The 57,671-nt window shown below is 43.7% G+C and carries 46 protein-coding genes and 5 tRNA genes (2 of these 51 only partly in view); 12 read left to right on the forward strand and 39 right to left on the reverse strand.

The features are described 5' to 3' along the window. The 30 genes from rpsG to BN3912_RS05150 form a co-directional block, all read right to left on the reverse strand. Positions 1 to 245: the 5' portion of a 30S ribosomal protein S7 gene (gene rpsG, locus BN3912_RS05015; RefSeq protein ID WP_004369522.1), read on the reverse strand. 232 nt of this gene lie to the left of the window's left edge; the window shows 245 of its 477 coding nt (coding positions 1-245); it begins with the start codon at positions 243 to 245; its stop codon lies off the left edge, out of view. Positions 246 to 491: 246 nt separating this feature from the next. Further along, positions 492 to 875: a 30S ribosomal protein S12 gene (gene rpsL, locus BN3912_RS05020; protein WP_004369521.1), complete on the reverse strand. Its 384-nt coding sequence runs from the start codon at positions 873 to 875 to the stop codon at positions 492 to 494. Between the two features lie 453 nt (positions 876 to 1,328). Then, complete coding sequence (locus tag BN3912_RS05025; protein ID WP_023984631.1) at positions 1,329 to 2,231, reverse strand: hypothetical protein; 903 nt, start codon at positions 2,229 to 2,231, stop codon at positions 1,329 to 1,331. 10 nt (positions 2,232 to 2,241) lie between these two features. Further along, a complete protein-coding gene (locus BN3912_RS05030; RefSeq protein ID WP_023984630.1) occupies positions 2,242 to 4,209 on the reverse strand; it encodes a TonB-dependent receptor plug domain-containing protein in 1,968 nt (655 codons plus the stop codon). 11 nt (positions 4,210 to 4,220) lie between these two features. After that, positions 4,221 to 5,012 (reverse strand): HmuY family protein, encoded by a 792-nt coding sequence (locus tag BN3912_RS05035; protein WP_023984629.1) that lies wholly within the window; start codon positions 5,010 to 5,012, stop codon positions 4,221 to 4,223. A gap of 6 nt (positions 5,013 to 5,018) precedes the next feature. Continuing rightward, positions 5,019 to 5,606 (reverse strand): calycin-like domain-containing protein, encoded by a 588-nt coding sequence (locus tag BN3912_RS05040; protein ID WP_023984628.1) that lies wholly within the window; start codon positions 5,604 to 5,606, stop codon positions 5,019 to 5,021. After that, a complete protein-coding gene (locus tag BN3912_RS05045) occupies positions 5,603 to 6,082 on the reverse strand; it encodes a hypothetical protein (RefSeq protein WP_004369516.1) in 480 nt (159 codons plus the stop codon). Before BN3912_RS05045 ends, BN3912_RS05040 begins: the two co-directional genes overlap by 4 nt. 189 nt (positions 6,083 to 6,271) lie before the next feature. Then, entirely contained in the window at positions 6,272 to 7,276 is a 1,005-nt protein-coding gene (locus BN3912_RS05050) for a DNA/RNA non-specific endonuclease (RefSeq protein WP_230204653.1), read from the reverse strand. Positions 7,277 to 7,396: 120 nt separating this feature from the next. After that, the gene (locus tag BN3912_RS12300) at positions 7,397 to 7,573 is read right to left on the reverse strand and encodes a hypothetical protein (protein ID WP_004369514.1); all 177 of its coding nucleotides are present in this window, start codon (positions 7,571 to 7,573) and stop codon (positions 7,397 to 7,399) included. Positions 7,574 to 7,587: 14 nt separating this feature from the next. Continuing rightward, entirely contained in the window at positions 7,588 to 9,606 is a 2,019-nt protein-coding gene (locus BN3912_RS05055; RefSeq protein ID WP_023984627.1) for a hypothetical protein, read from the reverse strand. 252 nt (positions 9,607 to 9,858) lie between these two features. Further along, positions 9,859 to 10,179: a DUF3467 domain-containing protein gene (locus BN3912_RS05060; protein ID WP_023984626.1), complete on the reverse strand. Its 321-nt coding sequence runs from the start codon at positions 10,177 to 10,179 to the stop codon at positions 9,859 to 9,861. Positions 10,180 to 10,206: 27 nt separating this feature from the next. Then, positions 10,207 to 12,921, reverse strand: a complete 2,715-nt coding sequence (locus BN3912_RS05065; RefSeq protein WP_051403451.1) for a C10 family peptidase — start codon at positions 12,919 to 12,921, stop codon at positions 10,207 to 10,209. A 549-nt stretch (positions 12,922 to 13,470) separates the two neighbouring features. Beyond that, positions 13,471 to 17,802 (reverse strand): DNA-directed RNA polymerase subunit beta', encoded by a 4,332-nt coding sequence (rpoC, locus tag BN3912_RS05070; RefSeq protein WP_023984624.1) that lies wholly within the window; start codon positions 17,800 to 17,802, stop codon positions 13,471 to 13,473. A 46-nt stretch (positions 17,803 to 17,848) separates the two neighbouring features. Then, positions 17,849 to 21,661, reverse strand: a complete 3,813-nt coding sequence (gene rpoB / locus BN3912_RS05075; RefSeq protein WP_036859788.1) for a DNA-directed RNA polymerase subunit beta — start codon at positions 21,659 to 21,661, stop codon at positions 17,849 to 17,851. A 223-nt stretch (positions 21,662 to 21,884) separates the two neighbouring features. Then, entirely contained in the window at positions 21,885 to 22,262 is a 378-nt protein-coding gene (gene rplL, locus BN3912_RS05080) for a 50S ribosomal protein L7/L12 (RefSeq protein ID WP_004369508.1), read from the reverse strand. Positions 22,263 to 22,334: 72 nt separating this feature from the next. Next, on the reverse strand, positions 22,335 to 22,853 hold the full coding sequence (gene rplJ, locus BN3912_RS05085) for a 50S ribosomal protein L10 (protein ID WP_023984622.1): 519 nt from the start codon (positions 22,851 to 22,853) through the stop codon (positions 22,335 to 22,337). Between the two features lie 18 nt (positions 22,854 to 22,871). Next, positions 22,872 to 23,564 carry a 50S ribosomal protein L1 gene (gene rplA, locus BN3912_RS05090; protein ID WP_023984621.1) on the reverse strand — a complete coding sequence of 231 codons (693 nt, stop codon included), beginning with the start codon at positions 23,562 to 23,564 and terminating at the stop codon, positions 22,872 to 22,874. A gap of 20 nt (positions 23,565 to 23,584) precedes the next feature. Further along, positions 23,585 to 24,025 (reverse strand): 50S ribosomal protein L11, encoded by a 441-nt coding sequence (gene rplK, locus BN3912_RS05095; protein ID WP_023984620.1) that lies wholly within the window; start codon positions 24,023 to 24,025, stop codon positions 23,585 to 23,587. A gap of 57 nt (positions 24,026 to 24,082) precedes the next feature. Further along, positions 24,083 to 24,628, reverse strand: a complete 546-nt coding sequence (nusG, locus tag BN3912_RS05100; RefSeq protein ID WP_004369504.1) for a transcription termination/antitermination protein NusG — start codon at positions 24,626 to 24,628, stop codon at positions 24,083 to 24,085. An 18-nt stretch (positions 24,629 to 24,646) separates the two neighbouring features. Then, positions 24,647 to 24,832, reverse strand: a complete 186-nt coding sequence (gene secE, locus BN3912_RS11935; RefSeq protein WP_004369503.1) for a preprotein translocase subunit SecE — start codon at positions 24,830 to 24,832, stop codon at positions 24,647 to 24,649. Positions 24,833 to 24,848: 16 nt separating this feature from the next. Further along, positions 24,849 to 24,921, reverse strand: a tRNA-Trp gene (locus BN3912_RS05105). A 58-nt stretch (positions 24,922 to 24,979) separates the two neighbouring features. After that, positions 24,980 to 26,167, reverse strand: a complete 1,188-nt coding sequence (gene tuf / locus BN3912_RS05110; RefSeq protein ID WP_004369502.1) for an elongation factor Tu — start codon at positions 26,165 to 26,167, stop codon at positions 24,980 to 24,982. 82 nt (positions 26,168 to 26,249) lie between these two features. Then, positions 26,250 to 26,321 (reverse strand) — tRNA-Thr (locus BN3912_RS05115). A 6-nt stretch (positions 26,322 to 26,327) separates the two neighbouring features. Continuing rightward, positions 26,328 to 26,400, reverse strand: a tRNA-Gly gene (locus BN3912_RS05120). Positions 26,401 to 26,417: 17 nt separating this feature from the next. After that, positions 26,418 to 26,499 (reverse strand) — tRNA-Tyr (locus BN3912_RS05125). 51 nt (positions 26,500 to 26,550) lie between these two features. Beyond that, a tRNA-Thr gene (locus tag BN3912_RS05130) sits at positions 26,551 to 26,624 on the reverse strand. 101 nt (positions 26,625 to 26,725) lie between these two features. Then, on the reverse strand, positions 26,726 to 27,025 hold the full coding sequence (hpf, locus tag BN3912_RS05135) for a ribosome hibernation-promoting factor, HPF/YfiA family (RefSeq protein ID WP_023984619.1): 300 nt from the start codon (positions 27,023 to 27,025) through the stop codon (positions 26,726 to 26,728). Between the two features lie 22 nt (positions 27,026 to 27,047). After that, complete coding sequence (locus BN3912_RS05140; protein WP_023984618.1) at positions 27,048 to 27,929, reverse strand: tyrosine-type recombinase/integrase; 882 nt, start codon at positions 27,927 to 27,929, stop codon at positions 27,048 to 27,050. Positions 27,930 to 28,066: 137 nt separating this feature from the next. Continuing rightward, positions 28,067 to 28,258, reverse strand: coding sequence for a 30S ribosomal protein S21 (gene rpsU / locus BN3912_RS05145; RefSeq protein WP_004369499.1), 192 nt, complete (start codon positions 28,256 to 28,258; stop codon positions 28,067 to 28,069). A gap of 343 nt (positions 28,259 to 28,601) precedes the next feature. Continuing rightward, positions 28,602 to 30,386, reverse strand: a complete 1,785-nt coding sequence (locus BN3912_RS05150; RefSeq protein WP_023984617.1) for an aminopeptidase P family protein — start codon at positions 30,384 to 30,386, stop codon at positions 28,602 to 28,604. A gap of 247 nt (positions 30,387 to 30,633) precedes the next feature. Between BN3912_RS05150 and BN3912_RS05155 the strand changes: the two genes are divergently transcribed. Then, a complete protein-coding gene (locus tag BN3912_RS05155; RefSeq protein ID WP_023984615.1) occupies positions 30,634 to 31,626 on the forward strand; it encodes a malate dehydrogenase in 993 nt (330 codons plus the stop codon). Positions 31,627 to 31,735: 109 nt separating this feature from the next. Then, positions 31,736 to 32,224 carry an RNA polymerase sigma-70 factor gene (locus BN3912_RS05160; RefSeq protein WP_023984614.1) on the forward strand — a complete coding sequence of 163 codons (489 nt, stop codon included), beginning with the start codon at positions 31,736 to 31,738 and terminating at the stop codon, positions 32,222 to 32,224. 25 nt (positions 32,225 to 32,249) lie between these two features. On the opposite strand, the gene BN3912_RS12170 is transcribed toward BN3912_RS05160, so the two are convergent. Beyond that, positions 32,250 to 32,420, reverse strand: coding sequence for a hypothetical protein (locus tag BN3912_RS12170; protein ID WP_154665144.1), 171 nt, complete (start codon positions 32,418 to 32,420; stop codon positions 32,250 to 32,252). A gap of 216 nt (positions 32,421 to 32,636) precedes the next feature. Here BN3912_RS12170 and priA point away from each other — a divergent pair, with 216 nt between their 5' ends. Continuing rightward, positions 32,637 to 34,907: a replication restart helicase PriA gene (gene priA, locus BN3912_RS05165; RefSeq protein WP_023984613.1), complete on the forward strand. Its 2,271-nt coding sequence runs from the start codon at positions 32,637 to 32,639 to the stop codon at positions 34,905 to 34,907. A gap of 254 nt (positions 34,908 to 35,161) precedes the next feature. Here priA and BN3912_RS05170 read toward each other — a convergent pair whose 3' ends face one another. Both BN3912_RS05170 and BN3912_RS05175 read right to left on the reverse strand, forming a co-directional pair. Continuing rightward, complete coding sequence (locus tag BN3912_RS05170; RefSeq protein WP_023984612.1) at positions 35,162 to 36,679, reverse strand: hypothetical protein; 1,518 nt, start codon at positions 36,677 to 36,679, stop codon at positions 35,162 to 35,164. A 133-nt stretch (positions 36,680 to 36,812) separates the two neighbouring features. After that, entirely contained in the window at positions 36,813 to 38,888 is a 2,076-nt protein-coding gene (locus BN3912_RS05175; protein WP_023984611.1) for an HD family phosphohydrolase, read from the reverse strand. Between the two features lie 112 nt (positions 38,889 to 39,000). On the opposite strand from BN3912_RS05175, the gene gltX reads away from it, so the two are divergent. The 7 genes from gltX (at position 39,001) to BN3912_RS05215 (ending at position 48,981) form a co-directional block, all read left to right on the forward strand. Continuing rightward, positions 39,001 to 40,518: a glutamate--tRNA ligase gene (gene gltX / locus BN3912_RS05180; protein ID WP_036859830.1), complete on the forward strand. Its 1,518-nt coding sequence runs from the start codon at positions 39,001 to 39,003 to the stop codon at positions 40,516 to 40,518. A gap of 3 nt (positions 40,519 to 40,521) precedes the next feature. Continuing rightward, the gene (locus BN3912_RS05185) at positions 40,522 to 41,739 is read left to right on the forward strand and encodes a 3-deoxy-D-manno-octulosonic acid transferase (protein WP_023984609.1); all 1,218 of its coding nucleotides are present in this window, start codon (positions 40,522 to 40,524) and stop codon (positions 41,737 to 41,739) included. 543 nt (positions 41,740 to 42,282) lie between these two features. Next, positions 42,283 to 44,967, forward strand: coding sequence for a TonB-dependent receptor (locus BN3912_RS05195; RefSeq protein WP_023984607.1), 2,685 nt, complete (start codon positions 42,283 to 42,285; stop codon positions 44,965 to 44,967). A gap of 7 nt (positions 44,968 to 44,974) precedes the next feature. Further along, a complete protein-coding gene (locus BN3912_RS05200) occupies positions 44,975 to 45,982 on the forward strand; it encodes a DUF4249 domain-containing protein (protein ID WP_230204655.1) in 1,008 nt (335 codons plus the stop codon). A 25-nt stretch (positions 45,983 to 46,007) separates the two neighbouring features. Continuing rightward, the gene (locus BN3912_RS05205) at positions 46,008 to 46,814 is read left to right on the forward strand and encodes a FecR family protein (protein WP_036859780.1); all 807 of its coding nucleotides are present in this window, start codon (positions 46,008 to 46,010) and stop codon (positions 46,812 to 46,814) included. Positions 46,815 to 46,935: 121 nt separating this feature from the next. Continuing rightward, positions 46,936 to 47,790 (forward strand): DUF3737 family protein, encoded by an 855-nt coding sequence (locus BN3912_RS05210; protein ID WP_004369485.1) that lies wholly within the window; start codon positions 46,936 to 46,938, stop codon positions 47,788 to 47,790. Positions 47,791 to 47,817: 27 nt separating this feature from the next. Continuing rightward, positions 47,818 to 48,981 carry a MalY/PatB family protein gene (locus tag BN3912_RS05215; RefSeq protein WP_023984604.1) on the forward strand — a complete coding sequence of 388 codons (1,164 nt, stop codon included), beginning with the start codon at positions 47,818 to 47,820 and terminating at the stop codon, positions 48,979 to 48,981. A gap of 95 nt (positions 48,982 to 49,076) precedes the next feature. On the opposite strand, the gene BN3912_RS05220 is transcribed toward BN3912_RS05215, so the two are convergent. Together BN3912_RS05220 and BN3912_RS05225 are read right to left on the reverse strand one after the other, a co-directional pair. Then, positions 49,077 to 51,356 carry a family 20 glycosylhydrolase gene (locus tag BN3912_RS05220; protein WP_023984603.1) on the reverse strand — a complete coding sequence of 760 codons (2,280 nt, stop codon included), beginning with the start codon at positions 51,354 to 51,356 and terminating at the stop codon, positions 49,077 to 49,079. An 85-nt stretch (positions 51,357 to 51,441) separates the two neighbouring features. Continuing rightward, positions 51,442 to 51,792: a hypothetical protein gene (locus BN3912_RS05225; protein ID WP_036859828.1), complete on the reverse strand. Its 351-nt coding sequence runs from the start codon at positions 51,790 to 51,792 to the stop codon at positions 51,442 to 51,444. A 214-nt stretch (positions 51,793 to 52,006) separates the two neighbouring features. Between BN3912_RS05225 and BN3912_RS05230 the strand changes: the two genes are divergently transcribed. Further along, positions 52,007 to 52,501, forward strand: coding sequence for a gamma carbonic anhydrase family protein (locus BN3912_RS05230; protein WP_023984601.1), 495 nt, complete (start codon positions 52,007 to 52,009; stop codon positions 52,499 to 52,501). A gap of 16 nt (positions 52,502 to 52,517) precedes the next feature. Continuing rightward, positions 52,518 to 53,576 carry a winged helix DNA-binding domain-containing protein gene (locus tag BN3912_RS05235; protein ID WP_023984600.1) on the forward strand — a complete coding sequence of 353 codons (1,059 nt, stop codon included), beginning with the start codon at positions 52,518 to 52,520 and terminating at the stop codon, positions 53,574 to 53,576. A 463-nt stretch (positions 53,577 to 54,039) separates the two neighbouring features. Here BN3912_RS05235 and BN3912_RS05240 read toward each other — a convergent pair whose 3' ends face one another. The 4 genes from BN3912_RS05240 to porL all read right to left on the reverse strand — a co-directional run. Beyond that, positions 54,040 to 54,660 (reverse strand): porin family protein, encoded by a 621-nt coding sequence (locus BN3912_RS05240; RefSeq protein ID WP_023984598.1) that lies wholly within the window; start codon positions 54,658 to 54,660, stop codon positions 54,040 to 54,042. A gap of 86 nt (positions 54,661 to 54,746) precedes the next feature. After that, a complete protein-coding gene (gene porN, locus BN3912_RS05245) occupies positions 54,747 to 55,781 on the reverse strand; it encodes a type IX secretion system ring subunit PorN/GldN (RefSeq protein ID WP_023984597.1) in 1,035 nt (344 codons plus the stop codon). 93 nt (positions 55,782 to 55,874) lie between these two features. Then, positions 55,875 to 57,419, reverse strand: coding sequence for a type IX secretion system motor protein PorM/GldM (gene porM / locus BN3912_RS05250; protein ID WP_023984596.1), 1,545 nt, complete (start codon positions 57,417 to 57,419; stop codon positions 55,875 to 55,877). 81 nt (positions 57,420 to 57,500) lie between these two features. Next, a protein-coding gene (gene porL / locus BN3912_RS05255) for a type IX secretion system motor protein PorL/GldL (RefSeq protein WP_023984595.1) crosses the window boundary here: on the reverse strand, positions 57,501 to 57,671 show its end. The gene runs 579 nt beyond the window's last position; only the last 171 of its 750 coding nucleotides appear in the window; its start codon lies beyond the right edge, outside the window; the stop codon is at positions 57,501 to 57,503.

Raw genomic sequence — 57,671 nt, forward strand, 5'->3', positions numbered from 1 at the left:
ATACGGCGGCTTTTCACTTCTACCTGCGGAGTAATATTGTCAAGAGCCTGCTTCCAGATTTCAAGCGGCGACTTTTCTTCTTTCTCCATTTTTGTCTTTACAACATCAAGAGCATTGTAGAAAATTTCATAAGATGTATTCTTCTTTCCATCATACATCAGATGATTTACGAATTTCGAGACCTTCTGGTCGTTGTAAACGGGATCCGGCAGGATCACACGCTTCTTTGGTTTTGCTTTTCTCATTTTGTTTTAAAGATAATTCTGCATGGGGTTGTTCACATTGTTCTTCAATATCCGCACCCGAACATTTACTCAACCTGTCTATAACATTTCTCCAGCAAAACGATTGAAAATATTTTTTATCGGATTATGAGCATCAAATTGTAGCATCTTTGCTTTCATTCTTTTTCCAGCGTTCGGTTCCGAAGTCATGTGTCTACACATACTTACCAACCAAAAGACACCCCAACTCACCAACTCACATATCCTTTATTTTTTAGCTGCCTTAGGACGCTTAGCTCCATATTTGGAGCGACGCTGCGTACGGTTAGCCACACCAGCGGTATCGAGAGTACCGCGCACAATGTGATAACGCACACCCGGAAGGTCTTTCACACGACCTCCACGAACCAGCACAATACTGTGTTCCTGCAGATTGTGGCCTTCTCCCGGAATATAGGAGTTTACTTCTTTTTGGTTTGTCAAACGAACACGGGCAACTTTACGCATTGCCGAATTAGGCTTTTTGGGGGTTGTTGTGTAAACACGAACGCAAACTCCGCGACGCTGAGGACAGTTATCCAAAGCCGGAGACTTACTTTTGTCTACCAAAACCTTTCTGCCTTTTCTTACTAACTGTGAAATAGTAGGCATAATTTTACTTTTTTAATTATATATATTTTATTTATTATCAATTTATCGCCAATACTCCTGTCGGAAAGAAGCATTTCGGGGTGCAAAGGTACAAATATTTATCGGGACAACCTAATTTATAAGATTTGAAAAATAACCGCAACATTCATAATTAACAAAATATAACATTAGTTACGGTATATTGAATGTTCAAAAATTCCAAACAAATAAAACACCTGAATAATTCAGAAAAATAAGCAGTTTTAAAGCTATCGATTTAAGATTATTTTCAAGGCCTCGGGTGGCCAAATCCATATCATTTCCTTATAATGCAAAGCACAAATAATTTTGAAAGAAATAAGAGGTGTGAAAAACAGGTATACAGCCTATCACGCATAGATAAATTGTTTATTAGGTGCAAACAAAGCATCTATCAAACATAGGCGTATACTCTTATTATAAAAGACATCCCAACTATATCTTATTTCCTTGTTGTTTTCTCGTTTTTCTTTTTATTCCTTTAGTCCAAAAATAAACGGCAAGCACCACGAAAACAATAAAAATAGAAACCATCTGCACGATGTATTTCTCCGGTTCCACCCATATTTCGGTAAAGAAATTCATCCGGCCAAGTATCTCGACCGGCGTCCAAAAGATAATCACAGTAGCTATTGCCATGCGTATATTGGCACCCCATGCAGCAATATGGAGTTCTTTCTTGAACATGAAGATAGAGCCTATAAAGCAGCCGATACCTACAAGAAACGTTACCGGATGATGGTCGCCGAGGAAATTCTTATCATAACAAAACATCAATAACAGATACATTGCCCATAACATCATATTCAGTTCCATGAACGTAACGATAGAAGTATGGCGCGTCATGGGTTGAAATACAATCTCCGAACGCCGTTTGCCAAAGAAACGTTTTTGCAACCAAGTAATGAAATCGCACCCGTTCTTAGTACTGAAGATGTACATTGTCATGGTCATCATCCACATGCCGAACGATGCCGGCATAATCAGATATTCGGGCTTCGTTACTACAATGCCGTTTTCAATCTCCGGCTGTACACCATAACGACGGGCATAATAAAGGAAAAGAAACTCTACCCAACCTGTCCAAAAGAGCAGTCCTCCAAAGAGTCCCCAGAGCGTCTGACGCGTATCGCCCTTAACGAATACGCCGACAATAACCATAATCAGCCCTGCCAATCCCATTACAAAGCCGGCATAATGCATCGCCACGGGAGACATAAACCGCTCCATCAGTATCATCAGCGTATGCCCCAACGGCATAGAGAACAACACAAGAATGAACGAAGCTATCGTGCGCCACCAATAAATCTTATATGTATTTTTGCTTTCCTGTTCCATTTATTTATTATTAAAAAATCTTATCAACATCTACGGAAAGGCCCACCATCAGGTTCGTACCGTCTGTAAGCGGACAGTTCAGATAATAATATTCCGGCTTATAGTTAAAGAGATTGTCGAGTGCCACGGTGAGTTTCACGGCTTTGCCGAGGCGCTGAACCAAAGAAAACTTCCACAATGTATATGCCGGATAGTGGATATTGTTGACACCTTTTGAGATATCGTAGTAATCTACGTACTCTACATTACCCACATCCGACAGGTATCGCCCATCCAATCCCACATTCAGCCCGTAATACTTGCCGAACTGATGATCCCAATCGATATGGGCTGTCAGCGAATGTTTACGTGCCGGAATGTACTGGTTGTTCACCGAACGGTCGTTCTTATCCTTAGGCAGATGCTCATCAGTAAAAGCATACGACAGACGCGCAGTAAGTCCGTTGCTCCATCGCGCCTGTGCTGTTGCCTCTGCACCTAAGACCGAATAGTCCGAAAGGTTCAAATAAGGCAGATGGGGCATAATGTCAGAAGCATTGGCATAATAAGGTGCCCCCGTTGCTATCTTATTATTGATGCGGTTATAATAACTGCTGACCGTAAAATTATAATGGTTTTTAGTATATTCAGCGGATAGGTTGAAGTTATGACTGACTTCTGCTTTCAAATCAGGATTACCCTCCACGATCCATATTCCCGCCATATCAAAATTATAGTATTTCTCTTTAAGCGTGGGAGCGCGGAAGCCCATGCCATATCCGAAGCGGATGTTAAGATTATGCACAGGCTGATAACGGGCGCTTAGCTTGGGAGTGAGATGCGATGTATGCCCATCGGAAAAGTAGTCGTAACGCAATGCACCGACAATCTCCCATACTTTATCGATATTCCAATCGTACTGTGCAAAGGCATCGAAAGAGTCTTGTTTGCGCGTATTACCATCAAGATTGGTATTGAAAAGATAATCGTGAAGATAATCGGCTCCGGCAGTTAGCACATCTCCCCCTCTGAAAGAATGATGATAGAGTAACCGAATTGAGTTCTGAACATTGGAATAATCGCGGATATCAAGTCGGGTAATGCGCTGATAGTCCGACTTGTCATATTGATCGAAAGCGTAAGCTCCTTCAAGATTATCATACTCAGAAAGTCTCCACTGCGCCCTCAAACCAGCTGAAAAATCACGGTATCGTTCCGGTGTTTCGACTGTTCGCACCAATTGTCGGAAGAAATAACCGGCACGTCCGGTTAGTTTAAGTTTATCAGACAGTGCATAAGTCAACTGCTCTTTGAAGTTCCATGTGGCATCGCCATATATAGTTGCAATAACACGTGTTACGGGGTTGCTTCCGTTGTGCACACTATAATTATCCGTTTTGCTACGGTTCATCGTGAACAGATTGCCCCACTTGCCCTTACCCGCTTGCAGCGAAAGTCCGTAACGCTGCTCATTATGGCGTGCCAAACGTGCATTAACGTTCAACGCAAAGGGGCGTATGGCATCTTTGGTAATAATGTTGATGACGCCTCCGCTGGCATTCGAGCCATAGAGGGCAGACGCTGCACCTTTGACAATCTCTATATGATCCACATTTTCCATGCCCAACCGAGTGAAATCCACATCGTCCATTGTCTCGCCGGCAAGCCGTTCTCCATCTATTAATATCAGCATGCTTTGCCCGCCGAAGCCCGAGAAATTCATGTGAACCTGTTGGTTCATGGCATACGAGAACTCCACCCCGGGGAGTATTTGCTGCAACAAATCGCGCAAATTGGTTGCATCCGTCTTCTGAATATCTGCCGATGTAATGACTTTTGTCAGTACTGGAGTGTTAAGCAACAGCTTGGGCGTGCGCGTTCCTGTTATCACCACCTGCTCCAATTCTATCGATCTGCTCACAGTATCCGCCTGTTCCTGTCCCACCGAAAGAGATGGGAAGAGCCAAACGGACAGTAGGACAAAAGCATATTTTTTCATGTTTAAACTGCTTAATAAGGATATTTGTAATTGATGGTGAGCCAGCATTTTGCTCCCGCCGCATTCATATAGTTCTGCAACTGCACGGCTGCATAGTTGCCGTTCTGCAATCGTATAATAAACACATGGTTGTTGAGTGTGAACGAAGGCGGCATAGGAGGGATGTCGAGTGTGAGCCATGTCGACAACAGTTTATTGATCTTAATGCCTTGACAGCCTATCAAACTCAACAACATCTGCGACTGATCCGCCCATACAGCATTCTCTGTCCATTCGTCGGAAAGGAAAGTAGCGCCCGTAAACGATGAACTATTTTTCGGTAGTTCATCCATCGAAGTGTAATTGGTTTCCAATACAGCACCATTATTTGTCCTTACATTGTCGCGGTGTATGGCAATACTCCACGACTTAGGTGCGGGCTGTACGTCGGTCGGAGTAAACGAACGTTTCTCGTTGTTCGATACTCCTTGTCCGAACACATCGAACCAATAGGTGTATATTCCGGTCTTCTCGTCTCCCGTACCCGATGTAAGCGTTGTCGGTATGGGATAAGCTGTAAATTCGGTTTGCGCCCTCAATAGCCCCGCTGTGTCGCCCCGTTCTATGTATTGGTGCAACGAGTCGAAATCGATATAATACCAATTTTTCCAACTCGTGGCATCAACCAACAACTGCCCCTGCGTAACAACAGGGACCGTAGGTACATCATCGTAAATGCCTTCAAAGATACCGTTGCAGGCCGTAACCATCAACATGATGGCACAACCTGCGAGGTATTTCACGGATTTGAATGCAAAATACATAAATTATTACTCAGACTTCACACCGTTAAATGTTGCAGTAATGGGGAATGGCATATTGCCTATCGTGTAGGTGTTGGTAATTTTCAACTCGCCGTTCTCGCCCTGTACGATAGTAACATTGCCTTGCTTGAACGTATAATCGCTATCCATAGTAGTCTCACCACCGCTTACACAAACGAAATGAACCGTCAAACCGTCTGCACTGTAATCCCGAACATAGCTCTTGGTTGCGGCATCGAAAGGAATATTGCCAATAGTATAAGTCCCCAATGTAAGGTCTCCCATCACCGTACCGTTATACTTTTCTTCATGACTTTTAATGTTAATGGAGCCATCTGCATTCTTTGTAATGGTATAAACCGCATCCTTTGCCACATACGGACCAATCGTTCCGCCTACCAAGAGCGAGTTATCACCTTTATAATCTCCGACGATTGTCTCGCCTGTCTCGGCCGGCGAGAACTCGATGTTCTTAATTTCAGAAGCCTTGATCGTAACGGTTGTCCCGTCTGTCTTATTGATTTTAACGCTTTGTGCTTGCACTCCGGCAACGCCCAACAACGCAACTACTGCTAAAGTAAATATCTTTTTCATTTCTTGATAAATTTAAATGTTTTTGATGATGATTTCACAATAAACGCTCCGGTCTTCCCTCCAAGAGGGATATCCACAGTGCCGGTCTCGCTTACGATGCCGCTGCCGACCACCTGACCGCCAATGGCATAAACGATTACCCTGCTGCCTGCCGGAAGTCCTTCGCCTTTAAGCGAGGTACCGAAAGAGAAAACAGCACCCGTAGCCTTTTCCTCTGTCGAGGCTATGGCTGTTGTCTGATTGGTAAACTCGAACGATCTGAATTCGGTAAGAGGATATTCTACCGTTTGTTTCGCTGTCGTTAAAACCAATTTGTCCGCAGCAAACGTAACAACCGGTTTCTCGGACAAAGCGAAATAGGTTACCTCCCCATTTGCGCTACTCACCTTTACATAGTCGGCTGCACCGACCGGAATACCGGCCGAGAATGCCAACAATGCGAACGCAAGCGCTCGATAAATTGTTCTCATTTTCATATTAAAATTCCTTTATATTAATTATGTATATGAATCATTTGCAAAATTAAGCAAACAAAAAAGCAATTACAATACTCACTTCTTATGATTTTACACCTTATTACAATAAAGCTCCGATAGTTTTATATGTACTATCGGAGCCTGACAAATATTTAAAAAATCGCTACCCGAACCTACGAACGGTGCTGTTTAATCGCCATCATATTCCTCACGACCATCACCCGGACGCAAATTCCAAAACTTATAATCGATCTCTCCCTCTACCTTCTTCTCCACATTATCGGGCAGGTTACAGAAGAAATCAAGGCCTGTTCTTTTCTGTAATTCCTCTATCGTTATGGCATAATCGCCCTTGTTTGCACGCGTCTTTGCATCGGGTACATGTCTTGTCCATAAAGCAATGGCATGATACTTCCCATTTGTTTTGGCAAGAATTGCCATATAGAAATACTTAGGAACGACCATCGTAGGATGCGTGCCTTGAGGAAGCAAGCGGTCTATCGTGGCAGCCTTTACCACATATAAGGTATCGGTTACAGACTTTGCACGACTACTTCCTATCACCCACGAACGTACCAACTGCTCGAGTTTACTCCATACGCCACGGTTATGCTTTTGGTATTGCGGTTGCATGTTCGTAAGATAATACGTTTGCTTCTGCTGTAATTCAGAAGCCCTACGGTCGCCTGCCGGGCATAGATGCCCCCGATCAAAAACAGAACCGGTATTTTTATACTCCTGCAACGTGGTTCTTGCTTTTACCGGAAGTTCTTCATCTTCACAGAAAGCATCCTTACGAGGAACTATTTGTTTACCATTCGTCTTGTTCAGTTCGTAGCAAGTCCAGCGATTGGCACGCTTCTTACAGTCCCATTCCAGTGAATAATTCACGCCTAAATCTCCATCTGCATACTTTACCAACACCTTATTCGTTGCCCTATCGGCATTCAAATGGGGATATTCCAACCTGCCTACCTCCTTTCCCCACGCCTGTTCGTTTTTGTTTTTATTCTCTTCGTCATCGATAATGCCGGGGCCTTCCGGTGTAAAACCTAAATCGATTTCGGCTTGCGAGTACAGATAATCTTCGGATTTATTACCGGCATAAATCTTTACACCCAGTTTTTTAATAATCCGCACGCTATCATAGTCAGCCTTCTTTATAATCTTGACATCCTCCGTTTTATTCTTCAATTTAATCCGGATATCAGACTTATTTATCTGGCACTGACCAAACACATTAATTACAGTAAAGGGCACAATTACCAATAACAAATATCTTTTCATCTCAATTAAATATTTTATAATTAATATTTATTCTTCAAATTCGAAATCCATGGACTTGCTTGCAGCCTCATCGGCATCACCCGCCGAGCTTTGCCCGCCTATATTTATATCTCCTTCCTCTGAGATATGAGAAGAAGAGCCTGCCAATATTTCGTTACGACACACTGTTTTCCAGCAAACAGGAAATACATATACCTTTTTCATTTACACTTTTTTGCCTACCTAATAACTATTTTCTTTCCATTTACGATATAAATACCCTTTTGCAAACTTTGCAGACTATTGCCGACATATCGCCCGCAAAGATCATAAACCTTGTATTCCTGCAGCCGGTCTTTTTCGATCATAGGAGCGATTGCTGTAGGACCGGAGCCCTCTGTATCTGTCATAATTTTTGCAGAAACACTATTTACGGGAATTTTAAAATAAGCGCGAACGCCTCTTATCCTTGCCTTATCTTCTGTCTGCGGATAGGCTAAAGAACCGTTAGGCTTAAGAAATCTTTCTGTTTTATTCGTTTTCAAAGTCAACGGGCTGTACGTTCCTGCAAAGCTGTAGCTACCGTGCGTGACGGTTATTTCATGAACCGGCTCTATATCCACATTCTCAAAATAAAGCACAGATAATTCCGCTTCAGGCTTTATCAGGTAAGGTTTACCGGCTTCTATCGCATCCGAAGGTTTGAACTTCATTATTTCTCCGGCAACTGTGTCGTACTCTCGAAGTTTACAGCCTTTAATCGTTGTGCTGAAAGGTAGGCACAACGTATTCCAATAATTTGGCGACAAAGTACGCAATACCCTCACTGTAGCATGCTCAATTCGCCTTTTGGGAATGGTAAAAGGCTTCTGTTCGTTGATTACGTACACCACCGGATTACGATTGTTTTCGAAAATAGGGCAAATTTGCTTCCCTCCTTCTGCCGTTGGCAAGGCTATTCCGGTGATATCGACAATGGAACCGGCATAAGGAGGCATATATTTTTTATTCGAAAGATGGAAGCAATCGGCCACTTTAATAGTACTCCCGTCTGCGTTACATCTCCCTTCCTCATCTACTATGACATCCTTCAATGTTACCCAGTCTGCATAATGGTCGGAATAAACAGTAGGTGTAATCGTCTTAGGCTCTACGTCTAATTCGGTTACTTTATCTGCAATAATCAGATAGATGGTATTGGTATGTTCGGTAGACTCAAACACTGCCATTCCATCTTTTATTTCTTTCTTGCCGATAACCCACCCTGCAATGTGCTGATTATGCATAAACGTTCTGCTTGCATGGGGGATACGGCAGCGCATGGCACCGCTGTTATCTCTCACATACGCCTTGCCATTCTTTGCAAAGAGTACGCGTGCGTTTTGCTCATCTCTTAGATATAAACATGCCTCAGTACCATCCTGCAGTTCCTTAAATGCCTCGATAGTCTTTACAGTAGGGCCTAATGTATAGGTACGAGCAACCACATTGCTTGCTTTACCCGCCCTATTATAAGCAACAGCCTGCACTTTAGAAGTCTCAGACAGTATAAACGTCTGCTCTCCGACCACTTTCTGCGCATTATCTTTTGTTGGGGCCACCCTGCTATTTATATTATAATAAACCGTTGTTCCATGCGGTGCTTTGATGGTGAAAGCGGGTTTATGCTCCTTATTATCAATCAACCAGAACGTAAAATCGTCCGGCAGGATGGGCTCGGCAACAGGTGTATTGGGATCGGGAGTAGCAGTTTCCACTTTCAAGTCATCAAGAAAGAAACGGTTGTTCTTAGACTTTTCCGCCTCTATAGTAATAGTGGGGCTCTCTTTAACATCGGTAATAGAAACCGTATATTCCATAAATTTGCCCTTATTTATCTGTATGATACCTTTGCTAAGTTTACCGTTAGAAATAGATATTTTTATCGCCGAATGCTCTTTTCTGTTATTCCATGCGCCGGCTCTAAAGGTAAGCGTCGCATTTCCTTCGAACTTTAAAGGGGGCGTTTTTATAGAACCGCCTTCATTAGTTTTGCCGAGTTTTATACATTTATTCGCCTTATACACATTCTGCAAGGTAAAGTTATTATAATTATCAGGAACTGTAGAATATCCTTTAGGTGCCCAATCATTATCATTACCGCCCTTATTAGTAAACTCGTCAAAGGTTTCATTGAGAATCACACTTTGGGCAAAAGCCATATTATGGCACAAGAAAAGAGCCGCCACCGACAGTAACAGCCGAAATATCAGTTTCATATAGATTTGTTTTTAGTTTGAGTTTTTGGATATTAAAATCCGGTTATATTAGTTTTATAAGTTTGTTATATACAATGTCGAATGTTTCTATAGAGTAATTACTTAGTGCAAATATACCATTTTTATTTTAAAACAACAAAAAATATCTATAATTTGAAATAAAAAAGAGGTGTTCCTCTAATTTGAGTACACCTCTTTTATTATCATTCTATTTCTCTAACCCTTTTTGCCAATTCGGCCCTGCAGGGAAGGCTATGCTTCTCCTTTACTGCTATTGAATGGATCTATCGTCCGTTCTTGTTGATTAGGAATATTGATTTTACCGAACATTTGTTCATACTTATAGACATTCTCTTGCAGGGCTGCAAGCAAACGCTTGGCATGTTCCGGTGCCATAATAACACGACTACGCACTTGCGGTTTCTGTACTCCGGGAAGAATACGTACGAAGTCGAGTACGAAATCAGAACTGGAATGAGTGATCAACGCAAGGTTTGCATACTCGCCCTGTGCTACATCGGGATTTAACTCAATTTGAAATCCCTGCTGATTTTCATTGTTATTTTCTGCCATAATAAAAACATATCTTTAGATAACATCTTATTTTATCCGTACTTTCAATACCTTTTCATCGCTATCGGAACTTGCCTTTACGATATAAACACCTTTCACAAAAGAGGAAAGAGAGAACTTAAATTGCCTATCTCCCTGCATTACAAATCGTTTAAAGAGCACACCATTGGAACTGAAAACAGATACGGTACGCAGATTATCCCCCGTTACTGTAACTTCATTCCCTTCATACCAAACATTTAACGGGCAGTTATCTGTCCCGGCTCTCTCTATTCCTGAGGTAGAATAATCGGCAAACGTTACCTTGCTTCCTTCGAAAGTGATATAATGAGCAGGTTGTTCAGGGTTCCATAACTCCACTTCACTGCCATTAACAACACCTTTAACTACCACACGATAAGGGCGTTTGTTAAGCACCTTGATATCTTGGGGCTTACGCCAACCCGTCGTAATATTGGTAGCTACCTCCGAAGATATGGTAACCCGTTCCCATTCGCTCCACAAAGGAATTTGCCTCTTCGTTTCACTATCCTCCAATAAAAGTTTTACACTACCGTCGTAACTGCGATGGGCACCTGCCGTCAACTGCAAACGGAACTTCAAAAGAGAATTCTGAGAAAGGTCTATTTGGCTTTTGCCGATAACATCCTCACTATTATCCAACACCAGTACATCCACATTCTGTATCAACGATTTCTCACCCATCTTAACGACATCGATATAGGCTGTGTCTTTATCATGGATATTTTTCACCCCATAACGTACTGCATAAGCATCATACACACCGCCATTTCCATCGTCGCCAAGTACTTCTATGTGCACTTGATAACGCTTGGGAATGATATCGGCAGGCAATGAAACCATAACAGGCACATTCGATATCGAAAATCCATCGAACTCAGTAAGCCGTTTGGTACGACTTTCAACAACCACAGAACCATTCTCATCTTTTAATTGCATTTTCACATAACAATCACGAAGCATACCGCTCAAGTTCTTCAACCGCAGAACTACTTTAGCCATATTACCCGGTTCCAGCGGCTCTCCAAGTATCGGATTTTCCATTAATTGGAAACCTGCCTGCATATTATTCTCCTCTGATATGCGCACTATATTGCCTGTAAGTTCAATCTCCATATTGGGCGCCCGCTTCATTTTCAGCCAATCATCCCACTCACCATTGTCTTTTGCTGCCGCACATAAAGGAACAAAACGATAATAACCGTCCTTCAAGCCGGACAAATCTATCTTGACATATTGCGAATCTACGATAAGCGCATCTTTTAACATGTACCCCTGATTGTATTGTCCAAACACACGTTGCGTGAAACCTCCATTGGCATGATCATTCGAAGCACATAACTTCACGCGTTCTCCTTTAGAATCATAAATACCGATTCCGATATCTCCATTGAATGCCTCTCCTCTATTCACGAAATAGGCCATCCTCACATCGGGCATCTTGCTCCGTTCGAAGCTCTTTCCCAAACCTTTCGGCAACGATAAATAGCCTTCGCTATTGAACACGAGTTGCGGACTGTCTTGCATCAATTCTTTATCTATCGGCAACGCATCCGGTTTATTGGGATGCGCAAGAATAGCTGTAAGCCCTCTTCTAAATGAAAGTGGCTTGCCATTAAACTCGTTTCCGGACTGCGAAACATCGAGTGCAGTAAGCGAATAATAACCATTGCTCTGCCCATCCCACCCGAAGTTCATGTGGAAAAGGCTGTTTTCATCGAAGCCATCGGTTACCCATGCATGACCCGAGAGACTGTTACTACTGGAACCTGAAAGGTAAACAGGAAAACCGTTGAGCATTTCTTTTTGCAAAATTTGGGTAAAACCGGCAGGTCCCTCCAAATCTCTTGTAACGTAAGCTGCCGTATAATCGAAATTCAATTTAAATGCATAAAAAGCCATCCAGCTACTAGCACCGCTCGATCTTGGCGTATATTGCATATTTACAGATATGCCCGCGTCGCTCATCAACAACGCCACAGCATCATTCTGTGCAGCAGTTGCTTGGACCGGATATCGATAATCGGGCAACATATTTTCCCAATCGTAATGCGATTTGCTGAAATCAGCAGTCTTAGTTTCGCGATAATAACTCACTACATAGTCATTCTTCCCCTTACCTTGTGCAGGCCAACGATGATAATACATTAGTTGTGCCATCGCCGTAGCTACACATCCCGAATAAGGATAGCCCGTTTTAGCATTATAGGGATAGCCTTGTCCCCACTTACTTTTCACCATCGGAGCCACTTCTGTTACACGATATACAGCTTGCTGAATAGGAGACGAAGCCACAGCACCCTGCTTCAGGTGATAGTAATGCTGTGTATAACCAGCCAACAACAGACGCACTCCGTCATTAGCATGCAACGTATCGAGGGTTCCTTCGCGACTGTAGGCAAGAACCTCGCCCATCCTGTCATCACCGGCAACTACGACGAACCCTTGCCCTTTACTATCATTGAATATATAGAGCGGCAACTCTTTCTTTCCGCTCACGCTACGTGTCTGCACACCTTTGCGGGTATCACGACTCGGGATAATATATTTCTTGGCAATCTGCAGTGCCTGCTTGGGTGAAATATGAACTGCCTGAAGCGGACAAATATAAGAAAAAAATAATGAAATACTTATCAATAAAGTTAATACCTTATTGGAATTTCTCCGGTTAATCATTAAAGAAACAAGGTTTTTACAAACTTCTATTAAACTTTGTGCCATTTTTATTATTTGTTTTGTAGATATTGGAAGACATGAAGGGATAAAATCATCAATATATTATTTTGAAAAGTTAAACACTTAAAAAAAGTATGCGAGTTGATTACTGTCCGAGTTTTGCACTTCAATATAGCCTGCTATTATCTCAAATATCCCTCATCTATCGCTGCAAAGATACGAAAAAAAGCAGAAATCTTCATATATCGAACAAAAAAATAATGCCATTCCATACAAATTAGCAAATTTGACAAGTGGGTATATCTTTACTATGTGTATACTTTAAATACCGGTTTCTTTTACAGTTGAGAAATACACGATCGGCATACATATACTACGACAATCTTGATTAACCGATATATGTATCAAGAATAAACGCTACTCATATCGATATCAGAAGTATCATTTATCCCGATATAACTTTCATTGTGTGCTTTAAAAACATACTCAAATAAAAAATCGCAAGCTATTCGGAACCTCCGGACAACTTGCGATTATAATTCGTAGAATAACAGAGAACGTACTCTGTTACTATCATTTATTTACGACAGAAAATCATTCTGCAGATGCATTTTGGTCTACAAAGTCGAGCACGTTCTTACGGTTAGCTTCCATACGCTCGTACTCTTCTTTCGAACCAACGATAATCTTATCCCACTGACGAAGACCTGTTCCGGCGGGAATCAGATGACCACAGATAACATTTTCCTTCATTCCTTCCAAACGGTCTACCTTTCCACGGATAGCAGCCTCGTTGAGTACCTTGGTTGTTTCTTGGAACGAAGCGGCACTCATGAAGCTCTTAGTCTGCAATGCTGCACGAGTAATACCCTGTAATATCTGAGTAGAAGTGGCTGGAACGGCATCACGAACTTGAACAAGTTTAAGGTCGCGACGCTTCAGACTCGAGTTCTCATCACGTAACTTGCGTGCAGAAATAATCTGACCTGCCTTCAATGTTTCAGAATCACCAGCATCGGTAACGACTTTCTTACCCCATATACGGTCGTTCTCCTCCGCAAAATCGAGTTTATCAGCCATTTCCTGTTCAAGGAAAGTCGTATCACCGGGATCATTGATAAGTACCTTGCGCATCATCTGACGCACGATTATCTCGAAATGCTTATCGTTGATTTTCACACCTTGCAAACGATATACATCTTGAACTTCATTCACAATGTATTCTTGAACGGCCGTAGGACCTTTGATTGCAAGGATATCGCTCGGGGTAATAACGCCATCTGATAGCGGTGTTCCGGCACGCACGGCATCATGCTCTTGTACAAGAATTTGCTTGGAAAGCGATACAAGATATTTACGCTGGTCGCCCGTCTTCGATGTAACGATAATCTCACGATTGCCACGCTTTACCTTACCCATAGTAACCTCTCCGTCTATTTCGGAAACAATGGCCGGATTGCTCGGATTGCGAGCCTCGAAGAGTTCGGTTACACGGGGCAAACCACCCGTAATATCACCTGCACCACCAACAGCACGCGGTATCTTCACAAGAGTTTCACCCGTGTTGATAGTCTGCCCGTCTTCCACTACAACGTGACCACCCACAGGGAAGTTGTAAGTTCCAATTACCTTCCCGTCCTTACCGATAACATCACAAGTAGGAACCATCGACTTATCTTTCGATTCCATAATGATCTTCTCAGTAAGACCGGTAGTCTCATCAGTCTCGGCATGATAGGTTTTTCCCTCGACAACCCCATTGAATTTCAAAATTCCGGCATACTCTGAAACGATGACAGCATTAAACGGATCCCACTTAGCAATGAGCTTTCCTTTAGTTACTTTGTCGCCATGTTTGAAATAGAGTGAACTGCCGTAAGGCACATTCAACGTACTAAGTACAATATTAGTATGGGGATCGACAAAACGGATTTCAGCAAGACGGCTGACAACTTTCTGGCATTTAATATCGCTCTCGCCCTCATTCTCTTCATAAGGAACAGTACGAAGTTCATCGAATTCTATTCTTGAATCGTTCTTAGCTATGATACTGGCATTAGCAGCTGCATTTCCGGCAACACCGCCAGCATGGAACGTACGCAGAGTAAGCTGAGTACCGGGCTCGCCGATAGCTTGAGCAGCGATAACACCTACAGCCTCTCCCATCTGAACCATACGAGCTGTAGCAAGGTTACGTCCATAACACTTCATGCAGACACCGTGCTTACTTTCGCAAGTAAGTACCGAACGAATTTCAACGCTTTCTATCGGAGATTCTTCAATAGCTTGTGCCTTATCTTCCGTAATTTCCTCTCCGGCAGCAACAATAAGTTCACCTGTCGTAGGATTAACAATATCATGAACAGACACACGACCAAGAATACGCTCGTATAATGTAGAGATGACTTCATCGCCGCTCTTCAAAGCTGTACATACAAGTCCACGTAACGTACCGCAGTCTTCCTCTGTAATGATCACATCGTGAGATACATCGACAAGACGACGTGTGAGATATCCGGCATCGGCAGTCTTCATAGCTGTATCGGCAAGACCTTTACGAGCACCGTGAGAACTGATGAAGTACTCAAGCACCGACATTCCCTCCTTAAAGTTTGATAAGATCGGGTTCTCTATGATCTGTGCTCCTTCGGCACCGGCCTTTTGGGGTTTCGCCATCAGACCACGCATACCGGAAAGCTGTTTAATCTGATCTTTGGAACCACGGGCCCCGGAATCGAGCATCATATATACAGCGTTGAAACCTTGATCGGCCTCGGTCATTTCTTTCATCAAAACATCTCCAAGTTCATTATTTACGTGCGTCCATGCATCGATAACCTGATTGTAACGCTCCGTATCGGTAATGAAACCCATTTCGTAGTTGGTCTTTATCTGATCTACCTCATCTTGTCCTTTCTGAACGATTATTTCTTTTTCTTTCGGAATGATAATATCATCGAGGTTAAAGGAGAGACCGGCCACATAAGACATACGATATCCCAAATTCTTGATACCATCGAGGAACTCACAGGCGCGGGCCATACCCACGCCCTTGATTACATCGGCAATAATACCGCGTAATGTTTTCTTCGAAATAATATCGTTGAAATACCCAACTTCTTCAGGAATAATGCCATTCACAATAACACGTCCGACAGAAGTCTCGACCATCCGTTTCTGCAATTTGCCATCGATTAGGTCGACAACAACAACTTTCACAGGAGCATGGAGATCGCACTTGCCTTCGTTGTAAGCAATAAGAGCCTCTTCAGGACCGTAGAACGTAAGACCTTCACCTTTAGCCCCGGGACGCATCTTCGTAATATAATAAAGTCCAAGCACCATATCCTGCGAAGGTACCGTAATAGGAGCTCCATTGGCAGGATTAAGAATATTATGGCTTTGAAGCATAAGTACCTGCGCTTCGAGCACGGCCTCATTGCTTAACGGAAGATGAACAGCCATCTGATCTCCATCGAAATCGGCATTGAATGCCGTACATGCCAATGGATGTAGCTGGATGGCTTTACCTTCGATCAATTTAGGTTGGAAAGCCTGAATACCAAGACGGTGAAGTGTCGGAGCACGGTTAAGGAGAACAGGATGGCCTTTCATCACATTCTCCAAGATATCCCAAATAACTGGTTCACGACGGTCAACGATCTTTTTTGCACTCTTAACCGTCTTTACAATGCCTCGCTCTATCAATTTACGAATAATAAAAGGCTTGTAAAGTTCTGCAGCCATCAATTTAGGAAGGCCGCACTCGCCCATCTTCAATTCTGGTCCGACAACGATTACCGAACGTGCCGAATAATCAACACGTTTACCAAGAAGATTCTGGCGGAAACGTCCTTGCTTTCCTTTCAGAGAGTCTGAAAGTGATTTCAACGGACGATTGCTTTCGCTTTTAACTGCAGAACTTTTGCGAGAGTTATCAAAGAGACTATCGACAGCCTCCTGAAGCATACGCTTCTCGTTACGAAGAATTACTTCAGGTGCTTTGATTTCTACAAGTCTCTTCAAACGGTTATTACGGATAATGACACGCCGATAAAGGTCGTTCAAATCAGATGTTGCAAAACGTCCGCCATCCAAGGGGACCAAAGGGCGAAGTTCTGGTGGGATAACTGGAATGATTTTCATAATCATCCATTCCGGCTTATTAATATTCGTCGAAGAACGGAATGACTCAACAACCTGAAGACGCTTCAACGCCTCTGTCTTACGCTGTTGGCTGGAGTCATTGTTTGCACGATCGCGCAACTCGTACGAAAGGCCGTCAAGGTCTATGTTCGAAAGCAAATCATAGATTGCTTCGGCCCCCATCTTAGCTATAAACTTATTAGGATCGGTATCATCAAGATACTGATTGTTCTGATCGAGTTGATTATCGATAATATCAAAATACTCCTCCTCTGAAAGAAGATCCATCTTGTGAGAACCATTGAGTTCTACGCCTTCTGCATCTTTTCTTCCTTCAAGAGCACCCTGTTTGATTACAATATACTTCTCATAATATATAACAGAATCGAGTTTCTTTGTTGGCAATCCCAATAAATAACCGATTTTATTCGGCAAGGAACGGAAATACCATATATGGGCTACAGGTACTACCAGTTCTATATGCCCGCTACGTTCACGACGCACTTTCTTTTCAGTAACCTCTACGCCACATCGATCGCACACGATGCCTTTGTAACGTATGCGCTTGTACTTGCCACAAGCACATTCATAATCTTTCGTCGGACCGAAAATACGTTCACAGAAAAGGCCATCACGCTCTGGTTTATATGTACGATAGTTGATGGTTTCAGGCTTCGTAACCTCACCATACGAATTTTCAAGAATTTCCTCCGGTGATGCCAAACTGATGGTTATTTTGGTAAAATTATTCTTTACCTTTGTATCTTTTTTAAAAGCCATGCTTCTTTAACTATTAACTTTTAACTCTTTACGATTTATCTCATTCTTAGTCAAGTTTAACACTTAAACCAAGTCCTCTAAGTTCATGGAGCAATACATTCAACGATTCGGGGATACCCGGTGTTGGCATCGCATCGCCTTTAACTATCGACTCGTACGCCTTGCTACGCCCTACAGTATCATCCGACTTAATTGTCAGAATTTCTTGCAGTACATGGCTTGCACCGAATGCCTCAATAGCCCAAACCTCCATCTCACCAAAACGCTGTCCACCAAACTGTGCTTTACCACCGAGTGGTTGCTGAGTAATTAAAGAATATGGACCAATGGAACGGGCATGCATTTTATCTTCAACCATGTGACCAAGTTTCAAGAAGTAAGTAATACCTACAGTAGCTGGTTGATCGAAACGTGTTCCCGTCTCACCATCGTAAATATATGTAGAACAGAGACGAGGAAGTCCGGCCTTATCCGTCCATTCCTGTAGGTCTTCAAGTTTGGCTCCATCAAAAATAGGAGTGGCAAACTTCACACAGAGTTTCTTTCCTGCAGCACCGAGAATGGCCTCAAATATCTGCCCAAGGTTCATACGAGAAGGCACACCCATCGGGTTAAGCACCAAATCTACAGGACGCCCATCCTCAAGGAATGGCATATCTTCCATACGAACGACCTTGGATACAATACCCTTGTTACCATGTCGGCCGGCAAGTTTATCGCCAACCTGTATTTTACGTTTCTTGGCAACATAAACTTTCGCCATTTGAAGAATACCCGAAGGTAGTTCATCACCGATCGAAATGGCGAACTTACGGCGTTTAAGTTCCGCATCAAGCAACTTATACTTGCGGATATAGTTCATGATAAGTTTCTGAACAAGTACATTCTTATGTTCATCATTCGTCCATCCATTAGACTGTATACCGTCGTATTCGAGATTCTTCAAGGCCGCAGCCGTAAATTTACTGCCCTTTGTAATAATCTCTGCACCGGTATAATCTTTAACACCTTGCGAATTCTTTCCTTCGAGGAGAGTAAGCAGTTTGTCAACAAGAATATCCTTCAAATCATTATTCTTTGCCTCATACTCTTCATCTATCTTGGCAAGAGTGATTTTATCTTGCTTCTTGGTTTCACGAGTCTTTATTGCACGAGAGAACATCTTCTTGTCTATAATAACACCACTCAAAGAAGGGTTAGCCTTCAACGAAGAGTCTTTTACATCGCCGGCTTTATCTCCAAAGATAGCACGAAGTAGTTTTTCTTCCGGAGAAGGATCGCTTTCTCCTTTCGGTGAAATCTTGCCAATGATAATATCTCCCGGCTCTACCCGGGCACCGACACGGATTACACCATTATCATCAAGATCTTTCGTTGCTTCCTCGCTCACATTGGGAATATCGCTCGTGAATTCTTCTACGCCACGCTTAGTTTCACGAACATCAAGAGAATATTCATCTACATGTACCGAAGTTAAAACATCATCGCGAACCATACGTTCAGAGATAACTACAGCATCCTCATAGTTATAACCTTTCCATGGCATATAAGCCACCAAAAGATTACGCCCTAAAGCTAGTTCGCCATTTTCCGTAGCATAACCTTCTGTCAGTATATCACCGGCTTTCACCTTTTGTCCTTTATTACAGATGGGACGCAAGTCTATCGTCATATTCTGATTAGTACGACGGAATTTCGGAATTCGATATTCTTTCAATGCCGGTTCAAAACTTACAAACTCTTCTTCTTCCGTGCGATCGTAAAGTATACGGATCGTTGTTGCATCTACATATTCTATAACACCATCGCCTTCTGCAGTGATCATCGTACGCGAATCCTCGCACACTTTCTTCTCTAAACCGGTCCCAACAATAGGAGCATCATTATGGAGCAAGGGCACAGCCTGACGCATCATGTTACATCCCATAAGGGCGCGGTGCCCGTCGTCATGCTCTAAGAATGGAATGAGTCCGGCAGAAACAGAGGCTATCTGCTGTGGAGACACATCCATCAGGTCTACCTGATCGGGAGATACGACAGGATAATCTGCATCTTGACGGCACTTTACATAATTACGAACAAAAGAACCGCTACTTGTCAAAGGTGCATTGCCCTGTCCAATGAGCTTATCTTCCTCTTCTTCTGCTGTCAAGAATACTATATCTTTATTATCCATGTCCACCTTTCCATTTTTCACATTACGATAAGGTGTTTCAATAAAACCGAGTTCATTGATTTTTGCATAAACACAAAGTGACGATATAAGACCGATATTTGGACCTTCTGGGCTCTCTATAGGGCACAAACGTCCATAATGGGTATAATGAACGTCGCGCACTTCAAAGCCCGCACGTTCACGAGAGAGACCACCCGGCCCAAGTGCAGAGAGACGACGTTTGTGTGTTACCTCTGCAAGCGGATTGGTTTGATCCATGAACTGAGACAACGGATTCGTTCCGAAGAATGAATTGATTACGCTTGAAATCGTCTTCGCATTAATCAAATCAGTAGGGGTGAACACCTCATTGTCGCGAACATTCATACGCTCGCGAATAGTACGGCTCATACGTGCCAAACCGATAGAGAATTGATTGGCAAGTTGTTCGCCAACCGTACGTACACGACGGTTAGACAAATGATCAATATCATCTACAGTAGCATTGGAATTTATTAGCTGAATCAGATATTTGATAATCTCAATAATATCATCTTTTGTCAGCACACGAATATCCATATCTGTATTAAGTCCCAACTTACGGTTGATACGGTAACGGCCAACTTCTCCTAAATCATAACGTTTATCAGAGAAGAACAGGTTTTGGAATACCTCGCGTGCACTTGCATCATCCGCCGGATCTGCATTACGAAGTTGCCGATAAATATAATTTACAGCTTCCTTTTCTGAATTGCTGGGATCTTTGGCAAGAGTATTGAAAATGATGGAATACTTACCTGCAGAATCAGCATCCTTATGGAGTAAAATCGTAGAAGCACCACTATCGAGAATTTCATCCACATTATCAGCAGTTATCTCCGTCTCGCGCTCCATAATCACCTCATTACGCTCAATAGAAACAACTTCTCCAGTATCTTCGTCAACAAAATCTTCATTCCAGCTCTTCAAAACTCTTGCGGCGAGTTTTCTTCCCACAGCTGCCTTTACATTCTTCTTATTGACTTTCAATTCTTCTGCCAAATCGAATATTCGAAGAATATCTTTATCTGCTTCATACCCGATAGCACGCAGTAATGTTGTAACAGGTAATTTTTTCTTGCGATCAATGTATGCATACATAACATTATTAATGTCTGTAGCAAATTCTATCCAAGAGCCCTTGAACGGAATAATACGTGCAGAGTACAACATCGTGCCATTCGCATGTACGCCTTGTCCGAAGAATACGCCCGGCGAACGGTGAAGTTGAGCAACAACTACACGTTCAGCTCCATTAATCACAAAAGTGCCATTATCCGTCATATACGGAATAGTACCAAGGAACACATCTTGAATGAACGTTCCGAAATCTTCATGATCCGGATCTGTACAATACAGTTTCATCTTAGCCTTTAAAGGCACACTATACGTGAGGCCACGCTCAAGACACTCATCAATGGTATAACGTGGCGGATCAATATAATAATCCAAGAACTCAAGAACGAAATTATTACGTGTATCGGTAATCGGAAAATTTTCTGCAAATACCTTATAAAGACCGTCATTCTTGCGTTCTTCAGGCGGAGTATCTAACTGCAAAAAGTCTCTGAACGACTTTAGCTGTACATCAAGAAAATCCGGATATGGCATCGGATTATGCACGCTGGCAAAATTTACTCTGTTATCAACAATTTTTGAAGCCATAAAAATAGGATTAGGGATTAGAATATTTCCTGAACACAACATCAGAAAATTTCTATCACTTACATCATTAAATAGTAAAAGACATAAAATGGTTAGAACTCACCTACCGGGTAAATTCTAACCATCATTTATTGTTTATCAGTCAAATATTCTCTTTTTCTATAGACAATAATAGAAATTATATCCACTAAAAATAAGAGAACGAGTCAACTTTATTTCTCAATTACTTGAGTTCAACCTTAGCACCGGCTTCCTCAATAGCCTTCTTTAAGTTCTCAGCCTCATCCTTAGAAAGACCTTCCTTTATGGTAGCAGGAGCGCCATCTACAAGATCCTTAGCTTCTTTCAAACCAAGACCGCAAGCTTCTTTAACGGCTTTAACAACTTGAAGTTTCGTAGCACCTACCTCTGCGAGAACAACATCAAAAGATGTTTTCTCCTCTGCTGCAGCTGCATCACCAGCAGCAGGGCCAGCAGCTACAGCAACAGCTGCAGCAGCAGGCTCAATTCCATACTCGTCCTTGAGGACTGTTGCTAACTCATTAACTTCCTTAACTGTAAGATTTACTAATTCTTCAGCAATAGCTTTTATGTCTGCCATTTTATTCTAAATTTTATTGTTTTTATTTTACTTTGATTTGACTTTATGGGTAGGATTTTCATCCTCCTTATTTTATTCAGCACGCTCACCTAAAGTCTTAAGAACACCATGGATGGTGTTCGCGCTTGATTGGAGAGCAGAAACAACATTCTTCGCCGGAGACTGGAGCAAAGCGACAATCTCTGCAATGACTTCGTTTTTGCTCTTGAGAGCTGCAAGTTCACTGAGTTTGTCTGCACCTACATAAATGCTCTCTTCTGCATACGCAGCTTTAAGAGAAGGAATACCTTGGTCCTTATACTCCTTAAGCAGCTTTGCAGGAACATTAGCTGTTTGTGCAAACAACACGGCCGTATTCCCTCTCAAGCTTTCATACAAAGGCTCAAAATCAACATCTGAAGCCTCGAAAGCCTTGTGAAGAAGCGAATTTTTCACAACGACCATCTTAATCTCACTCTTAAAGCACTTGCGACGAAGTGCGCTTGTAGCCTCTGCATTCAAACCGGTTACATCAACCAAATAGAAATGAGGATACTCTTTCAACTTCTGGCCAAGTTCTACAATTATCGTATCTTTTACTTCTTTTTTCATTTTACAAAACTTTTAGAGTTACTCAACTGATTTCGGATCAATCTTAATACCCCTACTCATCGTACTTGAAATAAAGATACTTTTGATATATGTACCTTTAGCAGCAGCAGGTTTCAATTTGGTAACGGTAGAAATAAACTCTTTGGCGTTACCATATATTTGTTCAGCAGTCATACTAACCTTACCAATAGAAGTATGAATAATTCCTGCTTTATCAACCTTAAAGTCAATCTTACCTTGCTTAACTTCCTTTACTGCCTTAGCAACATCCATAGTTACAGTTCCACTCTTCGGATTCGGCATCAATCCACGGGGACCGAGTACACGACCTAAAGGGCCAAGCTTTCCCATACAAGACGGCATAGTGATAATAACGTCAATATCTGTCCATCCGCCTTTGATCTTTTCTACATATTCGTCAAGACCAACATAATCAGCACCCGCTTCCTTAGCAGCAGCTTCCTGATCAGGTGTACAAAGACAGAGCACGCGCGTAACTTTTCCTGTTCCGTTAGGCAATGAAACAACGCCACGGACCATTTGATTAGCTTTACGCGGATCTACTCCTAAGCGCACATCAATGTCAAGAGATGCATCAAACTCGGTCGTAGTAATTTCCTTAACCAATTTTGAAGCCTCTTCCAATGTATACACCTTCCCTGCTTCAACCTTATCAGCTACTGATTTTTGATTTTTTGTCAGTTTACTCATTTTCTTAATTGAAGTTATAATTATTTATCAGGGAAGCTCCCTTTTACAGTAATACCCATACTTCTTGCAGTACCGGCAACAAGCTTCATCGCACTTTCTACCGTAAAGCAGTTCAAGTCTTTCATCTTATCTTCAGCAATTGCCTTTACTTGTTCCCAAGTAACCGAAGCAACTTTCTGGCGATTCGGCTGAGCAGAACCTGTCTTCACCTTAGCTACCTCTTTCAACTGTACTGCTGCAGGAGGTGTTTTAAGCTCGAAACTGAATGACTTATCGGTATAATAAGTGATAACAACAGGAATAATTTTCCCTGCTTTATCCTGGGTACGGGCATTGAACTCCTTGCAAAACCCCATAATATTGATTCCCTTAGAACCTAATGCCGGTCCTACTGGAGGAGAAGGATTCGCAGCGCCACCTTTAATCTGTAATTTGATTAATCCAGCAACTTCTTTAGCCATTTCTTTTGTTAATATTTAAATTGATTTATAAAAAGAAAGAAGTATCCGTAACAATACTTATCCTTCTTTTTCTACTTGCATAAAACTAAGCTCCAACGGAGTCTTTCTTCCGAAAATTTTAACCATCACTTTCAGCTTATGTTTTTCAGTATTTACCTCTTCGATAACACCACTAAAACCACTGAATGGACCGTCAATCACCTTTACTGTTTCATCAACTGTATAAGGAACATCCACATCATTAATAAGTTCCGTTTCTTCCGCAGCTCCAAGCATCCGATTGATATCAGACTGAGGAACTGGGGACGGATCATCCAACCCTCCAAGAAATCCCAAGCAATTTGGCATAAAGCGCAAAGTATGCGCTACATCACCTTTCAAAATAGCCTCAACAAACACATATCCCGGGAGACTAATTTTCTCCTTTTCAACACGTTTACCATTACGCAAAGAAGCATGTTTCTCAACCGGTATCAAAACCTGATAGACATGCGAAGCAAGCAACTCGTTGTGTTTCATTTCGGCCTCGATGTATTCTTTCAACTTAGCCTCTTTTCCACTTACAGCGCGAAGCACATACCAATTCTTTCCAGTTTCAGCCATTTTTCCTTACTTGTTATTTTAGTAGATTAAATGCAACATGAACCTAAACAAACTATCCATGCAGAATACCACCAATGCAATGACAAGGGAAGCAGATAATACAACCATTGCACTATGAGTCAATTCCGCAGAAGTCGGCCAAGTAGTTTTATGCGCAAGCTCATCATAACAAGCTTTACAATAATTTACTATTTTCTTAAACATATTATCTTTCTATTAGCACGGGTTGAAAGACTCGAACTCTCGACACCTGGTTTTGGAGACCAGTGCTCTACCAACTGAGCTAAACCCGTAAAAAAGTTCCCGTAACCGCAGTTGCGGGAACCCATATATCTGTTTAAGATATTCGAATTAGTCGAGGATAGCAGTAATCTGACCAGATCCCACTGTACGACCTCCCTCACGAATAGCGAAACGAAGTCCCTCGTTCAAAGCTACCGGATAGATCAACTTAACTTCAATTTCAACGTTATCACCCGGCATCACCATCTCAACTCCTTCCGGAAGAGTAATTTCACCAGTACAGTCCATGGTACGAAGATAGAACTGTGGACGATACTTATTACCAAACGGAGTATGACGACCGCCTTCTTCTTTCTTCAATACGTAAACTGAAGCCTTGAAATGATCGTGAGGAGTAATAGCCCCCGGATGTACGACAACCATACCACGCTTTACTTCCGTCTTATCGATACCACGAAGCAGCAAGCCTACATTATCACCAGCTTCACCTTCGTCAAGAATCTTACGGAACATCTCAACGCCTGTCACAACGGACTTCTTATCTTCACCGAGACCTAAAAGTTGAACTTCATCGCCCACCTTAACCTTACCAGTTTCAATACGGCCTGTAACAACCGTTCCACGACCAGTAATAGAAAATACATCCTCCACCGGCATTAAGAAAGGCTTATCAAGATCACGCGGAGGTTCCTGTATCCATTCGTCAACGGTATCCATCAACTTCATCACGCTGTCAACCCACTTCTCTACTCCATTCAGAGCACCAAGTGCCGAACCACGAACAATAGGAGTATCCTCCTCATATTCATACTGCTCGAGAAGTTCATGAAGCTCCATTTCTACGAGCTCAAGCATTTCTTCATCGTCAACCATATCGCACTTGTTCAAGAAAACAACCAAACGAGGTACGTTCACCTGACGAGCAAGAAGCACGTGTTCACGAGTTTGAGGCATAGGACCGTCAGTAGCAGCCACTACAAGAATAGCACCATCCATCTGAGCGGCACCAGTAACCATGTTCTTCACATAGTCGGCGTGCCCCGGACAGTCTACGTGTGCATAGTGGCGTTTTGCTGTTTCATACTCAATATGAGAAGAGTTGATGGTTATACCACGCTCTTTTTCCTCGGGAGCATTATCAATCTGATCGAAAGACTTTACATCTTCACCACCAAAACCCTTATCGTGAAGAACCTTAGAGATGGCGGCTGTCAAAGTTGTTTTACCGTGGTCTACGTGACCAATTGTACCAATATTAACATGCGGCTTGGTACGCTGGAATGTCTCTTTAGCCATAGCTTTACTTATTTATTTATAATTTAATGAATAATCAGTATTGTTTTTGTTTTTCTTCGTCTATAAAATAGAACTGAAGCAGAGCTGTAACTGAGAGTTGAACTCAGGACCTCTTCCTTACCAAGGAAGTGCTCTACCACTGAGCTATTACAGCAGTTAGAGCGGAAAACGGGACTCAAACCCGCGACCCCCAGCTTGGAAGGCTAGTGCTCTATCAACTGAGCTATTTCCGCAAAGCTTTCTACTGAAGTGGGTGGTGATGGATTCGAACCACCGAAGGCATCGCCAGCAGATTTACAGTCTGCCCCATTTGGCCACTCTGGTAACCACCCTTCATTTTACACTATCAAAGATTTTCTTCAGCTCCGTCTTTAATTTTCTCGAGCCTCTTGTCGGATTCGAACCAACGACCCCGAGATTACAAATCACGTGCTCTGGCCAACTGAGCTAAAGAGGCAAATACTTGCAGCCGCCAAGCGACTCGTCTTAGGACGTGTTGTAAAACGGCTGCAAAGATATACATTATTTTCTTTCCGCCCAAATTTTTTCAAGTTTTTTTTAACGGCCGTGCTGTTTTTCCTTAATTTTGGTCAGCTGCACTTTCATTGCATCAACACACAAATCGATCCCCTCTTCAAACGTATCGCACGTTTTTTCCACAAACAGAGTATTTCCGGGCACATTTACCGTAAGACTCACCTCCTTATTTAATGCAGTAGCTGGCTTAACCACCTTCAACAGCGCCTCTACTTTCTTTATATCTTCATACGATTTTTCCAACTTGGCGATTTTCTTTTCTGCAAACGCCTGTAACTTCTCGGTAGCATCGAAATGAATCGATTGAATCTTAATTTCCATAATTACCTCCTGTTTTTAACGGTTAAGCCCGTGGATGGGCATTCTTATAAACTCGCTTCAGTTGCTCGAATGTCGTATGAGTATACATCTCCGTCGTGCCGACGCTTGCGTGTCCGAGCAGCTTTCTCACACTTTCTATATTCGCATCATGGTTCAACATAGCTGTGGCAAATGTATGCCGGAGCACATGTGGCGTCTTCTTTTTCAACGTACATACCTTCGACAAGTTCTTCTTCACCTCATACCTCACCTGATCCTGATTCATCCGCTTTCCTTCAGAAGTAACGAAGAGAGCGTCGCTCTTTCTACCGACCGACTCATTGCGCAATTCGAGATACATCTTCAAAGAAGTATCCAGTTCGTCACCGAAAGGTATCAAGCGCTGCTTATTGCGCTTACCGGAAACCTTGAGCTGCCGGTTAACAAAATCGACAGAGGAATCATTTAAACCGACGAGCTCCGACAAGCGCATGCCCGTTTCATAAAACATTATTAAAATCGTGTACGCGCGAACATTCTTAAAGCCATCATTCCTGACAGTCAAACCAAGCAGTTCATCCATTTCGCGTTCCTTTAAAAACTGCGGTAGCGGTTTGGCTCTCTTTGGCCCCACAACGCCGTAAGCAGGATCACTGTCTACATAGCCTTTAGAAAGGGCAAAACGATAAAGGGAACGCAAAGCACTCAATCTTCTGTTGATCGACGTCGCAATGTTTCCTTTATCCATCATGCTCTCCATCCAACCGCGGATGACATCGGAGTCTACCGACTCCCAAGAGAGTTCTTTATTTAATTTTTTGAAGTACGACTCAAACGCTTTCAGGTCTTCGTCGTAATTTTTCACCGTCTGTGCAGAGCGGTTTCGCTCATACCTCAAGTAGTTTAAAAACTCTGCTATCATCATATATTGCCAAAGACTGTCTAAATGACAGCAAGACTTTTACACCGTCTTGCCGTTTCTGCACCCGAGAGGTGCCCGATCACTTCTGGCAACGAATGTACGGAAAATTATTCAAACTACCAAAGATTACCAAGATTTTTTTACTCCTCGGCATCACGCAGTTTCTGTACATAGATGGCATGTTCCATCTTGAGGCGCTTCAAAACAGAAGGCTTGTTGTATTGCTGGCGGGCACGCAATTCCTTAACAACGCCTGTCTTTTCGAATTTTCTCTTGAATTTCTTCAGCGCTCTTTCAATGTTTTCGCCATCTTTAACCGGTACAATAATCATGTTTTGTTCTTAATAATTTATTTGTTATACTTTATGCAAATCGGCATAATGCCGCAATTAGCGGATGCAAAATTACAGCTTATTTATCAATATGCCAAGACTTCAACTGTTTTTTTTCATTATTTAAATAGTTTTCCATCTACTTTCTTTATATTAAAGATCGACCGACAAACATTCTACATTATTTCAATATAACTATCGCCATGATACTATACACGAACTATCTATCAGTTTTAGTCCATACAAATATCGTACATAGATTATCGATACAATCACGATAGTTCGGAATAATATAATACGAGGAATAAATAATTCGCTCTTTTCATATCAGTATATTATCGTCTCAGAGGGGCGCCGTGGCACGACGGAGCCACGCGTTTTCTTCGGCCGAGAGGTGGGGGCTCAAGCGGTCGTACACCATTTTGTGGTAAGCGTTGAGCCACTCCATTTCTTCGGGAAGCAGCATGCTGCGGTCAACGGCAGTAGTGTCGATGGGACAGAGCGTGAGGGGTTCGAGCTGCAGGAAACGGCCGAAGTCTGTTTCGCGGTAGTCTGTAACAAGCATGGTATTTTCTATACGCACCCCGAAACGCTGCGGAAGATAGAGCCCGGGCTCGTCGGTAATGGTCATGCCTGCCTGCAACGGCGCGGGTTTCCATTCCATTCGTATCTGTTGAGGGCCCTCGTGCACGTTCAAATATGCACCCACACCGTGGCTTGTTCCGTGCAGATAGTTCATTCCTTCACGCCACATTGCTTCGCGTGCCAAGGCATCAATCTGCGTTCCCGAGGCACTATCGGGGAACTTTGCCATGGCTAAACGAATATTACCTTTAAGAACTAAGGTGTATACATGGCGTTGTTCCTCAGTTAGAGGGCCCAGCGGAATGGTTCGAGTGATATCCGTAGTACCATCGAGATACTGCGCCCCACTGTCTATAAGCAGCAATCCTTCGGGTTTCAGCGGCGCATCGGTGGTCTCGGTAGGCACGTAATGCACAATTGCCCCATGTGCCTGATAAGCCGAAATGGTATCGAAAGAGTCGCTGCGAAACAACGGTTGCTGCGCTCTGAATGCCCTCAACCGGCGCGATACACTAAGCTCGGTTTCTTTATTCGTCGATACAGCAGGCATAAGCCAGCGAAGGAACTTCACCATAGCGATGCCGTCTTTGAGCATGGCACTGCGAAAACCGGCGATTTCGGCCTCGTTTTTCACCGCTTTAAGGAGTGCTACGGGCGACGGAGCATAGACAATTTCATGGCATTTCACAGCCCGCGCCAAAGTGTAGTTGCTGCTGGCGGGATCTATCAGTATACTGTACTCGAAATAGGCAGCAAGCCCTTTCGCCACATCTTGATAGGGGGCGGTACCCACGCCGCACTCCTGCAGATGCGCAGCGACTTCCGCAGTGAGCTTGTCGCGGTCGATGAAGAGCGTCGCGCCGACAGAGGAAATGAGCAGGAAACTTACAAAAACGGGGTTACAACGTACATCTGTACCGCGCAGATTGAGCAGCCACGCGATCTCGTCGAGCGCCGTAACCAGCATACCGTCGGCATGTAGCGTGCGCAGGGCATGACGGGTGCGCTGCAACTTATCCTTTACGGGCTCGCCGGCGTAACATATAGGATAAACAGAAATCTTGTCTGCGGGCAACGGGGGGCGGTCTTTCCACACCTCAGCAAACGGATCGAGATTGGTACGCAGTGTGAGTCCGCCCGCCTTTCGCAACTCCTTTTTCAGTTCTTCTACGGTGGCGAGCGAAGCCACCATACCGTCTATGCCCACTTCTTTGCTGTTTGTATCTGCCAGCTGTGCCCCAATCCACTGCGAGATGGTAGGTGTACCGGCCACGCGTTCCTTCATAAGTTCGATGCCCGTGCCATTCAATTGTTCCGCAGCAGCAATAAAGTAGCGCGAATCTGTCCACAAAGCAGCTCTGTCTGCCGTCACCACCACCGTTCCGGCCGATCCGTTGAAGCCCGAGAGCCACTCTCTACACTTCCAATGCTCCGGCACATATTCGCCGTTGTGTGGATCGGTACTCGGAACGATGAACGCTCCCAAATGCTCTTGCCTCATCACTTCGCGCAAGGCTATCAGTCGTTTTTGAATGGTTTCCATATTCTTTCAGATTTAAATAAGTATGACTTTCACCGTGCTAAGATAGAGAAATAAAACGAAACACGCAAGCAACAGCTATCATTCTCGCTACATTTTGCCAAATACAGATGACAAAGCATTCCACTTTTTATAATAAATAACAAATAAAAGACTTAATAAATAGCACGAATACTCTATTTTTTTGTATCTTTGCGCACATATAAAAACAAGGATATAATCATACATTTAAAATAAATAATTTACAGTTATGGCATTTTTAACCAATGAGAAATTGACAATCGTCGGTGCTGCCGGCATGATTGGCTCCAACATGGTACAGACCGCACTTACCATGGGTTTAACAAACAACATTTGTCTCTACGACGTATTTTCGCCCGAAGGTGTGGCAGAAGAGATGCGCCAGAGCGGTTTCGGCGACGTAAAAATCACGGCGACAACCGATGTTAAAGAAGCATTCACCAATGCGAAATACATCATTTCTTCGGGCGGTGCGCCCCGCAAGGCAGGCATGACACGCGAAGACTTGTTGAAAGGTAACTGCGAAATAGCCGAAGGATTGGGCAAGAATATCAAGCAATACTGCCCCGATGTGAAGCATGTAGTGATCATCTTCAATCCCGCCGATCTCACCGGATTGGTAACCTTGCTGTACTCCGGACTGAAACCGTCGCAGGTAACCACGCTTGCCGCTCTCGATTCTACACGCCTGCAAAGCGCATTGGCTAAAAAGTTCAACGTGATGCAGAGCGAGGTAAAGGGCTGCGCAACATACGGCGGACACGGTGAACAGATGGCTGTATTCGGCTCGCACACAACGATCGACGGTAAACCTCTGACCGATCTCATCGGCACACCGGCATTCCCGACCGAGGAATGGGAGCAGATGAAGACCGATGTTACCAAGGGCGGTGCCAAGATTATAGAACTCAGAGGACGCTCGTCTTTCCAAAGTCCGGCCTATCTCTCCGTAGAGATGATCCGTTCGGTGATGGGTGGAGAACCGTTCAAATACCCTGTCGGCACATACGTAAAGACCGACAAATACAACCATATCATGATGGCAATGGACACCACGCTCGACACTACCGGCGCTCACTTCAAGGTTCCGCAGGGTACCGCAGAGGAAAATGCGAAGTTAGACGCAAGCTATGAGCACCTTTGTAAGATGCGCGACGAACTGGTAACGCTGAACATAGTTCCGGCAATCTCCGAATGGAGCAAGCTTAATCCGAACTTGTAATTCCATTCCGCAAGGATAAAAACAAAGTGAAGAGGTGTAAACAACGAGTTCGCCTCTTCATTTCTTTACAATTATTTTTTGTATTTTCCCTTATTTTATTTCTTCAGGATTGAACATAGACCTTACATTTCGCTATTATTACAGGCCATTGTGTCTTTATGCCATCCACTATCTGAAAGATGCAGATGCAGCAGAAGACATCGTGCAGGAGTGCTTTGTAAAGCTATGGGAATGCAAGGCAGAAAATCCGAAAGCGTTTCTTTACACCGCTGTACGCAACAAATGTATCGACACATTGCGCCGTACAAATCCGATAGACACGAATATCTCACCTTCCGATCTTGATGGGAATATCTCTGATGAAGAGGCTGCAGAACGCTCACTGCACGAGGCTGAGCTATGGACAGCCATAGACTCGCTGCCACCGAAATGCCGCCAAGTATTCATAATGAGTAAACGCGACAATAAAAAATATCGCGAAATAGCTGCCGAACTGGGTATTTCAGAGAGGACGGTAGAGCATCAGATAAGCAAAGCACTGAAGGTATTGAGGGGAAAAGTAGACGACTTTTTCTACTTATTTTTCTACACCGCGTAGGCTATCATACAAAACAGTCAACCATCTATTTAGCGGCTCGCGGGACTTTCCCGTATTCCTTGCTTTCCAACCCGCCAACATTCTGCACCTTACCCTGCCGAATAACGCTTATCAGATAATGTGGTAGTCTGCGTAAAGGATCGGATATATCGGTAATGCTATCCACTTCTTCATCGTATAGCCTATGCTTGCTCACATATACTTTTACCGAAAAACGATGGCTGGAACCGTCATACCGCTTCCATTAAAGTTCAGAAAGAATACCTTAGAAAATAAATATTCGACTGTTATTCCGTCCAACCGAATGGAGAATACGCAGACGAAATATCAGAAATGCCAACACAACATCTATATAATTCCGCATTTTTATATACCTTTGTCAACATAAACAGCCCCTTTATACTATCGATCGATGAAATATGTAGACGTGATATTGCCTCTGCCGCTCGACGGAACATTCACCTACGCCGTGCAAGATAAGATGGCCGAAAAGCTCACCGAAGGCATGCGGGTGCTCGTTCCGTTGGGACGCAGCAAGACATATACAGCCATTACATTGCGCCTTCATGACCACAAACCAGACTTCGACGTCAAAGAAATAAAGGCGATATCAGACGACCAACCGGTGCTTTTGCCCGAACAACTACGGCTGTGGAACTGGATTTCAGATTACTATATGGCGCCGTTGGGCGATGTTTTCACGGCCGCACTGCCCGCAGGTCTCAAGGCTGAAGAGGGGTTCAAACCGAAAACGGAACTGTATGTAGGGCTGACACCCGAATATCGTAACGAGCAAGCACTGCACATCGCGCTCAATATGCTGGCGAGGGCAATCAAACAACAGAAAGTATTCAACGATTTTCTTGTACTCTCTCATTGGGACTTGGTGTGCCATAATGCCGCCACAGACGAACCGCAAGAGGTAACAAGGGAGGAGCTGATGAACGCTTCGCACTGTACCGTGGCTACCGTAAAAGCACTCGTCGACCGGAAAATACTCTATACCTACCGTAAGGAAGTAGGCCGACTAAACAACGAAGGTGAGCCTCATCCCGAACTCATCAAACAGTTGAATCCCGCACAGGAGGATGCCTATAACCGCATACTCATGCAGATGATGCGGAAAAATGTGGTGCTCTTGCACGGCGTAACATCGAGCGGAAAGACGGAAATCTATATCCATCTCATAGAAAAAGCCCTGCAAGAACACAAACAAGTGCTCTACCTATTGCCCGAAATTGCCCTTACGGTGCAGATCATGGAGCGGTTGCACAAGGTTTTCGGCAACCGATTAGGCATCTATCACAGCAAATATAGCGACGCAGAACGTGTGGAGATTTGGAATAAACAACTCTCCAAGAACCCCTACGACATTATTCTCGGTGCCCGAAGTGCCGTTTTTCTGCCTTTCCAAAGACTCGGGACGGTGATTATCGACGAGGAACACGAAACGAGTTTCAAACAACAAGAACCGGCGCCCCGCTATCATGCCCGCTCTGCAGCTATCGTCTTGGCACGGATGTACGGCGCTAAAGTGCTGCTGGGTACAGCAACGCCCTCGATGGAAAGCTATTACAATGCCAAACAAGGCAAGTACGGACTGGTGACGCTTGCATCGCGTTACAAAGATATACAGCTGCCCCATATCGAGGTAATCGACATTAAAGACCTGCAGCGCCGCAAGATGATGACGGGACCATTTTCGCCTGCCTTGCTTGCAGCTATTAGAGAAGCGTTGAACAACGCCCGACAAGTTATCTTATTTCAAAACAGACGGGGCTTTGCCCCCATGATCGAGTGCAACGTATGCGGCTGGGTGCCCAAATGTACCAACTGCGATGTGTCGCTGACTTACCATAAGAACATGAACCAACTGACCTGCCATTACTGCGGATTTACCTATACGGTGCCCACGGAATGCCCCAACTGCGGCAACACAGACCTCAAAGGGCGTGGGTATGGCACGGAGAAAATAGAAGATTATATACGGGATATCTTCCCCGAAGCCCATGTCTCGCGCATGGATTTAGACACCACGCGCACACGAAACGCCTACGAACGGCTGATAGCCGACTTCTCTAACGGCAAAACAAACGTGCTCATCGGCACGCAGATGATCAGCAAAGGACTGGATTTCGACAAGGTGAGCGTGGTAGGCATACTGAATGCCGACTCTATGTTGAACTATCCCGACTTCAGAGCCTATGAACATGCGTTCATGATGATGGCACAAGTGAGCGGAAGGGCAGGACGAAAAGATAAGCAGGGCCTCGTCCTGTTGCAGACGAAGAGTCCCGACAATCCCGTTATACGGCAAGTTGTCGACAACGATTACGCCGGCTTTTACCAAGACCTGCTGGAAGAGCGTCGCATGTTCCGTTACCCTCCGTTCTACAGACTGATCTATGTCTACCTGCGCCACCACCATGAAGACGTGGCAGAAACGGCGGCCATCGAAATGGGGAGCCGTTTGCGCGGATGGTTCGGCGAACGTGTGTTAGGTCCCGACAGGCCTGCCGTTGCCCGTATAAAAACAATGTATATACGCAAAATCGTGATAAAGCTCGAAAACAATATCGACCAAAAACTTGTACGCCGATATCTTCGCAACACTCTGCAGCAGCTCATGCAAGACAAGAGGAACGCTGCGTTGCAGGTATATTACGATGTCGATCCGCTATAAAGTATCGTCTTTGTCAACCGGCAGCCTCGAACTGCTAACACACATATTTTATCCATTCAAGATAAACAATACATATAAGCGGTATGCAATACCCGTCTATCGATAATAGACCGATGTTGCATACCGCTTATACTTTCCGCCTACATATTACGCAATAAAAAAACCGTCAGGCAAAAGCATTAGAGTGCGACTTTCATCACGTCTCCATAGCCTTGCCAGACGGTCAAAAAATTAAAATTAATTACTGTATATGTTTAAAAATCAATATCCAAGCCTACACCGAACACCTTATTCGTTCGATAGAAGTTATCGGTGTTTTCCGTATCTATTCCGCCAACTTTCTGGGTGTAGGTCTTATCAAAATGTTCGTAATTCGTCCAAAAATAAGCCACGTTCATACGGGCATTCTTCATTACACGGAAAGACGCGCCGAAACCGACAGAATAACTGCTTGTAACAAAGCTCATATCCGTAAGGTAACTTCCGTCGCCTAAGCCGTACTTGGTACGCTGCATACCGGCACTCACGAGCACATCTTTATTGATATCCCACTCCACTCCGGCAAGATACTCCTGCGTGTTGCCGCCCAATTTGGTCTGCTTATCGTTAGCTATCTTGGCACTCTTGTCGAAATAATAATGGTAACTGCCCATCACACGAAGGTTGGGTAACACCGAATATTGAGCACCCAATGTCCAAATGCCCGGTAAGTCGTTCGGTGTATTCACCCCGTCTTGAAAGAGTCCGGTATCGTCACGCTTGGTATGGTTTTCTATATTAAGATGAGTATTGAACTCAAGTCGAGTACCTACATTCCAGTTTCCGTACTTGAAGTCGAAACCGATAATCGGCGTAACGCCCCATCCCTCTTGCGTACAATTAAGGTATTTGTCTGCAAAACGGGCGCCTGTCTTGGATAGTTGTTCCGCTCCGGCCTCGTATTTGGCCGACATTTGCTCATACCTCGCCTTTGTAGCAGGATCAGTTATTTCCGTTGCCCTCATTTTATAATAGAACCCCATGTTTTTATAGGTATTTGCCTGCTTATTGAAGTAATCATAAAGGTTCTCATCATTGCCGTTTATATTGGCTCTGATGTCGGTTATGCTTCCTTCATACTTATTCCAAACGTAATTAAAGCGTAAACCTGCATAGGCTGCCATGTGCTTATTAATCTTATAGGTGGTTCCGAGTTGTATGCCAAATACATACTGTTGTCCGCTAATATAGCTGTTCACGCCATAACTTGGAGTGGTGGTTGTGAGGTTTTGAGAATGGAGCAATGCCGGTATCATGGAGATTTCGCGCTCGAATGAGCCCAACCCGTGATTGAAAGTGGCCTTGCCTCCGCCTCCGTTAAGTGCAAAACCCACCTGAAATCCCCATCTATCGTAATTCAAAGCTGCCTGAAAAGACGGAAGAATAGGTACAGATGCCTTGCCTTTGAACTCTTTAATACCGTTCTCATTGCCACCATTCAACTTAAATGGCTGATAATAAGGTGTGCCCTTCAAGGCCGGAACAGTAATGCCGCTTTGAACTACACGCGTCTGATAAACATTCTGGAAATTGAATGAAAGGTGCAATCCCTTGCTCAAAAAAGCAACTCCCGCCGGATTAGAATATACACCATCGATGCCTATCGCACCGTCGCGTGCCATATTGCGGTTGAATGCAATGTTTTGATTTGTATTAGTTAACAAGCCTCCCGCCTGTGTGTTGGAAACGTATGTTATCGCAATAACAACGCATAACAATTTAAATTTATTCATCTTAAATACCTTTAAAAAATTGTTTGCAAAGGTATTTAAATTGTTCTTTTATTCCTTTAAACGGAATAATTATTTAATATACGTTAACCATACAGCCATTTAATCTTGCGCAAATCGGTTAATTTGTGCAAGATTAAATATCGTTTTTATCCTTTTCTTCCTTTTTCAGTTCGGGATAGGAGATGCGAGTATGATAGATGGCTTTCAAACGTTCTATCAATACCTGTTTGACAAATGAGATATCCCTGAAAGTGATAGGACAGTTGGTAAAAAAACCTGATGCCACTTGTTCATCGATAATTCTGTTGACAAGCGTACTGATGCTTTCTTCCGTATAATCTTGCAACGAATGAGATGCCGCCTCACACGAATCGGCCATCATAAGAATTGCTTGCTCGCGAGTAAAGGGATTAGGGCCGGGATAGGTAAACACTTCCGGATCGACCTCCTCATCGGGATGCTCATTTTTATACTTTATGTAGAAATATTTTGTTATTCCCCGCCCATGATGTGTAGAAATAAAATCCTTGATAAATTGCGGTAGGCCGTATTTTTCGGCAAGTTTGATGCCGTCGTAAACATGGTTGATAATGATTTTCGCACTCTCTTGACACGACATTTTATCGTGAGGATTGACACCGGCTTGATTTTCAGTAAAGAAAACTGGATTTAGCATTTTTCCTATATCGTGATATAGTGCGCCTGTACGTACAAGCAAACTGTTCGCTCCTATCTTGTTGGCGATCTCGGCCGCCAGATTAGCTACCGTAATGGAGTGCTGGAACGTTCCCGGGGCTATCTCACTAAGATCGCGCAATACCCCTTTGTTCGTATTAGATAATTCGAACAAAGTTACATTTGAGGTAAAACCGAAAGTCTTTTCTATGAGATACATCAAAGGATATGCAAGCAATAAAAATACTCCATTAGCTACAAAATGGTAATACATGTCGCTATTGAATGTATCGATATTGCTGTTCTGCATCAGCTGAAGAGTAAAATACATCACGGCTGTTGCTATGGTAACCAAAACAGCCGTTTTGAATACCTGTGCTCTTCGGGAGAGCTCACGGAGCGAATAAATAGCAACAAGACCTGCAACAAGCTGGATAATGATAAATTCATACTGGTATTTCACCGCAGCAGCACAAAGGAGAACCAACGTAACATGGGCGATAAATGCCGTTCTGGAGTCCATAAACACTCGAATAAATATCGGTGCCAAGGCAAAAGGAATAATGTATACGCTGAAAAAATTATGTTCCATCATCAACGATACCACAATTGGGAAGATCGTTATCATGGTGTAAAGCATCATTATGGAACGTGGCTTCTCAAAATAATCTTTCCGAAAAAGCGCAAGATAGAGCGTGAACAGAATTACCCAAATAGCCACATAAATGACTTGCCCTATCAATGCGTTGGTAATTTCTTGCAACGTGGCGCTACGTCGTTTCATCTCCTTTTCGAAAGAACTGAGTACCCGATAAGTATTATCATCCACAATCTCGCCACGATCAATCACCTTTTGTCCGCTCATCACCATACCGCTTGCAATGGGTATTCCACTCAAAAGGTCGTTTCTTTCGGTCACACTCCGCTCTTTGTCATAAACAAGGTTAGGCTCTATATATTCATTCAAATTGTATTTCTGCAAGAGATGTCTCACCGGTGCGAGCCGTTCATCCGTAAAAAGACGCTCGTATGCCGACATCGTAGAGAAAATACAGTTGACAAGTACACTCTGTGCTTTCTTTCCATTAACAACACGAATCATTTTTGTTGAGTCTACCGACATGACATTATACTCAGGAGTACTCATGATACCAGCTTGATAAAGACGATGCAAACGGTCTATTACTATCATTTTATACTCTGGAGAAAGCCCTGGAATGCCTTCTTTAAAGTCCTCAGAGAATTTTGCAAGAGCCTGAGACTCTATCTTGGATTTATAATTATAATAAGGTTGAAAAGTATCTATCAGCGAATCTTGCTCTGCTTTTATAGCCTCATCTGTCTTGTAAATCGGAAAATCAAACTTTGCAATAAACGAACCATAAGTCCACGGCTTACCGATATCGTATCGCAGTCTTACCTCTTCATTGCGCGGAAGAAACCAAACTATAAGCACAACAGTAATAAAAACCAATACAAAGCGCGTAAAGAAATTACGCCAGAAATGTTGCTGCGCCCTATCTAAAACATTCATATAATCCTGCTTTAATACGTTTACTTTGCGAAAATACGAAAAAAAATACGCCAAAATGCAAAAAAAGATGTATTTTTGCACAAAATTTATATCTTATCTACTTTTTATTAAGATGGCAGAAAGAAAAGTCAGAGTGCGCTTTGCACCGAGCCCTACAGGGCCTTTACATATCGGTGGCGTACGTACCGCACTATATAATTATCTATTCGCACACCAACATAATGGAGAACTTGTTTTCAGAATTGAAGATACAGATTCGCACCGTTTTGTACAGGGAGCAGAAGAATATATTATAGAATCCTTTAAATGGTTAGGCATTAAATTCGATGAAGGAGTAAGCTTTGGTGGGCAACATGGTCCTTATCGTCAAAGTGAAAGAAGAGAGATATACAAAAAATATGTACAACAATTACTGGATAACGGTAAAGCTTACATTGCCTTTGACACCCCGGAAGAATTAGATCAGAAGCGCAATAAAACTCCAAACTTCCAATACGATTCCCATACACGTATGCAGATGCGCAATTCTCTTACAATGGATCGTAGCGAGTGGAAACAACGTATAGAAGACGGAGAACAATACGTAGTTCGTTTTAAAGTCGAACCCGGACAAGAAATCCATGTCCACGATCTCATCCGTGGCGAAGTGACAGTCAAAAGCGATATCATAGACGACAAGGTACTCTATAAAAGTTCCGACGAGCTTCCCACCTATCACCTTGCTAATATTGTCGACGATCATCTGATGGAGATTACTCATGTAATCCGCGGTGAAGAATGGTTGCCAAGTGCTCCATTGCACGTACTCCTATATCACGCCTTCGGTTGGGACGACACAATGCCCCAATTCGCACATCTTCCGCTTCTGCTAAAACCGGAAGGCAAAGGCAAATTAAGCAAGCGCGACGGAGACCGTCTCGGCTTCCCCGTTTTTCCATTGGAATGGCATGATCCAAAAACAGGTGAAGTTTGCAGCGGCTATCGTGAAAGCGGATACTTCCCCGAAGCCGTAGTTAATTTTCTTGCATTATTGGGATGGCACCCGGGAACAGACCAAGAAATCTTCTCGCTTAGAGAGTTGGTTAACCTTTTCGATATAACCAAATGCTCTAAATCGGGCGCCCGTTTCGATTATCAGAAAGGAATTTGGTTCAATCATGAATATATTCTTAGAAAAAGCGATGATGAGATCGCACATCTTTTTGCCCCGATTGTCGCCAATAATGGCATAGACGAGACCATGGAACGTATTACACTCGTAGTTCACATGATGAAAGATCGCGTAAATTTCGTTAAAGAACTATGGGAACTTTGTTCATTCTTCTTCATTGCCCCGATAGAATACGACGAAAAGACCGTACGTAAACGTTGGAAAGAAGACTCTGCCCAAGTAATGGGAGAACTTGCCGACGTACTCGAAAATATCGAAGACTTCTCCATTGAAGAACAAGAAAAGGCAGTACTTGCATGGGTTGCGAAAAAAGGATATAAACTCGGCGATGTGATGAACGCATTCCGTTTGGCACTCGTAGGCATAGGGAAAGGGCCCGGTATGTTCGACATCAGTGCCTTCCTCGGGAAAGTAGAAACAATAAAACGCTTACGAAGAGCTATTGAGATACTAAAATAAGGCATGTACAATCTCACCATTTACATATACCTATTGGGCGTAGCGATAGCCAGCATCTTCAGTAAGAAAGTTAAGAAGATGTGGCATGGCGAACGCCAAACTATTAAGATACTGCAAGAAAAGGTAAATCCCAATGATCAATACGTTTGGTTCCACGCCGCATCCTTGGGAGAATTCGAACAAGGGCGCCCGTTGATGGAGCGTGTACGAAGCGAGCATCCCGAATACAAGATTTTACTGACATTCTTTTCACCATCAGGTTATGAAGTCAGAAAGGATTACAAGGGAGCCGACATCATCTGCTATCTCCCCCTCGACACTATTCGTAATGCCCGTAGGTTCCTGCGTGCCATACGTCCGGTGATGGCGTTTTTCATCAAATACGAGTTCTGGTACAACTATTTACACATCCTCAAACACCGTCATGTACCCGTATATAGCGTATCAAGCATATTCCGTCCCGATCAAGTTTTTTTTAAATGGTACGGCCGTCAATACGGTAAAGTGCTCAATTGCTTTACCCATTTCTTCGTTCAGAACGAAATAAGTAAGTATCTTCTTTCCACTATTGGTATCACAGACGTTACGATTACAGGCGACACACGCTTCGACCGTGTACTCCAAATCAAAGAGGCAAGCAAGCAACTTCCTATTATCGAAGCGTTCAAAGGTGAGAACAAAGTTTTCGTGGCAGGCTCAAGTTGGCAGCCAGATGAAGATATCTTTATTAAATTCTTCAACATCCACAAGGATTGGAAAGTAATTATTGCGCCGCATGTTATTTCGGAAGACCATCTGAAAGAAATCACCCAAAAACTTCATCGCAAGGCCATACGCTACACGCAAGCCACCCCCGAAGAAGCCCAACAGGCCGATTGCCTCATCATAGATTGCTTCGGATTACTATCGAGTATCTATCATTACGGTGAAATTGCTTACGTAGGCGGCGGGTTCGGCGTAGGTATTCATAACGTACTGGAGGCTGCCGTATGGCAAGTTCCGGTAATCTTCGGTCCCAACAACCACCATTTTCAGGAAGCACAAGGGCTACTCATAGCTCAAGGAGGCTTCGAGATAATCAATTATCCATCGTTTACACATCAGATGAACCGCTTCATCAACAATTCAGATTACCTAAAGAGCAGCGGTCTCGCAGCCGGTATGTTCGTTAAAAACAGAGCAGGCGCCACCGATAAGATACTGTCTTTCATTAATATTTAAACGCATATATATTATATATACGGAAGAAATATCGATGCACCCACAAAAGTGCATTTTCTGTAATTGTATCATGGAGCCAAGCATACCATCCATTCCATCGAAAAAATATTTTTAGAAAAAAAGCGATATAGGTATAGGGGATTTCCTCTTTCTCGCGTCTTAAAAATGTATATGAATAAAACTTTTGTGGACAAATCCGTATAGGACAAGGCCACGACAGCCTTATATCTGATACGAAGAACGACACCCGCATCCTGTTGAAAGGTCTATAAACCACGAAGCAGATGCAGACACATAAACAGTAATTCATTCATATTCAAAAAAGACAATTAACTCAAAAAGAAAGGATAAGGCGCTCGAAAGGCAGGAATACAGCAAGAATAGCATAAATATCTCGCTTGATTTTTTCAGGATACATTCACTACATTTGATCATAGATACTAACATTTCGCCTGCTGATCGAAGCGCCCGACTCCTTAAAATAGATGGTTAAGAGGTTGAAAACGCAATAATTAAGCAATTAAAGCGTATATATTTGAACGGATGAAGCAAATTTTCTACACATATATCATTCTATCATTGTTCATACTGTTGCCAGATGTGTGCAGGGCGGAAAAACCGCTTACAACCATCAGGCAACAGATGAAACGTATTCACCGTGAACTGAAAGTAAACTTCATCTACGATGCCTCTATCGATGTAGACCGCCCCTACCGAGGTAAATCGCTTATCGGACTCCCTTTAAAAAGGAGCCTCACCCTACTATTTGCAAATACGGAAATAGAATGGACACTAAAAGACTGTTACATAATACTTACCAAGAAGAAAAAGAAACGGACAGAATTGTGCAAGGAAACCGTACTGCTACGCCACACACTAAACGGGTATATCCGCGATACAAAGGGAGAAACGCTGATCAATGCTACCGTGTTCGATAAAACAACCGGTACAGGAACGATGACAAACGAGCATGGGTATTTCAGTCTTACCTTACCCGAAGGGCAACACAACATCACAATATCTTACATAGGTTATAAAGATGTGCACGATACAATTATGCTTTATAGCAACAAGACCATAGATGTATCGCTCATAGAGAATGCAAATATCGCCGAAATAGTGGTAACGGGCAACCTTAACTCGCCCATATTGACCACACAGACGGGCAAACGATCGCTCACATCGAAAGACCTAAAGACGGAATTTGCACTATTCAGCTCGCCTGACGTGGTAAAAAGTCTGCAACGCATATCGGGTGTAGCTGAGGGAATTGAAATTACATCGGGCTTATATGTACATGGTGGCAACAACGACGAGAACCTCTTCTTGCTCGACGGCACCCCTCTATATCACACAAATCACACTCTCGGCGTGTTTTCTTCGTTCAATACCGATGTTGTAAAGAACGTGGATTTCTACAAGAGCGGCTTTCCGGCACGTTATGGCGGACGATTGTCTTCCGTAATAGATGTACGTACCAACGATGGCAACATGAACAGTTTCCATAGCAGCTACAGCATAGGATTACTCGACGGCCGTTTCCAAGTAGAAGGCCCGATACGTAAAGGAAAAACATCTTTCAACTTCGGCATCAGGCGCAGTTGGATAGACATATTATCGAAACCGATTTTCGCCATCATCAACCATAACAACAAGGAAGAAAAGTTTACGATAAACTATCACTTCCATGATATCAACGGAAAAATAACCCATCTGTTCAACAATCGGAACAAGATTTCGCTAAGCATTTATTCCGGACATGATGCATTAAGAACAAAGGACAGATACGAATGGAAATCGGGACAATTCGTCGAACATTGCGTTACAGAGACTTCATTCAAATGGGGTAACTTCAATGCAGCCCTCGACTGGAACATACAGTTATCGCCAAAACTTTTCGCAAACTTTACAGCCGTATGCTCATATTATAATTCCATCTACGATAATTATGATGATGATCGCACGATGCACAATGCCGATGTGCACAACATAACGTACACTCGTCATGGTTACCGCTCTACCATTTACGATGTGGGTTACCGCACCGAGTTCGATTATCGCCCTATTCCTAAGCATCATATCAGGTTCGGCAACAATTATACGTACCACATATTTCGTCCGCAGACTTACAGTAGGCTCGATATATACGGAAGTGCAGGCAATACAAAGCAACTGGATTCCGTAAGAATGGAAGGCAGAAACTACCAACAGGCACTCGAAACAAACCTTTATATAGAAGATGAATTTACGGTAAACAGGCATTGGAGTCTGAATGCCGGACTACACTTCGACACGTTCTATGCAGATAGAAAAACCTTTGCCAATATAGATCCGCGCTTTGCTATAAAGTATCAGCTCTCTCAATACACTTCTCTAAAAACGTCGTTTACCACCATGACGCAATTCATACACAAAATATCGAATACTTATTTAGACATGCCTACAGACTATTGGGTGCCCACTACCGCACGTCTAAAGCCCATGCGATCTTATCAAATCGCCGTGGGAGGATACTCACAACTGAACAAACGTTTGTTTATCTCTGTAGAAGGTTATTACAAATACTCACGTCATCTTACGCAATACAAGAATTGGATGGGACTGGAACCGCCTGCCGACAAGTGGGACAACGATATTATAGCCGGGAAAGGACGCTTTTACGGCATGGAAGTAGACCTGTCGTATAAAAACAAACGGATAAACTTAGATGCCGCTTACACACTATCATGGAACGAAAGAAAGTTTAACGACTTTTACAAAGACTGGTATTACGATAAGTTCGACAATCGTCATAAACTGAACATCGTATGCCGTTACAGACTTTCCAACCGTATTTACGGCTTTGCATCATGGAACTATCACACCGGTAATCGGCTCACATTGCCCACACAATATATCGCTTTTCCGGATATACCTTCGGGAGTTCCCGGCCATATCCCGCAAGCCACTTATCCCGAAGAAGAACAAACAGAAAGGCATGGATTTGTTTACAACTGTCCCAACAATGTATCGTTGCCGGCATATCACCGGCTCGATATAGGCGTAGATTTTCGCCATACAACCAAACGTGGGCACGAACGTATATGGAATATAAGCATTTTCAACGCATACTGTCATCTTAACACTTTATATGTAAAAATCAAACGAAACAACAACGGGCAATATTATGCGCAAACAAAAGGCTTTATTCCGATTATTCCATCGGCAAGTTATACCATCAAATTCTGACTCCTATATGAAAAGGTACCTATTTATATTATCCATATTTGTAATTAACGTATCGTGTCGCGACAACTTCGATTTGGGAAAGTTGGGCGATACGCGGAAGATCGTAGCATATACTTTCCCCTCTCTTAACGATACAACTTTCATCTATCTGTCGGGTTCTATTCCCATAAGTCTTTCACAGGAAAAAGATAAAAAACAGATACCCCCGATCAACAATGCAGATATCAAATACACAGTAAACGGCAATATATGCAAAGTACACCCTTACAAACATGGGTACTATTATGTTTTGGCCAAACAACATGTGGGTGATATAATTCAAATGCAAGTATCTGCCGAAGGCTATCCGGCCATTTCTTCATCCACAGTTATTCCGGAATCCGTACCCATATTATTCAAACAAATAGATTTGGTCAGCCGTATCGACGATGATTATACTAAGACTGACTACTATCAATTGCAGGCCTCCTTTTCCGATCTTGCCGACACAGAAGACTTTTATGGCATAAAAGTACTCATTAGAACTATCTTTCCACAGCGGTCATCCGGCCATGGTAATAAGCAAAAAAACGGCATGCAGGGCAATCCTTCGGCACAACGAGATACGTCTCTGATATGGGCTGCACTCGATATACATGGAGAAGAGCTCTTTAAACCGCTATCCGATCTTGATAAAAACTTAGGCTTCAGCAATCATTTCTATCAATATTTCTATATCTTCAACGACCGAAGCATCAACGGTAAAAGCTATACTTTGCACTTGAATATCCCGACCTACCAGACACAGGTGCAGTCTACAAACGAGGCTAAAGTGCAATTCAAGATATTTTTATATAAGCTCTCTCCGGAATATTATCATTTTCTGAAATCGCTGAACGATATTATCAACAACGATCTGGCCAAACACGGACTGGCACAAATTACCCCTACATTCTCGAATATAACGGGGGGTATCGGTGTAATGGGTGCCTGCAACCATACCCAGTGCGACTGGATAGACCTTCCTCAACAATAACATTTCCCCCACATAATCAAACAGTATGAAAAGAAACCTTAAAATGGAAAAGAACAACAAGAAAGAAATTGATTTCGTACTTCGATATTACAACGAAGGAAAAATCGATACACAACGTGCCATCGGCCTGTTCAAAGTTCGCACAGGCAGAACATGTCGCCGTTCTACATGGGGCATATCAGCAGCAGCGGCAACCGTGATAACCTTGATAACTGCCGGAGCATTCATGCTTTTCCACCAAAAACAAACGGTACTGACGACAGAAAATGCAGTGCAAACCTTTATACTTCCCGACAGTACAAAAGTAACGCTTTCGCCTCACTCCTCACTTCAATACAGCGAGAACGACTGTCGTACGGTGGCTATGACGGGTAAAATTTACTTCGAGGTGCACCATGATCCGGAGAAATCCTTTAGGATTACAGGCGATATGGGACAGGTGGAAGTGCTCGGAACCAAGTTCGAAATCGCCGAAACCTTAGATGCAGCAACGGTATTCGTTACCAACGGAAAAGTTATATTCTCCTCGAAAAATTCACACAACGGCATAATACTTACGCAAGGCATGCGTGCTACGCTTGGTAAAGGCAGCGATAAGCCACGGATTATGGCCAATGGCAACATAAATCATCTGGCATGGGCGACGCATAAATTTTACTTTCACAATGCATCTATGCGCCAAGTATTAGACGATCTCGAACTCTATTACGGCGTAAAACTTTCGGCCAATGATTACAACAAACGGCTTACAGCCGATTTCAACACAGACAATATAGACTATATCATTGACCTGATAGAGCAAACATTGCACGTGGAAATATTGAAACAATAGGCATTTAGAACCGATACTTTCAGTTTCCTCCTGCAATTTTGGTACGATTATCCGTAATTCGTTTACATGTTTATTATGATTATATTTGTACTTTTGCCGGCACAAATAGAAATAAATTATCATGCAGAAAGAAATTATAAAAGACAAAGAGTTCGGTGGCGAGCGTCCTCTTTTCGAAATTCATAACGTACAATTAGAAAATGTAACAATCACAGACGGGGAATCGGCTATTAAAGAATGTACCGATGTAGATGCTCATAACTGTAGATTTTACGGCAAATATCCATGGTGGCACGTAGATGGAGCCAATATCTCAGATTGCTATTTCGCACCGGAATCGCGCTCGGCAATATGGTATTCATACAATATGAGGATAACCGACAGCATTATAGACGGCCCCAAATTCTTCCGAGAGATGCGGAATTTGGAACTTGAAAACGTAAAGATAACCGATGCAGACGAGACTTTTTGGAACATAGACGGTCTTATTTTAAAGAATGTAGAGCTGCACGACGGCACATACCCGTTCATGGGAAGCCGGAATATCAAGGTAGACGGTCTTGCCAGCGATGCCAAATATGTATTCCAGTATGTAAAGAATGCAGAAATACGCAATGCAAAAATCACTACAAAAGACTCGTTCTGGGAAACCGAAAACGTAACTGTGTACGACTCGGAACTCGATGGAGAATATTTAGGGTGGCACTCTAAAAACCTTAGACTCGTAAACTGTCACATCAAGGGGGAGCAACCGCTGTGCTATGCAGACAACCTGACTCTCGAAAACTGTACGTTCGACAAGGATTGCGACCGAGCTTTCGAATATTCAACCGTAAACGCAGACATCAAAGGAGCCATCACAAATATTAAAAATCCTACTTCCGGAAAGATCATTGCCGATGAAATTGGCTCGGTAACAATAGACAAGAACGTGATTGCTCCTGCCGACTGCGAGATCATCACCCGCCAATCATAACAAATGCTCATTAAACTTAAATAGGTTATGAACTACGATTTCGACAAAATCATTACACGAAGAGGTACTAATTCCTATAAATGGGACGAACTTAAAGGCAGCGACATCATCCCGATGTGGGTAGCCGATATGGATTTCCAAACAGCTCCTTGCATTATCGAAGCCCTGCAACGCCGTGTAGAACATGGCATTTTCGGCTACACACTCGTACCGAGTTCGTATTACGATGCGGTCATCGGCTGGTTCAATCGCCGCCACCAATGGCAGATAGACCGCTCGTGGATTCTCTATACATCGGGCGTTGTGCCCGCTCTTTCGGCTATTATCAAGGCGCTTACGCAGCCTAAAGACAAAGTACTTATACAGTCTCCCGTATATAACTGCTTCTTTTCTTCAATAAAAAACAACGGATGCGAGGCGGTAGAAAGCCCCCTCGTTTATCAGAAAAACACCTACTATGTAGACTGGAACGACTTCGAGGCCAAATTAAGCGATCCTCTTGTCAAGCTGTTCATTCTATGCAATCCCCACAATCCTGCCGGACGGGTGTGGAAGCGCGAAGAACTGCTGCGCATGAACGAACTGTGTATGAAGCACGGAGTGAAAGTAATAGCCGACGAAATACACTGTGAGCTCGTTATGCCCGGCCATACGTTCGTGCCGTTTGCATCGATTTCGGAGGATACACTCAACAACTCGATAACCTGCAACTCACCTTCGAAATCTTTCAACACGGCTGGCTTACAGATCGCCAACATCATCTGCAATGATAAGGAGACACGCCTGCGTATCGACCGTGCTATCAATATCAACGAAGTATGCGATGTAAATCCATTCGGAGTCATAGCCCTGCAGGCAGCATACAACGAAGGTTCCGATTGGTTAGATGCCCTCAACGCCTATCTTTATGACAATTATCTGGCACTGAAAACCTATTTTGCGGCCAACATGCCGCAGTTAGAAGTCACACGCCTCGAAGGAACTTACCTTGTATGGGTAAATATCAAGCCTCTCGGAATATCTTCCGACGCACTTACCGAAAAACTCCTGAGCGAAGCAAAAGTAAAAGTCAACAGCGGTACCATGTATGGCCGGCAGACCGGCGAGGGCTTTATACGGCTGAACATTGCATGTCCTCGCAGCCAGATGATGGAGGGATTGCAGCGTATTAAGCAGGTTGTTACGAAGTAAATTGAAATAAATAAGAACGGCAGACAACCGTTCAGATGAAAATAAATAAAACAAAACGCAGTGAACAGCCGTAGCGCCGTTCACTGCGTTTTATATTAATGCCAGTACAAATTCTGTGTATCGAGCGGGTTACCCTTAGAGTCCAAAACCGTCATTTTCAACACCCCACCGTTGTGATCGAAGTATTTTACCATGATTTTGTGCATGCCTTTGCACATAGCATGCTGCGTATTCTTCTCTATGGGAGCATGCCCGCCGTCATTATCGAGCATCAGTTTTCCATCCAAATACAGCAGGCTGCCATCGTCAGACAACAGTCTGAAAGTATAAATATCATCTTCCGGCACATCAATATAGCCCGTTAAAATCAATCCGATATTACCTTTTACCTCTTCAGGTATCACAACACCTTTCGCCACATAGTTACCTTTGAGGGGCGACTTGTCTATTTCTCGGCAGCTTTCTCCGGCATAATCATGCCATGCTGCAGACAAACCGTTGAGCTTGGCAGGCACCTGTACTGCCGGTACATAATCTTCCTGCAGGTACTGAACTCTGAACATTTCACCGCGACGACCGGCATGATCGAACGTTCGGAAGATGAAATTCGTCGTACTGTCTACAGTCATACCAGCCTTATACATAGGCGATTGCCCGTTCGGGAAGCTGCCATCCGTAGTATATCTTATCACAGCATCGGGATCGGAACAACTAACATTCACCTTTGCTTTATCTACAAACACGTTTACATCGTTAAATCCTTGCAGCACGGGCGTATGATACGGTATATTCAGTTTCTGCAAACGTTTCAAATGTACAATCAGCCTTTTATTGAAATCACCGAGGTTCATGTCTTTTACATTGCTCCAACCCAGCTCTGCAATAGCCACGGCACGCGGATAAGCCATAAAAAACATGCGTTCTCTCGACGGGATAAACTCGGTCCAGATATTCCCCTGAACACCCATAACCATTGCTTCTTGCTGTGCATTCTCTACACCGGGAATAGTTCTGAAATCATATATTTTACCGATACTGTTGCCGTCTTCGTTATAATCGAGATAGAACTGTGTGTTCGGAGTGCATATTACTTTGTTTCCATTTGCCAAACTTCGTCCCAACACATTGGGTGCCCAACTGCGCCACCACATAACTGTAGCTTCGGGAGAAATCCCTCCATCGAGAATTTCGTCCCAACCTATCATCTGTTTGCCGTTCTCATGGAAAAAACGTTCCATATATTTATTGAACCAAGCCTGTAATTCCGGCTCGCTTTTCAGGTTATTCTCACGCATGCGTTTCTGGCAATCGGGGCATGATTTCCAGTCGGTCATATCCACTTCATCGCCGCCTATATGCACGTATTTATACGGGAACAGGCTGAATATCTCGCGATAAACGTCTTTACAGAATTCCAACATACGGTCTTTCCCCGGGCACATCGGCGAAGAAAAAGAACGCCATTTGGTTTCTTTGAAGCACGAAAGACCGTCGTAATTACTAATGGCACATGCCGAATGTCCGGGCATATCAACCTCCGGAACGACATCTATACCGCGCTGAGCCGCATAGGCTACCACCTCTCTGATATCGTCTTGAGTGTAGTATCCGCCATACACTTTCTTGCCGTCTTTCATCTTCATCTTGTCTTCGGGCAAGTTGAAGTCTGGATTATCCTCCCGTTTAGCACGGTCAAGACATATATCATCCTGCCCGTTAAGAGTACGCCATGCGCCGTTCTGCGTAAGCAAAGGATACTTTTTTATCTCGACTCGCCACCCTTGGTCGTCCGTCAGGTGCCAATGAAACTTATTCATCTTGTAGAGAGCCATTACATCCAAGAACTCTTTGATCTCTGCCTTCGAGAAGAAGTGGCGCGACACATCGAGCTCAAGCCCGCGCCATTCGAAACGCGGCTTATCGGTAATCGTCACGCAGGGCACTCTCCAAACCTGTCCCGCTACGACTTTCTTCTGCTCTATATCGGCAGGAAGCAACTGTCGCAACGTAGAAATACCGTTGATAACGCCTTGATACGAACCACCCGCAATACGTATCTGTCCGCCGTTTGCATCCAATTTGTAATAACCCGGATTGGCGTCTGCTCTCGTTAACGATAGCAGAATGGCACCTTTCCCTTTCTTCACATGCAGATTATATCCCGTGGCTCTGTCCAGCATTTGTTTCAGATATTCTGCTGCAGCCTTCAACTTGGCATCGCTATACCCGATGGTCGTCTTGTCCGTAATCGTTACATAGCCGTCTGCCCAATGCACTTCGTTGGGAACAGGAATTAAGGCGGGGTGCTGCGCATGGGCCTTCACGCCCAAACATACCGCCAACATGGCTGAAAAAAACAGTCTTAAAAATTTCATGATCAGTACAGTTTGATTTTAACATTGCAAATGTACATACTTTTTACCGATTATCCTTACAGAAAGCGGGAAAAAGAAGTACTGATCATGAATTTGTCGCCTTTCCGATACATTTCCTAAAATAAACGGATTTCAAATCTACAGAAAACTCGTTTATGTTATCAGCCTCAGCACTATCTTCATCGTATGTTATCCGCACAGTGCAGACTTTTAACCGAGGAATACTGATATAATACAACTGTTCATAGCACGACAGCGTATCGGCATTGTTATAATACTCATAGCATAGAAGCGAGTCCACAGGCAAGTTACTCACAGATATTTTTGCATACGCTTCGATATGTTCTTCCGTTTCTGTCTTTGTTTTGCGCACATCGAACGACAGGCTATGCGTATCGTCCAAAACATAAACGGCTGTCGGGATGCCCGTAAACATTCGATAATAATAATAACGGAACAACCAATATCTTTTTACAAACAGTCATATTATATGCCTTAATCTTATTCTTATCATACGAACTGCTCACTCATACAAATATGCTAAATTGTATCAAAAAACAATCTGTTCGGAACATTAAAATGGGTTTTCTCTTACAGACTGTCCGATTTTACGGCGATTTTACCTAACTTTGCGACCATAAAACAGGTATATGGCAATTATAAAAAGTGTGAATGGAAAGGCCCCGCAATGGGGTAAAGATTGTTATTTCGCAGAGAATGCGGCGATTGTGGGCGATATTACGATGGGTAACGACTGCTCGGTGTGGTTCAATGCCGTGCTCAGAGCCGATGTGGCCGGCATACGCATGGGCAATAAAGTAAACGTGCAAGACGGCGCCTGCATACATCAATCGCACGGAATACCGGTAAATATCGAAGACGAAGTGTCGATAGGTCACAATGCCACCGTACACGGATGCACCATACACCGCGGGGCGCTCATCGGTATGGGGGCCGTAGTGCTCGATCGTTCGGTAATCGGAGCGGGAGCAATCGTGGCGGCCGGCGCCGTCGTCACGCAGGGAACGGAGATACCTCCATGCGAGATATGGGGCGGAATACCCGCAAAATTCATCAAAAAAGTACGCGAACATCAGGCCGAGGAGTTCGCCGCACACTATATGGACATTAAAACTTGGTATTAGAAAAAACCGCTACACGATGAATATCCCAGCAATCCGTCTGCACTGTCAGCAACTGGCAAAGCCCATATTTACCGATGCGCAAAGTGTTGTAAAGTGGATGGGAGCCATGCAGGCGCAACAACCGTCGATGGCAAAACTTGCCCTTGCCATGAGAATATGCGGCGGAAACCTGCAGCAGGTAGGGCAGGCAATCGACCAAGGACGTGTGCTTCGCACGCATGTAATGCGCCCCACATGGCATTATGTGGCACCGGACGACGTTCGTTGGATGCTCGCCTTGTCGCACGACAGGCTCAAGGCGGCCTACGCATCTTTAGTAAAAACGCACGGTATCGGTATCACCGAACGCATGTACAACGACTTTAATCTGCAGTTGCACGATATGCTTACAGGCGGCAGGAGCCTGACCAAACGACAAATCGCCGACCGACTTGCAGGAACAGGCATCCACACCGAGAATGTTTTTCTTACCCGCTTCTTAGAAAACGCCGAAAACGAAGCGCTGATATGCAGCGGACACAACATGGGCAAAGAACACACCTACATGCTCTTGGACGAGCGCGTAGCGCCAGCACCTCTACCCTCAAAAGAAGAAGCCCTTGCCATGTTGGCACGCAATTACTTTAGAAGTCACGCGCCGGCTACAACGGATGACTTCTGTTGGTGGTCGGGATTGTCGCTCAAAGAGGCCCGCTTAGCTGTAGAATTCATTGCAAACGAGCTGCACAAAGCGACTTTCGGCAATCGAGTTTATCTGATACACGAAACATGCAACGCAAAAGTAAGAATGCCACAGCATACCATTTTCTTGCCTTCTTATGATGAATACATCATTTCTTATAAGTATCGGGGCGACGTACTTGCCCCCGACCATGCCCGTAAAGCTTTTACGAACAATGGCATTTTCTTCCCTGTAATTCTGCAAAAAGGAAAGGTTACGGGTAACTGGAAAGCCGTTTTGCGGGGCAACAAGGCAGACGTAATTGCGACATACTTCGAAAACGACACCGAAGAAAGCACAGCCGAAGCCGAAGAGAAAGCCCGCCTGCGCCACCGAAAGCTCTATTCTATGTAAGCTCGCCGAAGCATAAATCTGCGTCAAACTACTTAGGCATCGAAAACATACTGCCGAGAGTACACAAGTACCTGTAAAACAGATATATTTTTTACAAAGCCTGCATTGGTACGGAGTACATTTCCTATGGGTGCAATTTGCCCGTCCTTTCATGAACAGGCTATATATCTACCGATAATAAATCGCATGCCTACCGGCAATACAAGTACCGTCTATCGGCGGCAGGTAGCACAGATACCCCTCTTCCACCTAAACCATATCAAAAGTATCTTACCGAAGAATGGAGAAGAGAAAAAATTCACAAAAAAGATACGGAGCACAAATATTCTATACAGTAACTGCCTATTGTGCAAAAAAGGCAGTCAACTAAAAAAGGCAGAACCTGCAAAGATCCTGCCTTATATCGGCATGGAAAAGTCTTATAACCTTTCCACACCGATGGCTTCTGCACCGAAAACAAGACTTAGAAATAATAAGCTAAGCCGATCTGCCATGAATTCGACCGCCCTTTAAGCTTATTTTGTACGGCTGTTCCTACTGTTTCCCACACATTGGCATCGCCTGTTTTGCCGCAAGCAATATTGTATGAGAAACCTACTTCGAGATGCTTGATCAACGAAACGCCCGCTCCAAGATTTATACTGAAATTGGATTTCTTGAATTGGAACGTGTTCTGATAGTCCGCTTTCTTCGTCCATTTGAATTCTTTATCACCTACATTGAAGCCAAACTGCGGACCTGCAGCGAAATAAACCGAAGCAAGGTCGCCTAAACCTACGCTGTAACGCAAATTGATAGGGATATTAATGGCCTGCTGCTTTACAGTTTCCACATCATCAAGTTTGGCCTGACGCTGATCGTACAAAGCTGCAGCATCGACACCCAAGCCAACAAGCGGTAAAGAAAACCGAACCGTAGGACCTATATAAAAGCCTGCACGGTTGGAAGTTGCAAGAACACTCTTGTTAAACGACATATCGGTGACATTAAGACCACCTTTCAAGCCGAACTTTACCTGAGCCTGAGACTCTGTGGTAAAGCACATTGCAAATGTTAGCAATGCCAAAATGAAAAGCTTTTTCATACTGATTTCTGAAATTTGTAAATAATATGACCGGTAAAAGTTACCGATCCGATAATTAAACATCCTGCGAGAGAAGCCGCAGCAGATCAATGACGTTCACGACGCACGGTTACTCTCGGAGAGGAAGAGGAAGAAGACGAACTGCCGGAACTGCGACGATTGGTGCGTACGGTCTTCGGTGCAATACCGCTGCTACGACGGTTTTTCTTGACAGCTTTCAAACTCTTCTTGTCGAGTTTGGCAATACTGTCGAGCGAATCCTTACGTAGTTTGTCGCCCCACATGTTCGTTTCGAAGTCCGATATCTCCTTTTCGATGCGTTTCTGCTCCTTTGTCATGGCAGAATCCGTGGTACAATATTGCGCTAAAGTGCGCCCCAACATATTTGTGGTCTTATATATTTTACCACGATACATATTTTTTGTGAAGTAATCGTCTACGCTCATAGTGGCTGCATTGTTAAGATTACTCGTCATAATGGTCTGTTTAGCAAGGAAAGGTGCCAGATCATCATACCTTACCCAAAACAAAGGATAGGGCGTAGCGCCATCTCCGAAGTCGTCTTCACGCTTCATTATAGGGCATAACGCCAACACCTTGGTATGAAAAGTGGCCGTAGACTGATCATAATAAGCACTTTCTTTCACATAATAAGCAGTGACTTCGCGCGAAGGGATATCGCTGTTATCGATATGGACTTGCCCGTTCGTGCGCTCATAATAGATATGATAATTGTCGAGAAAGGCCATGCGTTTCACTGCGGAGGAGTCTTCGAAGTTCTCATTACCATCGAGCCGGTACTCATAAGCACGGATATTGCCCGTCATAAAGAGCTTGAAAATGTAGGTAAACAGGTTTACTTGCGAACCTACAGGCTCCACCGGATAATAAAGTCCGGCATTGGCATCGTCGGTAAGATTGATTTCACGATAGATATCCCTACGCCATACCACGTCTTCAGACATCTTATCGGATGTAGGGAACGACAGTTGTGCACGTACAGACATATTGTCGGCATTCGATTTGCGTGCCGCCTGTTGCTCAGCTCTGCGCCGTGCAGACTGGGCATCGGCTGATTGTACGAAACAAACCAATAGCAATATCAACAATAATTGCTTCATAATCTATATTCTTATTCTGTATCTTATTTCTATTAACTGCGGCCTCTTCTCCGAATTACAGACTGGATATGTTAAAAAGACCGGATCGTATATTTATTTTACAACTACTTCCATAGCAGTCGGCAAACGACGGGTAATACCGTCGGGACCTACAGCCGTTACATGCGAAATGTAGAAACGTTTACTGCGTGAGAGTTTGCGGAAAGCATCGCGCTGCCGTTCTGTGAACTGCGCACCGTCCGAAGCCATGGGCACGGCATTACCCATATTATCAAAAAACGTGGTTTCGAAACTTATTACACGGAATTGAATATCAAGCAACCCGTCGTCTATAGCAGCTTTGACAGTGGAAACTCCCATCAACGAAGCCTTAGCCAAACTGCCTCCTTTGAAGCGGTCGGTACCTAATTGCAGGTATGCAATCGGATCAGGTAGTTTACGTACATGGAACGGAAAGCTTCCCATTTGGCGTACGCGCCCGTTTTGATTGGCCGAAACAGTAATTGAAACATCGCTACCCACGGTGGTCGGTCGTGCTATAAATCTGCCCATGCCGACTGAACGGAGCCCCCCACCCGTCATGATAGCCGAAACAGCATTCAAAGGCACACCGGGTATGCTGATGCTAATGGGATTTTCGAAGCCTGCATAGAGCACATTCATAAGGTCGGCCGATACTGTAGCGCTCGGAGCTACTACGGAATACTTTTGCGTAAAGTTACGACGAATGATTTCTCCGTTACCATTACGCATGGTGATATAACCGCCAAACTCATGTTCTCCTACTCCACCGGCCGTAAACCTATAGTTTCCGCCACCGATCAATCGCCCTCCGACATAAATTTGCGGTTGTTGTGTGGTGTCTACAGCTGCCATAACGATCTGTGCGGAGAACTGGTCGCCACTGATGACTGTACGCGATTCGGGAATGACAAATGCACTGAGTTTGTTGACGCGTATATCTTTAACATCGATATTAGAAACAAGCGTGTGCAGCACTTCGCCTTCTGCATAGCGTACATCGCTCTGCAACTTAGACAACAAAGTAACGGCAGCTGCCACAGGCATATTCTCAAACATATATTCCTGCCAATTTTTGCCCAGCGTATGGGCCTTCTTGGGCAAGGTGGTGGTTAGATTACTGGCAATAATCTTGCGTTGTTGCTCGTCTGTAACCATATTGAGGATACGCTCCCTATACGAGTTGATTGCGCGAAACAGCTTTCCGCCCTGCCCCGTTGCGGGGGCCAGCATCACAATACCGGCTGCCTCGAGATTGTCTTTGTTCTCTATATCTCGGACGTTTCCTTCTTTACCATCGGCTTCTCTTACAATCTGCTCCTTTAATTGCTGCGCAAAATTATAAAGAGAGTCGCTCATTTGCTTCACAGATGTAGCCTTTTCGAACCACGCTTTCACCTTTTCGGGATTCGTTTTCATCTGCAAAGCGAAATCATCATATAAAGATTCATTCTCCTTAGATGAATTCTCCGTGGTACGATTCAAACTTTCTTCCACGATGGAGAAGCCGTTGAGTACCTCTGTAGAGATATTCAACGCAAGCATTGCCATCAAGACGACATACATCAGATTGATCATCTTTTGGCGTGGAGATACCGGTCGTTTCTTTATTGCCATCTTTTTAATCGATAATTTTTATTCAAGAATGCCTATTGCATCGAAGAGCTACATTAAATATCGTTGCCGTCGATCCGTTTATCATCCTTCACCGACACCCGTCGTAGCCTTCATATTAACGGTCATGGCCTCGATCATACGGGTATAAATCTTATTGAGTTGCTCGATCTGTTGCGCCATTCGACGGCTCTGCTCGTTAATCTGATCAATGGTACCGATCTGCTGGCTGGCACCTTTCAGCTGCATCTCGTA

It is taken from the genome of Prevotella phocaeensis (assembly GCF_900065875.1).
Classification (GTDB): domain Bacteria; phylum Bacteroidota; class Bacteroidia; order Bacteroidales; family Bacteroidaceae; genus Prevotella; species Prevotella phocaeensis.

Coding starts and splice junctions, on each gene's coding strand:
- BN3912_RS05185 (WP_023984609.1), top strand. CDS start 40,522: ATGTACAATCTCACCATTTACATATACCTATTGGGCGTAGCGATAGCC.
- rpsU (WP_004369499.1), bottom strand. CDS start 28,258: ATGATTATTGTACCGGTTAAAGATGGCGAAAACATTGAAAGAGCGCTG.
- BN3912_RS05235 (WP_023984600.1), top strand. CDS start 52,518: ATGAATATCCCAGCAATCCGTCTGCACTGTCAGCAACTGGCAAAGCCC.
- gltX (WP_036859830.1), top strand. CDS start 39,001: ATGGCAGAAAGAAAAGTCAGAGTGCGCTTTGCACCGAGCCCTACAGGG.
- BN3912_RS05030 (WP_023984630.1), bottom strand. CDS start 4,209: ATGAAAAAATATGCTTTTGTCCTACTGTCCGTTTGGCTCTTCCCATCT.
- BN3912_RS05025 (WP_023984631.1), bottom strand. CDS start 2,231: ATGGAACAGGAAAGCAAAAATACATATAAGATTTATTGGTGGCGCACG.
- secE (WP_004369503.1), bottom strand. CDS start 24,832: ATGTTTAAGAAAATAGTAAATTATTGTAAAGCTTGTTATGATGAGCTT.
- rplA (WP_023984621.1), bottom strand. CDS start 23,564: ATGAGTAAACTGACAAAAAATCAAAAATCAGTAGCTGATAAGGTTGAA.
- BN3912_RS12300 (WP_004369514.1), bottom strand. CDS start 7,573: ATGAAAAAGGTATATGTATTTCCTGTTTGCTGGAAAACAGTGTGTCGT.
- rplL (WP_004369508.1), bottom strand. CDS start 22,262: ATGGCAGACATAAAAGCTATTGCTGAAGAATTAGTAAATCTTACAGTT.
- BN3912_RS05055 (WP_023984627.1), bottom strand. CDS start 9,606: ATGAAACTGATATTTCGGCTGTTACTGTCGGTGGCGGCTCTTTTCTTG.
- porN (WP_023984597.1), bottom strand. CDS start 55,781: ATGAAGCAATTATTGTTGATATTGCTATTGGTTTGTTTCGTACAATCA.
- BN3912_RS05215 (WP_023984604.1), top strand. CDS start 47,818: ATGAACTACGATTTCGACAAAATCATTACACGAAGAGGTACTAATTCC.
- BN3912_RS05205 (WP_036859780.1), top strand. CDS start 46,008: ATGAAAAGAAACCTTAAAATGGAAAAGAACAACAAGAAAGAAATTGAT.
- BN3912_RS05045 (WP_004369516.1), bottom strand. CDS start 6,082: ATGAAAATGAGAACAATTTATCGAGCGCTTGCGTTCGCATTGTTGGCA.
- BN3912_RS05170 (WP_023984612.1), bottom strand. CDS start 36,679: ATGAATAAATTTAAATTGTTATGCGTTGTTATTGCGATAACATACGTT.
- BN3912_RS05210 (WP_004369485.1), top strand. CDS start 46,936: ATGCAGAAAGAAATTATAAAAGACAAAGAGTTCGGTGGCGAGCGTCCT.
- BN3912_RS05035 (WP_023984629.1), bottom strand. CDS start 5,012: ATGTATTTTGCATTCAAATCCGTGAAATACCTCGCAGGTTGTGCCATC.
- BN3912_RS05225 (WP_036859828.1), bottom strand. CDS start 51,792: ATGTTTACGGGCATCCCGACAGCCGTTTATGTTTTGGACGATACGCAT.
- BN3912_RS05150 (WP_023984617.1), bottom strand. CDS start 30,386: ATGGAAACCATTCAAAAACGACTGATAGCCTTGCGCGAAGTGATGAGG.
- rpsL (WP_004369521.1), bottom strand. CDS start 875: ATGCCTACTATTTCACAGTTAGTAAGAAAAGGCAGAAAGGTTTTGGTA.
- BN3912_RS05220 (WP_023984603.1), bottom strand. CDS start 51,356: ATGAAATTTTTAAGACTGTTTTTTTCAGCCATGTTGGCGGTATGTTTG.
- BN3912_RS05240 (WP_023984598.1), bottom strand. CDS start 54,660: ATGAAAAAGCTTTTCATTTTGGCATTGCTAACATTTGCAATGTGCTTT.
- BN3912_RS05155 (WP_023984615.1), top strand. CDS start 30,634: ATGGCATTTTTAACCAATGAGAAATTGACAATCGTCGGTGCTGCCGGC.
- porM (WP_023984596.1), bottom strand. CDS start 57,419: ATGGCAATAAAGAAACGACCGGTATCTCCACGCCAAAAGATGATCAAT.
- rplK (WP_023984620.1), bottom strand. CDS start 24,025: ATGGCTAAAGAAGTTGCTGGATTAATCAAATTACAGATTAAAGGTGGC.
- BN3912_RS05195 (WP_023984607.1), top strand. CDS start 42,283: ATGAAGCAAATTTTCTACACATATATCATTCTATCATTGTTCATACTG.
- BN3912_RS05060 (WP_023984626.1), bottom strand. CDS start 10,179: ATGGCAGAAAATAACAATGAAAATCAGCAGGGATTTCAAATTGAGTTA.
- rpoC (WP_023984624.1), bottom strand. CDS start 17,802: ATGGCTTTTAAAAAAGATACAAAGGTAAAGAATAATTTTACCAAAATA.
- BN3912_RS05175 (WP_023984611.1), bottom strand. CDS start 38,888: ATGAATGTTTTAGATAGGGCGCAGCAACATTTCTGGCGTAATTTCTTT.
- hpf (WP_023984619.1), bottom strand. CDS start 27,025: ATGGAAATTAAGATTCAATCGATTCATTTCGATGCTACCGAGAAGTTA.
- rplJ (WP_023984622.1), bottom strand. CDS start 22,853: ATGAAAAAAGAAGTAAAAGATACGATAATTGTAGAACTTGGCCAGAAG.
- BN3912_RS05040 (WP_023984628.1), bottom strand. CDS start 5,606: ATGAAAAAGATATTTACTTTAGCAGTAGTTGCGTTGTTGGGCGTTGCC.
- tuf (WP_004369502.1), bottom strand. CDS start 26,167: ATGGCTAAAGAGACATTCCAGCGTACCAAGCCGCATGTTAATATTGGT.
- BN3912_RS05230 (WP_023984601.1), top strand. CDS start 52,007: ATGGCAATTATAAAAAGTGTGAATGGAAAGGCCCCGCAATGGGGTAAA.
- priA (WP_023984613.1), top strand. CDS start 32,637: ATGAAATATGTAGACGTGATATTGCCTCTGCCGCTCGACGGAACATTC.
- BN3912_RS05140 (WP_023984618.1), bottom strand. CDS start 27,929: ATGATGATAGCAGAGTTTTTAAACTACTTGAGGTATGAGCGAAACCGC.
- BN3912_RS05065 (WP_051403451.1), bottom strand. CDS start 12,921: ATGGCACAAAGTTTAATAGAAGTTTGTAAAAACCTTGTTTCTTTAATG.
- nusG (WP_004369504.1), bottom strand. CDS start 24,628: ATGGCTGAAACTGGAAAGAATTGGTATGTGCTTCGCGCTGTAAGTGGA.
- BN3912_RS05200 (WP_230204655.1), top strand. CDS start 44,975: ATGAAAAGGTACCTATTTATATTATCCATATTTGTAATTAACGTATCG.
- rpoB (WP_036859788.1), bottom strand. CDS start 21,661: ATGGCTTCAAAAATTGTTGATAACAGAGTAAATTTTGCCAGCGTGCAT.